At 60.2% G+C, this 54,952-nt stretch carries 56 protein-coding genes (2 of these 56 cut by a window edge); 27 read left to right on the forward strand and 29 right to left on the reverse strand.

The genetic code is table 11. The annotated features are described in order from the left end of the window. Together DFP86_RS06495 and DFP86_RS06500 are read right to left on the reverse strand one after the other, a co-directional pair. A protein-coding gene (locus tag DFP86_RS06495; RefSeq protein ID WP_133679353.1) for an acyltransferase family protein crosses the window boundary here: on the reverse strand, nt 1-762 show its 5' portion. 414 nt of this gene lie to the left of the window's left edge; 762 of the gene's 1,176 nt are visible here — the first part of the coding sequence; it begins with the start codon at nt 760-762; the stop codon falls past the left edge of the window. 90 nt (nt 763-852) lie between these two features. Beyond that, nucleotides 853-1,878 carry a YeiH family putative sulfate export transporter gene (locus DFP86_RS06500; protein WP_133679355.1) on the reverse strand — a complete coding sequence of 342 codons (1,026 nt, stop codon included), beginning with the start codon at nt 1,876-1,878 and terminating at the stop codon, nt 853-855. A gap of 96 nt (nt 1,879-1,974) precedes the next feature. Between DFP86_RS06500 and DFP86_RS06505 the strand changes: the two genes are divergently transcribed. Further along, a complete protein-coding gene (locus tag DFP86_RS06505) occupies nt 1,975-2,844 on the forward strand; it encodes a LysR family transcriptional regulator (protein WP_133679357.1) in 870 nt (289 codons plus the stop codon). A gap of 35 nt (nt 2,845-2,879) precedes the next feature. Here DFP86_RS06505 and DFP86_RS06510 read toward each other — a convergent pair whose 3' ends face one another. Genes DFP86_RS06510 through DFP86_RS06520 form a run of 3 tightly spaced genes read right to left on the reverse strand, consistent with a single transcriptional unit; the run spans nt 2,880 to nt 4,946 of the window. Beyond that, nucleotides 2,880-3,815 carry a homoserine kinase gene (locus DFP86_RS06510; protein ID WP_133679359.1) on the reverse strand — a complete coding sequence of 312 codons (936 nt, stop codon included), beginning with the start codon at nt 3,813-3,815 and terminating at the stop codon, nt 2,880-2,882. A gap of 10 nt (nt 3,816-3,825) precedes the next feature. Further along, nucleotides 3,826-4,197, reverse strand: coding sequence for a DUF2782 domain-containing protein (locus DFP86_RS06515; protein ID WP_133679361.1), 372 nt, complete (start codon nt 4,195-4,197; stop codon nt 3,826-3,828). 20 nt (nt 4,198-4,217) lie between these two features. Then, a complete protein-coding gene (locus DFP86_RS06520; protein ID WP_133679363.1) occupies nt 4,218-4,946 on the reverse strand; it encodes an LOG family protein in 729 nt (242 codons plus the stop codon). A 13-nt stretch (nt 4,947-4,959) separates the two neighbouring features. Between DFP86_RS06520 and polA the strand changes: the two genes are divergently transcribed. Then, complete coding sequence (polA, locus tag DFP86_RS06525) at nt 4,960-7,734, forward strand: DNA polymerase I (protein ID WP_133679365.1); 2,775 nt, start codon at nt 4,960-4,962, stop codon at nt 7,732-7,734. 67 nt (nt 7,735-7,801) lie between these two features. Here polA and bcaP read toward each other — a convergent pair whose 3' ends face one another. Continuing rightward, nucleotides 7,802-9,205, reverse strand: a complete 1,404-nt coding sequence (gene bcaP / locus DFP86_RS06530; protein ID WP_133679367.1) for a branched-chain amino acid transporter BcaP — start codon at nt 9,203-9,205, stop codon at nt 7,802-7,804. A 641-nt stretch (nt 9,206-9,846) separates the two neighbouring features. On the opposite strand from bcaP, the gene DFP86_RS06535 reads away from it, so the two are divergent. Genes DFP86_RS06535 through DFP86_RS06550 form a run of 4 tightly spaced genes read left to right on the forward strand, consistent with a single transcriptional unit; the run spans nt 9,847 to nt 12,501 of the window. Continuing rightward, entirely contained in the window at nt 9,847-10,404 is a 558-nt protein-coding gene (locus tag DFP86_RS06535) for a GspH/FimT family pseudopilin (RefSeq protein WP_133679494.1), read from the forward strand. 2 nt (nt 10,405-10,406) lie between these two features. Beyond that, entirely contained in the window at nt 10,407-10,775 is a 369-nt protein-coding gene (locus tag DFP86_RS06540) for a type IV pilus modification PilV family protein (RefSeq protein ID WP_133679369.1), read from the forward strand. Continuing rightward, nucleotides 10,772-12,082: a pilus assembly PilX family protein gene (locus tag DFP86_RS06545; protein WP_133679371.1), complete on the forward strand. Its 1,311-nt coding sequence runs from the start codon at nt 10,772-10,774 to the stop codon at nt 12,080-12,082. Before DFP86_RS06540 ends, DFP86_RS06545 begins: the two co-directional genes overlap by 4 nt. Beyond that, nucleotides 12,079-12,501, forward strand: coding sequence for a type IV pilin protein (locus DFP86_RS06550; protein WP_279526892.1), 423 nt, complete (start codon nt 12,079-12,081; stop codon nt 12,499-12,501). The genes DFP86_RS06545 and DFP86_RS06550 overlap by 4 nt, the downstream gene beginning before the upstream one ends. 115 nt (nt 12,502-12,616) lie before the next feature. Here the strand turns inward: DFP86_RS06550 and DFP86_RS06555 are convergent, their stop codons facing one another. From DFP86_RS06555 to arsC, 5 genes are all read right to left on the reverse strand, one after another. Continuing rightward, nucleotides 12,617-14,152, reverse strand: a complete 1,536-nt coding sequence (locus DFP86_RS06555) for a DHA2 family efflux MFS transporter permease subunit (protein ID WP_133679373.1) — start codon at nt 14,150-14,152, stop codon at nt 12,617-12,619. A gap of 10 nt (nt 14,153-14,162) precedes the next feature. Continuing rightward, a complete protein-coding gene (locus DFP86_RS06560; protein WP_133679375.1) occupies nt 14,163-15,308 on the reverse strand; it encodes an HlyD/EmrA/EmrK family protein in 1,146 nt (381 codons plus the stop codon). Between the two features lie 13 nt (nt 15,309-15,321). Beyond that, complete coding sequence (locus tag DFP86_RS06565) at nt 15,322-16,740, reverse strand: efflux transporter outer membrane subunit (protein ID WP_243729321.1); 1,419 nt, start codon at nt 16,738-16,740, stop codon at nt 15,322-15,324. A 78-nt stretch (nt 16,741-16,818) separates the two neighbouring features. Then, a complete protein-coding gene (locus tag DFP86_RS06570) occupies nt 16,819-17,235 on the reverse strand; it encodes a MarR family transcriptional regulator (protein ID WP_243729326.1) in 417 nt (138 codons plus the stop codon). A gap of 154 nt (nt 17,236-17,389) precedes the next feature. Continuing rightward, on the reverse strand, nt 17,390-17,737 hold the full coding sequence (gene arsC / locus DFP86_RS06575; RefSeq protein ID WP_133679379.1) for an arsenate reductase (glutaredoxin): 348 nt from the start codon (nt 17,735-17,737) through the stop codon (nt 17,390-17,392). 176 nt (nt 17,738-17,913) lie between these two features. Between arsC and DFP86_RS06580 the strand changes: the two genes are divergently transcribed. The 4 genes from DFP86_RS06580 to DFP86_RS06595 are packed head-to-tail and all read left to right on the forward strand — an operon-like array spanning nt 17,914 to nt 20,987. Then, nucleotides 17,914-18,453 (forward strand): iron transporter, encoded by a 540-nt coding sequence (locus DFP86_RS06580; protein WP_133679381.1) that lies wholly within the window; start codon nt 17,914-17,916, stop codon nt 18,451-18,453. An 18-nt stretch (nt 18,454-18,471) separates the two neighbouring features. After that, entirely contained in the window at nt 18,472-18,798 is a 327-nt protein-coding gene (locus tag DFP86_RS06585) for a cupredoxin domain-containing protein (protein WP_133679383.1), read from the forward strand. Nucleotides 18,799-18,810: 12 nt separating this feature from the next. Then, nucleotides 18,811-19,626: an FTR1 family iron permease gene (locus DFP86_RS06590; RefSeq protein WP_133679385.1), complete on the forward strand. Its 816-nt coding sequence runs from the start codon at nt 18,811-18,813 to the stop codon at nt 19,624-19,626. Then, complete coding sequence (locus tag DFP86_RS06595; protein WP_133679387.1) at nt 19,623-20,987, forward strand: 4Fe-4S binding protein; 1,365 nt, start codon at nt 19,623-19,625, stop codon at nt 20,985-20,987. The genes DFP86_RS06590 and DFP86_RS06595 overlap by 4 nt, the downstream gene beginning before the upstream one ends. Before the next feature lie 30 nt (nt 20,988-21,017). On the opposite strand, the gene ybaK is transcribed toward DFP86_RS06595, so the two are convergent. Next, nucleotides 21,018-21,494: a Cys-tRNA(Pro) deacylase gene (gene ybaK, locus DFP86_RS06600; RefSeq protein WP_133679389.1), complete on the reverse strand. Its 477-nt coding sequence runs from the start codon at nt 21,492-21,494 to the stop codon at nt 21,018-21,020. 163 nt (nt 21,495-21,657) lie between these two features. Here ybaK and DFP86_RS06605 point away from each other — a divergent pair, with 163 nt between their 5' ends. Next, nucleotides 21,658-22,080 carry an Hsp20/alpha crystallin family protein gene (locus DFP86_RS06605; RefSeq protein WP_133679391.1) on the forward strand — a complete coding sequence of 141 codons (423 nt, stop codon included), beginning with the start codon at nt 21,658-21,660 and terminating at the stop codon, nt 22,078-22,080. A gap of 62 nt (nt 22,081-22,142) precedes the next feature. Here the strand turns inward: DFP86_RS06605 and DFP86_RS06610 are convergent, their stop codons facing one another. The 4 genes from DFP86_RS06610 to DFP86_RS06625 all read right to left on the reverse strand — a co-directional run bounded on the left by DFP86_RS06610 (nt 22,143) and on the right by DFP86_RS06625 (nt 24,868). Then, complete coding sequence (locus DFP86_RS06610) at nt 22,143-22,763, reverse strand: protein-methionine-sulfoxide reductase heme-binding subunit MsrQ (RefSeq protein WP_133679393.1); 621 nt, start codon at nt 22,761-22,763, stop codon at nt 22,143-22,145. Between the two features lie 8 nt (nt 22,764-22,771). Then, nucleotides 22,772-23,689 carry a protein-methionine-sulfoxide reductase catalytic subunit MsrP gene (gene msrP, locus DFP86_RS06615; protein ID WP_133679395.1) on the reverse strand — a complete coding sequence of 306 codons (918 nt, stop codon included), beginning with the start codon at nt 23,687-23,689 and terminating at the stop codon, nt 22,772-22,774. A 64-nt stretch (nt 23,690-23,753) separates the two neighbouring features. After that, entirely contained in the window at nt 23,754-24,671 is a 918-nt protein-coding gene (mnmL, locus tag DFP86_RS06620) for a tRNA modification radical SAM protein MnmL/YtqA (protein WP_133679397.1), read from the reverse strand. 14 nt (nt 24,672-24,685) lie between these two features. Further along, a complete protein-coding gene (locus DFP86_RS06625) occupies nt 24,686-24,868 on the reverse strand; it encodes a protein MIGRI (protein WP_133679399.1) in 183 nt (60 codons plus the stop codon). 128 nt (nt 24,869-24,996) lie between these two features. Here DFP86_RS06625 and metX point away from each other — a divergent pair, with 128 nt between their 5' ends. The 4 genes from metX to DFP86_RS06645 all read left to right on the forward strand — a co-directional run bounded on the left by metX (nt 24,997) and on the right by DFP86_RS06645 (nt 28,790). Continuing rightward, the gene (gene metX / locus DFP86_RS06630; RefSeq protein WP_133679401.1) at nt 24,997-26,139 is read left to right on the forward strand and encodes a homoserine O-succinyltransferase MetX; all 1,143 of its coding nucleotides are present in this window, start codon (nt 24,997-24,999) and stop codon (nt 26,137-26,139) included. Beyond that, nucleotides 26,136-26,723, forward strand: coding sequence for a methionine biosynthesis protein MetW (gene metW / locus DFP86_RS06635; protein ID WP_133679403.1), 588 nt, complete (start codon nt 26,136-26,138; stop codon nt 26,721-26,723). Before metX ends, metW begins: the two co-directional genes overlap by 4 nt. Before the next feature lie 78 nt (nt 26,724-26,801). Further along, complete coding sequence (locus DFP86_RS06640; RefSeq protein WP_133679500.1) at nt 26,802-28,016, forward strand: AmpG family muropeptide MFS transporter; 1,215 nt, start codon at nt 26,802-26,804, stop codon at nt 28,014-28,016. Between the two features lie 21 nt (nt 28,017-28,037). Beyond that, complete coding sequence (locus DFP86_RS06645) at nt 28,038-28,790, forward strand: copper homeostasis protein CutC (protein WP_133679405.1); 753 nt, start codon at nt 28,038-28,040, stop codon at nt 28,788-28,790. Between the two features lie 70 nt (nt 28,791-28,860). Here the strand turns inward: DFP86_RS06645 and aguB are convergent, their stop codons facing one another. Both aguB and wrbA read right to left on the reverse strand, forming a co-directional pair. Next, nucleotides 28,861-29,757: an N-carbamoylputrescine amidase gene (aguB, locus tag DFP86_RS06650; protein WP_133679407.1), complete on the reverse strand. Its 897-nt coding sequence runs from the start codon at nt 29,755-29,757 to the stop codon at nt 28,861-28,863. Nucleotides 29,758-29,856: 99 nt separating this feature from the next. Beyond that, nucleotides 29,857-30,453: an NAD(P)H:quinone oxidoreductase gene (wrbA, locus tag DFP86_RS06655; RefSeq protein WP_133679411.1), complete on the reverse strand. Its 597-nt coding sequence runs from the start codon at nt 30,451-30,453 to the stop codon at nt 29,857-29,859. A gap of 137 nt (nt 30,454-30,590) precedes the next feature. On the opposite strand from wrbA, the gene DFP86_RS06660 reads away from it, so the two are divergent. Further along, nucleotides 30,591-31,850, forward strand: a complete 1,260-nt coding sequence (locus DFP86_RS06660) for a YihY family inner membrane protein (protein ID WP_133679413.1) — start codon at nt 30,591-30,593, stop codon at nt 31,848-31,850. Here DFP86_RS06660 and DFP86_RS06665 read toward each other — a convergent pair. After that, nucleotides 31,830-33,314 carry a sensor domain-containing diguanylate cyclase gene (locus tag DFP86_RS06665; RefSeq protein ID WP_166642177.1) on the reverse strand — a complete coding sequence of 495 codons (1,485 nt, stop codon included), beginning with the start codon at nt 33,312-33,314 and terminating at the stop codon, nt 31,830-31,832. The genes DFP86_RS06660 and DFP86_RS06665 overlap by 21 nt on opposite strands. Before the next feature lie 145 nt (nt 33,315-33,459). Between DFP86_RS06665 and cysG the strand changes: the two genes are divergently transcribed. The 11 genes from cysG to DFP86_RS06720 all read left to right on the forward strand — a co-directional run bounded on the left by cysG (nt 33,460) and on the right by DFP86_RS06720 (nt 46,709). Continuing rightward, on the forward strand, nt 33,460-34,890 hold the full coding sequence (gene cysG / locus DFP86_RS06670) for a siroheme synthase CysG (protein ID WP_133679418.1): 1,431 nt from the start codon (nt 33,460-33,462) through the stop codon (nt 34,888-34,890). Between the two features lie 47 nt (nt 34,891-34,937). Further along, nucleotides 34,938-35,339, forward strand: a complete 402-nt coding sequence (locus DFP86_RS06675; RefSeq protein WP_133679420.1) for a PTS sugar transporter subunit IIA — start codon at nt 34,938-34,940, stop codon at nt 35,337-35,339. Continuing rightward, complete coding sequence (locus DFP86_RS06680) at nt 35,332-35,601, forward strand: HPr family phosphocarrier protein (protein ID WP_133679422.1); 270 nt, start codon at nt 35,332-35,334, stop codon at nt 35,599-35,601. The genes DFP86_RS06675 and DFP86_RS06680 overlap by 8 nt, the downstream gene beginning before the upstream one ends. A gap of 31 nt (nt 35,602-35,632) precedes the next feature. Beyond that, entirely contained in the window at nt 35,633-37,372 is a 1,740-nt protein-coding gene (gene ptsP, locus DFP86_RS06685; RefSeq protein WP_133679424.1) for a phosphoenolpyruvate--protein phosphotransferase, read from the forward strand. 88 nt (nt 37,373-37,460) lie between these two features. After that, nucleotides 37,461-38,597 carry a glycosyltransferase family 4 protein gene (locus tag DFP86_RS06690; RefSeq protein WP_243729322.1) on the forward strand — a complete coding sequence of 379 codons (1,137 nt, stop codon included), beginning with the start codon at nt 37,461-37,463 and terminating at the stop codon, nt 38,595-38,597. 17 nt (nt 38,598-38,614) lie between these two features. Continuing rightward, complete coding sequence (msbA, locus tag DFP86_RS06695; protein ID WP_133679428.1) at nt 38,615-40,411, forward strand: lipid A export permease/ATP-binding protein MsbA; 1,797 nt, start codon at nt 38,615-38,617, stop codon at nt 40,409-40,411. A gap of 22 nt (nt 40,412-40,433) precedes the next feature. Then, nucleotides 40,434-41,375, forward strand: a complete 942-nt coding sequence (locus DFP86_RS06700) for a UDP-glucuronic acid decarboxylase family protein (RefSeq protein ID WP_133679429.1) — start codon at nt 40,434-40,436, stop codon at nt 41,373-41,375. Nucleotides 41,376-41,427: 52 nt separating this feature from the next. Further along, a complete protein-coding gene (locus DFP86_RS06705) occupies nt 41,428-42,801 on the forward strand; it encodes a glycosyltransferase family A protein (RefSeq protein WP_133679431.1) in 1,374 nt (457 codons plus the stop codon). Nucleotides 42,802-42,859: 58 nt separating this feature from the next. Continuing rightward, the gene (locus tag DFP86_RS06710; RefSeq protein ID WP_133679433.1) at nt 42,860-44,293 is read left to right on the forward strand and encodes an O-antigen ligase family protein; all 1,434 of its coding nucleotides are present in this window, start codon (nt 42,860-42,862) and stop codon (nt 44,291-44,293) included. Nucleotides 44,294-44,364: 71 nt separating this feature from the next. Further along, nucleotides 44,365-45,501 carry a glycosyltransferase family 4 protein gene (locus tag DFP86_RS06715; RefSeq protein WP_133679435.1) on the forward strand — a complete coding sequence of 379 codons (1,137 nt, stop codon included), beginning with the start codon at nt 44,365-44,367 and terminating at the stop codon, nt 45,499-45,501. Beyond that, a complete protein-coding gene (locus tag DFP86_RS06720; protein ID WP_133679437.1) occupies nt 45,498-46,709 on the forward strand; it encodes a glycosyltransferase family 4 protein in 1,212 nt (403 codons plus the stop codon). The genes DFP86_RS06715 and DFP86_RS06720 overlap by 4 nt, the downstream gene beginning before the upstream one ends. Here DFP86_RS06720 and DFP86_RS06725 read toward each other — a convergent pair. From DFP86_RS06725 to DFP86_RS06770, 10 genes are all read right to left on the reverse strand, one after another. Next, nucleotides 46,673-47,647: a polysaccharide deacetylase family protein gene (locus tag DFP86_RS06725; protein WP_133679438.1), complete on the reverse strand. Its 975-nt coding sequence runs from the start codon at nt 47,645-47,647 to the stop codon at nt 46,673-46,675. The two genes, DFP86_RS06720 and DFP86_RS06725, sit on opposite strands and share 37 nt — an antisense overlap. Next, a complete protein-coding gene (locus DFP86_RS06730) occupies nt 47,647-48,750 on the reverse strand; it encodes a glycosyltransferase (RefSeq protein WP_133679440.1) in 1,104 nt (367 codons plus the stop codon). Before DFP86_RS06730 ends, DFP86_RS06725 begins: the two co-directional genes overlap by 1 nt. 4 nt (nt 48,751-48,754) lie before the next feature. Further along, the gene (gene rfaQ, locus DFP86_RS06735) at nt 48,755-49,843 is read right to left on the reverse strand and encodes a putative lipopolysaccharide heptosyltransferase III (RefSeq protein WP_133679442.1); all 1,089 of its coding nucleotides are present in this window, start codon (nt 49,841-49,843) and stop codon (nt 48,755-48,757) included. Continuing rightward, a complete protein-coding gene (locus tag DFP86_RS06740; protein WP_133679444.1) occupies nt 49,837-50,748 on the reverse strand; it encodes a GNAT family N-acetyltransferase in 912 nt (303 codons plus the stop codon). Before DFP86_RS06740 ends, rfaQ begins: the two co-directional genes overlap by 7 nt. Before the next feature lie 119 nt (nt 50,749-50,867). Next, nucleotides 50,868-51,245, reverse strand: a complete 378-nt coding sequence (locus tag DFP86_RS06745) for a type IV pilus assembly protein FimV (RefSeq protein ID WP_243729323.1) — start codon at nt 51,243-51,245, stop codon at nt 50,868-50,870. Between the two features lie 249 nt (nt 51,246-51,494). Further along, nucleotides 51,495-52,592: a 3-dehydroquinate synthase gene (aroB, locus tag DFP86_RS06750; protein WP_133679446.1), complete on the reverse strand. Its 1,098-nt coding sequence runs from the start codon at nt 52,590-52,592 to the stop codon at nt 51,495-51,497. A 1-nt stretch (nt 52,593) separates the two neighbouring features. Continuing rightward, entirely contained in the window at nt 52,594-53,127 is a 534-nt protein-coding gene (gene aroK / locus DFP86_RS06755; RefSeq protein WP_208108245.1) for a shikimate kinase AroK, read from the reverse strand. A gap of 68 nt (nt 53,128-53,195) precedes the next feature. Further along, on the reverse strand, nt 53,196-54,518 hold the full coding sequence (locus DFP86_RS06760) for a type IV pilus secretin PilQ (protein ID WP_133679448.1): 1,323 nt from the start codon (nt 54,516-54,518) through the stop codon (nt 53,196-53,198). Beyond that, complete coding sequence (locus DFP86_RS06765) at nt 54,515-54,892, reverse strand: pilus assembly protein PilP (RefSeq protein ID WP_133679450.1); 378 nt, start codon at nt 54,890-54,892, stop codon at nt 54,515-54,517. The genes DFP86_RS06760 and DFP86_RS06765 overlap by 4 nt, the downstream gene beginning before the upstream one ends. Beyond that, on the reverse strand, nt 54,889-54,952 hold the final stretch of the coding sequence (locus DFP86_RS06770; RefSeq protein WP_133679453.1) for a hypothetical protein. Its footprint extends 449 nt past the window's final position; 64 of the gene's 513 nt are visible here — the last part of the coding sequence; the start codon falls outside the window, past its right edge — the gene reads right to left on this strand; it ends in the stop codon at nt 54,889-54,891. Before DFP86_RS06770 ends, DFP86_RS06765 begins: the two co-directional genes overlap by 4 nt.

Genomic DNA, 54,952 nt, shown 5'->3' on the forward strand with positions numbered 1-54,952 from the left:
GGCGAAGGATCCCGGCCCCTCGCCGGCGAACCAGATAAAAATCAGCACCAGCGCCAAAGCCGCGTATTCGGCCGCGTTGTGCCAGCGCAGCATGACTGAAGCGTGTTTGCGATAGACGCCATAGCAGACGGCGCCGCACAGAAAGCTGACGATGCAGCGCAGAAAACCAAAGTCGTAGGTGGCGTTTTGTCCATGTGGTGAGAGGACCATCAACAGGGTGCCGCTCATCAGTAGCAGAACGATAAACACACTCGCCGCCAGTGGCTTGCCGAGTGGCCGGATGAGCGCGACCACCACGGCGAACAGGAGGTAAGTATAAAACTCGGCCCCGATGCTCCAACTCGGCAGGTTCCAACTCAAATAGGGGAAGAGGTGCATCGATTGCAACAGAAATAGATGTGCGAGCATGGCGTCGACCGAGGTGCTGAGACTAAAGGCCGCTTGGTTCATGTGCGCGCCGGCCTTGAATGCCGCAAGTTTGACCAACTCCATGGCAATCAATGCCAGTAAGGTAAATAGATGCAGCGGATAGATCCTGCCTAGGCGGCGCACGATGAAGCGTTTGAGCGCCGACGGCCGATGCAGCGTGTCGGCGTAGGCGCTGCTGATGACGAACCCGCTCAGCACAAAAAAGAAGTCGACGAACAGGTAGGCGTTTCGCACCCAGGGCGCCGAATAGCCGTGCCAGTTCAGATTTAAATGATGCAAGACAATCATGATGGCGCATACGCCGCGCCATCCATCCAGTGCCTGAAATCTCATTTGTATCGCCGCCGTCGATGATCAGCTTGCAGCGTAGACATCAAATACGGTGCATACGCTTTTTGCTGGCCTATCGGCCAGACCGGCCGTTCACAGCATTGCCAAGTGAGAGACAGCCAGATTGATCAGTGCGCCGCCGACAATCAGGTAGACGAACAGTAGACCGGCCAGTAACAGTGGCTTGACCCCGGCGCGGCGTAGCGCCGAGACGTGGGTGGTCAAGCCCAGTGCGCCCATCGCCATGGCGAGTAGTAGATTGTCGATAAACAGCAAGACGTGGTCGAACTGGCGTGGGAAAAACGGCAGCGAGTGCAATGCGGTCATGAGCACGAACAGTACGGCAAACCAGGGGACGGTGATCGACCGGGCGTGTCCGTGGCGCGGCTCGGTGCGTGCCATCCAGGCCGACAAGCCGATCAGGAAGGGCGCGAGCAGCATGACGCGAATCATCTTGACGATGACCGCTGTGCTTTCGGCATCCGGCGAGGCGGCGCGGGCGGCGGCAACCACTTGCGCCACTTCGTGCACGGTCGAACCGGTATAGACGCCGAAAGCGTGGGCATCGCCGCCGAACCAATGCAAGGCCAGCGGGTAGAGCAGCGGGTAGAGGAACATCGATGCGGTACCGAAGACCACCACGGTGGCGACGGCCACCGCCACCTTCTCGGCGCTGCCGCGCACCACCGGTTCGGTGGCCAGAACCGCGGCGGCTCCGCAGATCGAGCTGCCGGCGCCGATCAGAATCGCGCTCTTCTTATCCAGGCCGAACAGCCGGGTGCCAAGCCAGATCGACAAGGCGAAGGTGCTGGAGAGAACCAGCAAGTCGATGATCAGGCCGCTGGTGCCAACCTTGGCGATGTCCTGCAATGTCAGTCTGCAGCCGTACAGAATGATGCCCAGCCGCAGCAGCTGCTGCTTGCCGAAGGCGACGCCATGGTGGCTGCGTTCGGCAATGTGCGGATAAAGCGTGTTGCCGAGCAGCATTCCGCCGACGATCGCCAGTGTCAGCGCCGACAGGCCGAGATGGCTGAAGGCGGGGAGACCGGCCAGGTAGAGAGCGATGCCGGCTAGGAGCAGAATCAGCGCCATCCCCGGCAGTATAGTGTTTCTTGTCATAACGATAGTCCTGTTTCTTCTATGGACTGGACTTTACTTCTTCGAGCTAAATCAGTAAAACGAATAAAATTACTTAAATTGATTAGGAAAACTACTTTGAGTTTGCGTTTGAGCCTGCGTGAACTGGAGGTGTTCGTCGCGATTTGCGAGGAGCTGAACGTCACCCGTGCGGCCACGCGCCTGGCGATGACGCAGTCGGCGGCCAGCCAATCGTTGTCTTCGCTCGAGTCCGCGCTGGAAACGGTTTTGTTCGACCGGGTCGGCCGGCGGTTGGTGGCCAACGAGCATGGCCGGCTGCTTCTGCCTCGGGCCCGGGCCATCCTGGATCTCGGCCATGAGGTTCAGACGCTGTTCTCCGGCACGGCCGCCAACTTGCGCCTCGGTGCCAGCACCACCATTGCCAATTATCTGCTGCCGCAGCAAATCGCCCGTTTCCGGGCAAGCCAACCGGCGGTTCGGTTGGAGCTGATGGTCGGCAACACCGATGAAATCGTTGCGGCGGTCGCCGCATTTCGGGTCGACGTCGGCTTCATCGAAGGGCCGTGCCATCACCCGGAGTTACAGGTGCAGGCTTGGCGGGACGATGAGTTGGTGGTCGTGGTCGGCGCACAGCACCCGTTCGCGAAGAGCATGCCGTCTCTTTTGACGTTGGCACGTGCCGAGTGGATCTTGCGCGAGGCCGGGTCGGGGACGCGTCAGGAGGTGGAACGGCTGTTGCTGCCAAGGCTTGGCAGCTTCGCCGTGGCGATGGAAGTGGGCGATTCGGAGGCTATCAAACACGCGGTGGCGGCGGGGTTGGGCGTCAGTTGCCTGCCGCGACGAGTCGTGGCCGGCGAGCTGGCGCGCGGCGAGCTGGTCGCATTGCCGCTGGCGACGTTGACGCGCAACCTCTACCGGGTGATGCACCGCGACAAGGCGCTGACACGCGGTATGGCACAGTTTCTTTCGCTATTGGACGAAGCATAACGGCCGGCCCATCGCTAAGCCGGCCGCCGAATGCTTTACAGCCAAAAATCGCTGCGTGCGCGATGCTCGACCAGCAGTGCTCGGAAGGTGCCTGGATCCTTGGTGTAGGTCAGCGCACCCGCCATCGGATGATGCAGATCGAGCAGACGCGACACCCAGAAACGCAAGGCGGCGGCTCGCAACATTGTCGGCCAGGCTTCGATCTCTGCGGCATCGAACGGCCGAACGGCCTGATAGCCTTGCAGGAAGGCACGAGCCAATTCTGCGTCGATGCTGCCATCCGGCAGACGTGCCCAATCGTTGAGCGCGATGGCGACGTCGTAGATCAGGACGTCGTTGCAGGCGTAATAGAAGTCGATGAAGCCGGCGATGGCATCGCCGGCCATCAGCACATTGTCCTTGAATAAATCGGCGTGAATCACGCCACGCGGCAGTTGGCTCGTGCGGTATTGCGCCTGGAAACGTATCTCGTCGCGCAGCAGGGCTGCCTCGGCGTCCGTCATCAGCGGGTACAGCACCTTGGCGGTTTGTGCCCACCAGCCTGGTCCGCGCGGATTGTCCATGGTCAATTTGAAGGTGGCGGCGGCGCGGTGCTGGGTGGCCAGCATGTCGCCCACCGCGCAGCATTGCACCGAGCTTGGCGCATCGATGTCTCGACCGTGCAGACAGGAGACCAGACAGGCCGGACGATCGCACAGCATCGAGGCCAGGCGATCCTGCCGATCCAAGAGCGGCGCGGGGCAGGCCACGCCGTGGCGGGCCAGGTGGCTCATCAGTTCGAGGTAGAACGGCACCTCGTCGAGCTTGAGCGTTTCGAACAGGGTCAGGACGAAGCGGCCATGCGTGGTGTCGACGAAATAATTGGTATTGGTGACGCCGGCCGCGATGCCCTCGAAGGAGACCAACTGCAGCTCGTATTGCCTGAGCCAGTCTCTCAGCGCGGTATCGGTGACGACGGTGAAAACCGACATGAAGCCCCCATCAGAAACGGAACAAGACCCAGCGCGGGATGATGATGCGACGATTAGGGTCGATTTGGCGCAGGTTGCCGCTGCCATCGTCGTCCACCAGATAGTAGGGAACGCCGATGGACGGCGTGACCTTGACCATGTAGAGCTTGCCGTTGATGCGGTACTCCTCGATCTTGTCCTGGCCGCGCTGCACGATCGTGACTTCGGGCTCCGGTTGAGCCGATTGGTCGTCGCCGACTTGCGGTGGCGGCGGCGCATCGTTCTTCGCCGCCGGCTTGGCCGCCTCGGCATTGACGGCTGGCGGCGTCTGAGTGGGCGTGTCGGCGGCATGTGCCAGCAACGGCATGGCCAACAGGGACAGCAACCATAGTTTGTTTTTCATGTGGATCGTCCAGTTCGGTTTTATAGGTTGAGCAACTGTTCGCGCTCTTCCGGCAATGCCTCGAAACCGCGAGTCTCGTAATGTTTGAAGATGGTCTCGACAATGGTTTTAGGATCGTCGATGAGTTGGACCAGGTCCAGATCCTCGGGGTTGATCATTTTTTCGCTGACCATGCGGTCCTTGACCCAATCGATCAGTCCGCGCCAGAAATCGCTACAGCACAAGATGATCGGGATGCGGCGGCTCTTGCCGGTCTGCACCAGCGTCAGCGCTTCGAAGGTTTCGTCCAGCGTGCCGAAGCCCCCCGGCATGACCACGTAGGCGATGGCGTGCTTGACGAACATGACCTTACGCGAGAAGAAGTGATTGAAGCGCAGTCCCAAATCCTGGTATTCATTGGGCTTTTGTTCGTGCGGTAATACGATGTTCAAACCGACCGACGGGCTTTTGCCATAGAATGCCCCTTTGTTGGCGGCTTCCATGATGCCGGGCCCGCCGCCGGACAGAACCGAGAAGCCGGCATCGGACAATAGCCGCGCAACTTCTTCGGTCTTCTGGTAATAGGGGTGGTCGCGAGGGGTGCGCGCGCTGCCAAAGATGCTGACGGCGGGGAGAATCCCTTGCAGTTCTTCCGCCGACTCGACAAACTCCGACAATATTTTCAGGACATGCCAAGCCTCGCGGGAGCGGAACCGCTGCATCATCGCGTAACGATCGCTTGCTTGGGGTAACTTGTCGGACAAACTCATATTCGTTGCCTTTATGAAAACATTGTTATTGATTGACGGCTCTTCTTATCTATACCGCGCCTTCCACGCGATGCCCGATTTGCGCTCGAAGGAGGGTCTGCCGACAGGGGCGATCTATGGCATGGTCAATATGCTGCGACGCCTGGAAAAGGAAGTCGAGTTCGATTATAGCGCGTGCATATTTGACGCAAAAGGCAAGACCTTCCGCGACGAGTTATACCCCGACTATAAGGCTAATCGGCCTTCCATGCCCGAAGATCTTGCGCTGCAGGTGGCGTCGGTGCACCAAGTGGTGTGTGCCTCGGGCTGGCCGATGCTGATGGTGTCGGGGGTCGAGGCGGACGATGTCATCGGCACCCTGGCGCGCCAGGCCGAGGCGGCCGGCATGCGAGTGGTGATTTCCACTGGCGATAAGGACATTGCGCAGCTGGTGACCTCCAACATCTCATTGGTGAACACCATGAGCAACGAGGTGCTGGATATCGCCGGCGTAGAGGGCAAGTTCGGCGTGCTGCCGGAACGGATCATCGACTACCTGACCCTGATCGGCGATAAAGTCGACAATGTGCCCGGCGTGGACAAGTGCGGGCCGAAAACCGCGCTCAAATGGCTAGAGGCTTACGGTTCGCTCGACGGCGTCGTGGCGCACGCGGCCGAGATCGGCGGCGTGGTCGGCGAGAAGCTGCGCGAGGCATTGCCGCGCCTGCCCTTGTCGCGCGAGCTGATCACCATCAAGTGCGACGTCGATTTGGCCGCCGACCTGCCGGCCGGGCTCGATGGGTTGAAGCACGGCCAACCGGACAAAACCGCGCTCAGCGGCTTGTTCCGCCGTTTCGGCTTCAATAGCTGGTTGCGTGAGCTGGAGGGGGCCGCCACTGACGCGCAGGTTGCCGCAGCCGCAACCTCGGTGGCGACGGGCGAGACCGACGACCTGTTCGCAGGCAGCGAGCTGGTGGTTGCCGTCGCGCCGCCGGCACCGATGGCGCGCGATTACCAGACCATCCTGACCGAGGCGCAGCTCGATGCCTGGCTCGCCAAACTGCAATCCGCCGAGGTGGTGTCGCTGGATACCGAGACCACCAGCCTCGACCAGATGTCGGCGCAGATCGTCGGCATCAGTTTCGCGGTCCAGCCAGGCGAGGCGGCCTATTTGCCGCTGGCGCATCGCGCCGCCGGAGTGGCGCCTCAGCTCGACCGCACGGCGACGCTGGCACGTCTCAAGCCTTGGCTGGAGGATGCTTCGAAGAAGAAGCTCGGGCAGAACCTCAAATACGACCGCCATGTGTTTTTCAATCATGGCATCAGCCTTGCCGGTGTGGCCGACGACACCATGCTGGCGTCCTACGTGGTCGAGAGCCACCTGACGCACAATATGGACGATCTGGCCGAGCGACATTTGGGTGAACAGACCATCCACTATGAGGATGTCTGCGGCAAGGGCGCCAAGCAGATCGGCTTCGACGAGGTCGATCTCGACACCGCCACGCGCTATGCCGCCGAGGACGCCGATATCACCCTGCGCCTCGATGGCGCGCTCAAGCCGTTGATGGACGAGCGCCAGGCATCGGTATACCGGGATATCGAGTTGCCGGTGGCCGACGTACTGTTCGAGATGGAACGCAACGGCGTGCTGATCGACCGGCAGAAACTGGCCGAACTGAGTCACCAATTCGGCAGCCGCATGCTGGAATTGGAGAGCCAGGCGTACGAGTTGGCCGGCCAACCGTTCAATCTGAATTCGCCCAAGCAGTTACAGGAGATCCTGTTCGGCCGGCTTGGTATCAGCACCAAGGGGGTACGCAAGACGCCGTCCGGCGGCTACTCCACCGACGAGTCGGTGTTGGAGATGCTGGCGCTGGATCATCCTCTGCCGAAGTGCCTGTTGGAATATCGTGGCCTGGCCAAGCTCAAGTCCACCTATACCGACAAGCTGCCGCAACTGATCCGCCAGGATACCGGGCGCGTGCACACGACCTATGCGCAGGCGGTGGCCGTTACCGGACGGCTCGCCAGTTCCGATCCGAACCTGCAAAACATTCCGATTCGTTCGGCCGAAGGCCGGCGCGTGCGCGAGGCATTCATCGCCCCGCCGGGTCATGTGATCGTCAGCGCCGACTATTCGCAGATCGAGTTGCGTATCATGGCGCACGTATCGGGCGACGAGGGCATGCTCAAAGCCTTTGCCGACGGCGAGGATATTCACCGCGCCACGGCGGCGCAGGTCTTCGGCGTCGCACTCGACCAGGTGACGAGCGAGCAGCGCCGCTACGCCAAGAGCATCAATTTCGGCTTGATCTACGGCATGAGCGCCTTCGGCCTGGCGAGCCAATTGGAGATCGAACGTAGCGCGGCACAACAATTCATCGACCGCTACTTCATGAAGTATCCGAAGGTGGCCGAGTATATGCAGCGCACGCGCGAGCAGGCCAAGGGTCAAGGCTATGTCGAGACCGTGTTCGGCCGCCGGCTGTACCTGCCGGATATCCGCGCCGCCAATCCGGGCCGGCGCAGCGGTGCCGAGCGCGCGGCGATCAATGCCCCGATGCAGGGTAGTGCCGCCGACCTGATCAAGCTGGCGATGATCGCTGTGTCGAAGTGGCTACGGCAAAGCGGTTTGAAGACACGGCTGATCATGCAGGTGCACGACGAATTGGTGATGGAGGTGCCCCAAGCCGAACAAGCGGCGGTGTGCGAAATGCTGCCGAAACTGATGGCCGGTGCCGCGGCGCTGTCGGTGCCGCTGTTGGCGGAGGTCGGTGTCGGCGCCAATTGGGAAGCGGCGCACTAAAGGTGGTTGGATGAAAAAAAGCCAGTGCGTTGCGCACTGGCTTTTTTTGTCGCTATTGCGCCGAGGATTATACCGCGCCTTGGCTAGCCAATAGCGAGCGGCTGCGGGCATAGCCGAAGTAAACCACCAGACCGATCAACAGCCAAATCACGAAGCAGTACCAGGTCAGGCTGGCCAGTTGCACCATCAGGAACACGCAGAACGCGATCGCCAGTGCCGGAATGTAAGGAACGCCCGGGCAATGGAACTTGCGCGGCAGGTTCGGCTCGCGCTTGCGCAGAACGATCACCGCGATCGAGATCAGCGAGAAGGCTGCCAGGGTGCCGATGTTGGCCAGTTCGGCCAGCGTACCGAGCGGTACCAGCGCACCGAGGATGGCGATGATGGTGCCGATGATCCAGGTGGCGCGGTACGGCGTGCGGTATTTCGGATGGACTTCGGAGAAGACCTTGGGCAGCAGGCCATCGCGCGACATGGCGAAAGTGATGCGGGTCTGGCCGTAGGTCATCACCAGGATGACGGTGGTCATGCCGAGAATGGCGCCGATGTTCACCAAGCCGGCGACCCAGTTGAGCCCGGCCACTTCCAGGGCCTTCGACACCGGGTGGTCGATGCCGGCGAAGTCCGGGTAGTGCACGATACCGGTCATGATGGCCGCGACGATCACGTACAGCACCGAGCAAATGCCCAGCGACAGAATGACGGCGCGCGGCAGATCGCGTTCGGGGTTTTTCACTTCTTCGGCGGCACAGGTGACCGCGTCGAAACCGAGGAAGCTGAAGAACACCACGGCGGCGCCATGGAATACGCCATTCAGGCCGTAGGGCAGCATCGGTTGCCAGTTGATCGGCTTGACGTGCCAGACGCCCAGTGCGATGAACAGCAGCACCACGGAGACCTTGATCACCACCATGATGTTGTTGACGCGCTTGGATTCCTTGATGCCGAACGCCAAGAGCGCGGTCACGCCCATGGCGATCAAAAAGGCCGGCAGGTTGAAGAAGGAAGCCACGCCTGGCCGGGCGCCGTAGGCGCCGGTCAGGGCTTCAGGCAGATGCAGCCCGAAGCTGGCGATCAGATTTTGGAAATAACCGGACCAGCCGACGGTTACCGTGGACGACGCCAGCAGATATTCCAGCAACAGATCCCAGCCGATGATCCAGGCGATCAGCTCGCCCAAGGTGGCATAGGCATAGGTGTAGGTGGAACCGGAAACCGGCAGCATGGAGGCGAACTCGGCATAGCAAAGTGCCGCGAAGCCGCAAGCCAGCGCGCCGATGACGAACGACAGCATCAAGCCGGGACCTGCGATCAGCGCGCCGGTACCCGTCAGCACGAAAATCCCGGTGCCGATGATGGCGCCGATACCCAGCATGGTGAGGTCGAAGACACCCAGTTCCTTTTTCAGAGCCTGGGTGGTTTTACTAAAGTCCAGCATGTCTTGCACATTTTTCTTGCGCAGTAAACTCATTGGTAGTGTCCCCGGTCGGCCAACCGTCTCGGCGCCCGGGTTGTCTCGTCCCGGTCGCCAATCATTTTGTGTTGTTCCTCAGCTTGACGCTGCATGGCGTGACGGCTGGCGATTGGCTAAAAAATTCGCCGGTCCGCAATCTGTGTCGCGGTGACGGCAAGAATCAAAGTTTTAACTGCCCCGTGACAAAATGGCAACAGAAAAATCTACGTTTGGCAGAAAAAACTGCCTGTCTTCTCGGGAAATACTTCGGGAGGAAAGTCAAATGACGCCTTTGATAGCAAAGGAATATTTGATTTGGATTTTTATCAGATTTGGGCCGTACTTGGCACTAACGCATGCCCAGATCTCATCACAGTCGAATGGGGCTACCGTTGATGTAGCGCAATAAGTCTGGATATGGGGGGCACGGAATGTGGATATTGTGCTTGGCATGGGGTGACTCGTTGCGCCGAAGAGACAAAAAGCAGCGATTTATTGAATAACCAACGCTTCGATTGGTGAAATTTCCCGTTTCGAACAATTTTTCAGAGAAAAGTCCGGTAATCCGCGAGTTGCGCATCCTGCGCTCGCCGCCGGCATTCCGCTAGCGGCCCGCCTGCCGCCACTTTAGTCTGCCGGTGACTAGCGCGGAGGTGGATATGGAACGGGGTTTTACTTTAATCGAGATGTTGTTGGTGTTGTCGCTGATGATGCTGATGATGGTCAGTGCCAGTTCGGCACTCGGCAAATTGAGCGGTGGCGTTCGGATGGAAGCCAGTGCCTGGCAATTGTGGAGTGCCTTGGGGCAGGCGCGTAGCGAAGCGTTGTACAGCGGGCGGCCGGTGCAGATATGCGGTTTGTGGATGCGACGCAATCAGCGCTTGCTCGACTGTCGGCAAGCGGTACCCGGCCAGATCGACAGGGCGGCTGACCACTGGCGACAGGGGGTGTTGCTGTTCGCCGACCGACCCGGCATGACGCACCAGCAGTACGACCGGGATGAGGATTTACGTGATTACGCCGTATTGCCGGGCATTCGGCTCAGCGCAAGCGCCGTACGCTACACCGTGTTGGCCGATGGGCGTTATGCGGGCGGGGTGGCGCCGAACTTCGTGCTGCGCGACCCGAACGGCGGCGCGTGTCAGTCCGTGTCGGCCGATGCGGCGGGCTATCGACGGCTCTGGTGCCGTGGCGATCATTGTCCGGGGTGTGCCTGAGCATGCGCAGTCAACGAGGCATGGCGCTGCTCGACAGCCTGATGGCTCTGCTGGCACTGAGCATCGGCCTGACGCCCATGACGGTATTGCCGGGTCAGGTCGGCCGCGCTTTGGTGGAGAATGCCTATCGGTCGCGGATGCTCTGGCAGACCAGCAACCTGGCCGAATCGCTGTTGCAGACCGATTCGCGCGACGGCAGCCGCTTGGCGCAGCAGGCGCAACAGGCGCAGCAAGTCGGGGAGTGCGGTGCCCTGTCGTTCAAGCTGAGCCTTGAGAGGGCGCAAGCGCCATCGGCCCATAGTCTGCGGCTGCAGACGACGGGTTGTTATATGCACTGGCAACACTTCGACTTGCTGGTGCCGCTGCCATGATGCGGGGATTCTCGCTGCCGGGGCTTTTGCTCGCCATGCTGTTGGGGTGCAGTTGCTTGCTGATGGCGTTATCGCGCTACGAGGCGCTGCGAGCCGGACTGCAGTCGTTGCGGCGGGCGGCGGATGGCCAACAGGCCATGCGCATGGCGCTGTTCCAACTGGCGCGCGATTTGCGATCGGACGGACAGGCGGGTTGTCAGTCCTGGCCCGTCGAATACGTTGACGATGCCTCGGTGCACCTCTCCTGGGGCAGCAGCGCTTGGCAGCTCGTCGAGGTTGAGCAGGATGGGGCCGGTCGGCTGGCTCGCCTGCTGTTCCGACGTCTGAGCCCGGATGAGGGCGAACCGCGGACGTTACTACTATCTAGCTGCGCCAGGCTCGACAGACTACAGGCCGGCGTGGATTTCACCTTGCATGATGCCGGCGAATTCGGTCGACTGGATCTGATGCCATCCGGGCGGCCGGCGCTTGGCGGCCAGGGAGGCCACCACCTGCCGTCGCTGGAACTGGGGCCGTTGGTGGTGCGTCGATATCGCCAGGCGGCGGGGTGGCTGCTACGCGATGAACAGCCGCTGCTGCCGCTGGTCGGCTTGCGCGTGGCATCGCCTGCCGATGGGTTATGGCGGCTTGAGCTGACGCCGCCGGGTTCCGCGACTGTCCCGCGGCAATTGGCGATTGCGCGACGCCAGCGTGGCATGGCCATGGTGACGGTATGGGTGCTGATGCTGGCCGGATTGATGCTGCTCTCCAGCGGCCAACGGCTGTTGCTCGACGATGGCCGCCAGGTACTGCACGAACGGCAATGGACTCAGGCGTTGTTTCGCGCCGAGTTCGCTTTACGTCAGGCCGAGCGGCAGGTTTGGGGGCTGGCACGGGCGCCAGGACATGCCGATTGGTTTCGGCCGTCATGCCAACATGCCGCTGCGCCGCCGAATTGGCGTAGCGGTTTGTGTTCACCCCCCCGTTCCGGCGAGCGGCAGGCGCTACCGGCTTGGCTGCGCGGTACCGGCGACGGTGTGCTGTCGCCTTGTCGGCTGCCGGTCTGCCGTCCTGTCGCTTTACCGGTGTGGCAGGTGGGCCGCCGCCCAGTTGGCCACGGACGCGTTTGCCGACCGGATCCGAAGGACGGGCCGATCGACCCGGATCCTTGCTATATCGTCGAACTTTTGGATCAAGACTATCGCGGCGCCGGTTTGTATCGCATCACTGTGCGGGCTTGGGGCAGAACCGTGCGTAGTCGCGTCACGCTGCAAAGCTACTATTGGGCGCAAGGCGATGGACAGCGGCTGAGCTGGAGAATGTTGTGAGGTACCGGCAGGCTCGGGGGATGACGCTGCTCGAACTGTTGGTGGTGCTGATGCTGGTGTCGATGCTGGCGCTTTCGCTCGGCAATGTCTGGCGCTTGCAGATCATCCGGGCGCGCCAGGCAGAGGCGAAGTTGGCGTTGATGCACAATGCGCGCCATCTCGAGCGGCGCTATGGCCTGCGGGCTCAATACTCGCGTCCGTCCGCAAAGGGGCAAGCCTGGTTGCCGCTGGCTGTGACCAGTACCGGGTATTATCTCATCGGCTATACCGCGCAGACCGAAAATACCCGTGGCCGCTACCGCCTGGTGGCCAAGCCCAGATACCGGTGGCTGGGCAGCGAATATTTGATGATGGATCAGGACGGGCTGATCGTGACCTGCGGTCGCGACGGCGGCGGGCGCGAGACGTGCGCTCCTTGAGCCGTGCAAGACGCAGTACGCTAAAAATTCGCTGCCGGCCTGCCGGTTGTGCGCGGCATAAAAAAACGGCAGGGAATACCTCCCTGCCGTCGATCGCTCTCTCTCGTGAGTCTGATCAATGGGCTCCGCTACTGTCTGCCCCGCCCGGTCGGAACGGCGGTTTGGCGAACCACACCACCACCATCAAGGCGATGAACAGCCAGCCGGAAAACCAGAAGACCTCGTTCGATCCCAACAGGTAGCCCTGGCGGGTGATTTCCTGCGCGGTCAGCGCCGCTTGCTGCGGTTGAGACAGCCCGAGGTTGCCGAGCCAGCCAAACCATTGATTGGCGGCCTGATCGAATACGCTGATGTGCTGGGTCAATATCTCGTGGTGCGCTGCCTCGCGCCGATCCCACAGCGTGGTGGTGATCGAGGCGCCGATACTACCGCCCAACACGCGCAGGAAGTTCGACAGGCTCGAGGCGCTGGCGATCTGATCCGGACGCAGGCCAGCGAGCGAGATGGTGGTGAGCGGCATGAAGAAGCAGGCGACGCCGATACCCTGGATGAACTGCGGCCATACCACGTAGCCGAAATCCATATTGGGCGCGAAAGTGCTGCGCCAGAAGAAACATCCGGCATAGACCGCGAAACTCAGCGTCACCAGCCAGCGCATATCGACGCGGTGAGCGTTCTTGCCGATCACCGGCGACAGGATCACCGGCAAAATGCCGATCGGCGCCGCGGCCAGGCCGGCCGAGGTGGCGGTATAGCCCATCTGCGTCTGCAGTACCAGCGGCAACAGTACGATGGTGCCGAAGTAGATCAGGTAACCGATGGAGATGCCGGTGACGCCCACGGTGAAATTACGTGCCTTGAACAACGATAGATCGACGATCGGATGTTCTTCGGTCAACTCCCAGATCACCAGGAAAGTCAGTGCCACCACGGCAACCACGCCCAGGATGACGACCTCGTTGGAGTGGAACCAGTCGAGCTCCTTGCCCCGATCCAGCATCACCTGAAGACAACCGACCCCAAGTGCTAGCAGTATCAGGCCCATGCGATCGATGGGCAGTGCCAGGGTCGGGGTTTCGCGGTCGTGCAATTGGCGCCACGAGACCCAGATGGCGAAGGCGCCCACCGGGATATTGATGAAGAAGATCCAGCCCCAGTGCCAGTTGTCGCTGATCATCCCGCCGAGAATCGGGCCGAAGATCGGCGCGACGATCACGGTCATCGACCACAATGCCAGCGCCATGCCCTTCTTCTCGTTGGGATAGCAGGCCAGCAATAGGCTTTGCGACAGCGGAATCATCGGGCCGGCCACCGCGCCTTGCAGCACGCGGAAGAAAATCAGCATGTTCAGACTGCCCGAGATGCCGCATAACCATGAGGTAATCACGAACAGCGTGGTCGAAGCCAGAAACAGTTTGACCTCGCCAAAGCGCTTGGCCAACCAGCCGGTCAGCGGGATCGAGATGGCGTTGGCCACCCCGAACGAGGTGATCACCCAGGTACCCTGCGACGTGGCTGCGCCGAGGTTACCCGAAATGGTCGGCAAGGCCACGTTGGCGATGGTGGTGTCCAGCACTTGCATGAAGGTCGCCAGCGACATCGCCAGGGTGATCCAGAACAGGCGGGCGCCGGTCAGTGGGGGATTCGGCATGGCCGTCTCCTTACTGGGCGTTGGCCGCGAGCAGTTGCTTGATCAACGCGTCGGCCTGTTTCAGATCCGGCGTCAGCACATGTGTTTCTTGCGCCGAGGCGGGGGCCGGCGTTTCCGGCAGGATCGGACCGGACTGATTGCGCGTCGAGACCTCGACGTTCATCGACAGGCCGACACGCAGCGGGTGCTCGCGTAGTTCCTTCGGATCGAGCGCGATGCGAACCGGTACCCGCTGAACCACCTTGATCCAGTTGCCGGTGGCGTTTTGTGCCGGCAACAGCGAGAAGGCGCTACCCGTGCCCGCCGACAAACCGGCAACCTTACCGTGGTAAGTGAAACCGCCACCGTACAGATCCGAGGTCAGTTCGACCGACTGGCCGATGCGAATTTTTTCCAGCTGCACTTCCTTGAAGTTGGCATCGACCCAGACATTCTCCAGCGGCACGATGGCCATCAACGGCGAACCGGCGGACACGCGCTGACCCAGTTGAATGTTGCGACGGGCAATGAACCCGGCGACCGGGGCCTTCACCTGGGTGCGGGCAAGCGCGAGCCAGGCTTCTCGTAGTGCGGTGGCCGCTGCCTGTACCTTGGGCTGCTGTTCGATGCGGTCGGCGCCAAGCAAGTCGTTTGTGCCTTGTTGTTGCTGAATGCTGGCATCCAATGCGGCCTGCGCGGCGGCTGCGGCGTCGCGGGCATGGGCCAGCTCCTCCGGCGAGATGGCTTCGGTGCCGGCCAGGGTTTGGCGGCGCTTCAGGTCATCCTGAGCACGGGACAGGTCGGCCTTGCGTGCGGCGATCTGAGCGGCCAGTTGGCGCGAGTTGGTCATCAACTGGCGCGTTTCGCGCACCGCCAGGATGAAATTCTGCCGCGCCTTGTCGAAGTTGATCTGAGCATCGTTGACATCCAATTGCACGACCGTCTGTCCGGCAACGACGCGATCGGTATCTTCACTGCTGATCTTGACCACTGTCCCGCCGATTTCCGGCGTGAGCTGCATCATGTGACCGGAGACATAGGCGTCGTCGGTACTTTCTTCGTAGCGCAGCACGGTGCCCCAGTAGATGCCGTAGGCAATGGCGATGGCGGCGAAGATGCCGGAGGCGGCGATCAGATTGCGTTTACGGGCTTGAGCTTTTTTCTGTTGTGCATCCATCTTGTTTCAATCCTTAACGGGTGGCGGGGTTGGCGGTCATTCCGCCGCCCATGGCGGTATTCAGGTTGGCCCAGGCCAGACGGGCCGCGGCCTGTGCGTCCAGATGCGCACCTTCTTCCGCCAGTTGATTGTCCTGACTGTCGAGGACTTCGAGTTTGCCGACCATGCCGGCCTTCAAGCGCAGCAGCATGGCGTTGGCGAGCTTGCGGCTGGCGTCGAAACCTCGACGGCTATCGGCCAGCTGGGTATTGGCCTGTTGTTGGCCCGTCAGTGCATCGGCCGCTTCCTTCAATCCATTGAGCACAGCCTGGTTGTAGCTGTCGACCGCCTGGTCATAGCGCGCTTGTTCGACGCGTAAGTTGGCGCGCAATTGGCCCGAGTGGAAGATCGGCAGCGAGATGGCCGGCTGGAAGTCGACAATCTTCGAGTTGCTTTGAAATAACTTGCCGTACTCCAGCGAATTGAGACCGATCAGACCGCTGATGCTGACATCGGGATAGAACTGGGCGCGGGCCACCTTGATGTTTTCTTCCATCGAGGCGACTTGTTCGCGCTGGCTGGCGATATCGGGGCGCCGGCCGAGTAAGTCGGCGGTCAGCCGGGCTTCATTGACCGATGGCGCATCGCCGAGTGCATGCGGGGTCAGGTTGTCCAGTGCCGACGGGTTCTGGCCGGTCAGGGCGGCGAGGGCATGGCGCGTGCGCTGAATATCGCCCTGGATGCCGGCATTCTGTGCTTGCAGGCCGGCAATACCCTGTTCGACAGTGTGTAGATTGTCGGCGCTGAGCAGACCGGCGCTGACGCGGGCGCGCATCAACAACAACCGAGTCTGCGCCAATTGGATGCGGGACTGGTTGACGCGGATCTGGGCGAACTCGCGCTGCAAGGCGGTGTATTGTCCGATGACGGCTTGCGTTAACGCCAATTGTGCTTGCTGGCCTTCGTAGGCCGCGGCGCGAGCCTGACCCAGGGCTGCTTTGACCCGGGCGCGGTTCTTACCCCAGAAATCCAGCTCCCAGGCGGCATTCAACGACAAGGTGTACGAGTTGTAGTAGTTGCCGCCGATCGGTGGCGGGAATAGGCCGTTGACCGAGTAAAGCTGTCGGTCTTTGACAGCGTTCAAGTTGACTTGCGGGCCGAGCGTGCTTTCGTTCAAGCCGACGGCGGCGCGGGCCTCGCCGAGGCGGTCTGCCGCCAGTTTCAGCGAGGGGGAGTGCGCCAGGGCTTGGTCGATCAGCGCGTTGAGCTGATCATCGTGTAATTGGCGCCACCAGCCTGCTTGCGGTGCTTGGCTTGTGTCTTCGGACAGGGCAAGTTGCTGCGCGTTTAGCGGCGTGGACGGTGTGCGCTCTGGCCCGAAGCTGGCGCATGCGCTCAGCAGAGAGGTCAAAACCAGCAGGCTGATTCCCTGCTGCCATGGGTGTCGATTCACCGTTGGATCTCCATTTGGTTTCTAATAATTAGTCACAATATAGTAACCATGGTGACTATTAGAGTAAATGCAAAATGATTAGCCGCCAAGTGCGGTTAACAGCTTTCGCATTAAGAACTCAAACTGATTTTTCTCTTCTTTGTTGAAGTCCTGCCATTGCACTTGCATGTGGCGGCGGGCTTCCGGAATCAAGCTTTCCACGAACTGCTCGCCTTTCGCGGTGAGCTTCAGTCGCACCTTGCGGCGATCTTCGATGCAGACCTCGCGCTCGACCCAGCCGTTTTTGACCAGTTCGTCCGAGACGCGTGTCGCGTTGGTGCGCGAAAAGTCGAGCGCATCGCTGATTTCGGACGGATAAAGCGTCTGGTTCGGGCGAGCGTACAGCGCGATCAGCGCGATCCACAGGGTATCGTTGATGCCGTGCGGGCGCAGCGCCTCATTCAGGTGACAGGCTAAGCGCGTTGCCACATGGCACAGCAGCCGGTTCAACAGCACTTCGTGCTGTGCTGAGGAGCCGGGCATCCGTTGCCCGACGGCATCGATGGCTTGTTCAACTTGTTGGAATGAGCGATTCATGCATAACATGATAGTAACGGACGTTACTATGTGTCAAGCAACTATTAGCGGATCGGGCAATCGTTCGCTGAGCTTACGGCAGCAGGCTGAGGACTTTCTCGGGAGGCCGGCCGATCACCGCGCGTTGGGCACCGACTGCGATCGGACGCTCGATCAGGCGCGGATGCGCGGCCATGACACGGATGAGATGCTTGCGTTCCAAGGTCACGTCCGCCAAGTGCAGTGTCTCGAATTCCGGTTCTTTCTGTCGCAGCAGTTCGCGCGCATCTAGATCCAGCAGCGTCAGCAACTGCTCCAGCTCTTCTTCGCTCGGCGGGTGTTTCAGGTAGTCGATGACTTCTAGCTCGACACCGCGCGCTTGCAACAGATGCAGCGCTTCACGCGATTTGGAGCAGCGTGGGTTGTGATAAAAACGGATCATGCGGTTTCTCGTGGTGTGCATTGGTATTGGCTTGTGTTCAGCATATCACTATTTCTTACGCATTTTTTATGTCAATTTTTCCACAGGAGCGGCCCAATTTCTTGCGATCGGACAAAAGGTGTGTGAGAATGGTTCTCAATATCATTTTGACTATTTCTCCATTTCGAGGAGCCCGTATGCAAGTCACGATCCGTTCGGTTGTCGCTCTGGCGGCACTTTCCCTTTCGCTGCCGGTGTTGGCCAAAGAATACCCGGTTGGCAAGCCGCAAGTGGTCAACCACATGGAAATCGGCGCGGTCTATTTGCAACCGGTGAAGATGGAGCCGGAAGGGATGATGCTGGCGGCCGAGAAATCGGACGTGCATTTGGAGGCCGACATTCATGCCGCCAAGGGCAATACCAATGGCTTCGGCGAGGGCGAATGGGTGCCGTATCTGACCATCCGTTACGAACTGACCAAGGTCGGCGGCAAGACGCTCAAGGGGGTATTCATGCCGATGGTGGCCAACGATGGCCCGCACTACGGCGACAACGTCAAGCTGATGGGACCCGGCCAGTACAAGCTCAAATACACCATCCTGGCCCCCAATGCGGGTGCGGACAGCCACTTCGGCCGCCACACCGATAAGGAAACCGGTGTTGCGCCGTGGTTCAAGCCGTTTGACGTCAATTACACCTTCACCTACGCCGGAATCGGCAAGAAGGGCGGCTACTAAGCGCCTCGAGGATAGAACATGAAATGCAAACGGGTTGTCGCGGCGGCGCTGATGTCGCTGCCGCTTGTGGCCATGGCGGCCGATATGCCGACCTTCCGGCTGGAAATGAACGACGGCAAGTTGTCGCACACGCGCATCGAGGTGCCGGCCAATACGCGCTTCAAGATCGAGGTGGTCAACAAGGGCAAGAGCCCGGCCGAGTTCGAGAGCCTGCAGTTGCGCAAGGAGAAGGTGCTGGCGCCCGGCGTGGAGAGCTTCGTGGTGTTCCAGTCGTTGTCGCCGGGGGAATACCGGTTTTATGACGAATTTCACGCCAGTGCGCAGGGCGTGATCGTGGCGAAGTAGCGGGAGAAGTCGATGGGACAGGTATTGTTCATTGTCTGGCGCGAGAGTATCGAAGCCATGTTGGTGGTCGGCATCCTCAATGCATGGTTGCGGCAAAATCCGTCGGCCGTGCGCGGCCGGCTGTTCTTGTGGGGCGGCGTGCTAACCGGGCTCGCGTTGGCCTTGATGCTGGCGATCGGTCTGTTTGCCGCCAGTGAGGTTCTGGCCGACAAGCAGGACCTGTTCCAGCTCGGGATGGTGCTGGTGGCGTCGGTGCTGATCGTACAGATGGTGCTATGGATGCGCCGCCATGGGCGTACGCTCAAGCGCGATATCGAAAGCGGGCTCTCGGCCCAGGCCGAGCGCGAGAACTGGTGGGGCGTATTGATCCTGGCTGCGTTGGCGGTCGGTCGCGAGGGTAGCGAGACGGTGGTGTTCCTCTATGGCACGCTGTCGGCGGCGGACAAGGGCTCTTTTGCTGCGTTGGCGTTGGCTGGCCTTGCCGGCTTCGCGCTGGCGCTGGCGATGTACGGCGTGCTGCAACTGGGCAGCAAGCTGCTGTCCTGGCGTGTTTTCTTCCGCGTGACCGAAGTCATGCTGCTGTTGCTGGCCGCCTCGCTATTCGTCAGCGGCGTCGAGAAAATGATTTCCCTGAATTGGTTGCCGCCCTTGCTCGATCCGGTATGGGACAGCTCGCGCCTGATCGATGACAGTACGCCGGCGGGGGGAGTACTGGCAGCGCTGACCGGCTACCGGGCTCATCCGGCCCTGACCAGTCTGATTGCCTACGGCCTGTTCTGGTTGACCATTTGGGGCACGATGCGTCAGGGGCGTCGCCGCCAAGCATGATGATGCAGTCATTTCTGATCCGAACCGGCGATTGGCTGCGCGATCACGCGCGGCTGATCCGCCTTTTGCAGTGGTTGGTGGTGCTGGTTTACGGCTTCCTGCTGATCGTGCCCGCCTGCTTGCCGTTGCCGGGCGATAGTGCACGCATTCTCAATAATCTGACGCTGTTCGCCCAATTCGTGTTTTGGGGGATCTGGTGGCCGTTCGTGTTGCTCAGCATGGTGTTGTTCGGACGGCTCTGGTGCGGTGTGCTGTGTCCGGAGGGCGCCATGTCGGAGTGGGCGGCGCGGCGCGGTCTCGGCCGGGCGATCCCCCGTTGGATGCGTTGGGGCGGCTGGCCGTTCGTCGCTTTTGCCATGACCACGGTTTACGGCCAGATGGTCAGCGTCTACCAGTATCCGCGCGCGGTACTGCTGGTGCTGGGCGGTTCGACTGTGGCCGCTGTTGCGGTCGGTTTTGTCTATACCCGTGGCAAGCGCGCCTGGTGCCGACACCTGTGCCCGGTCAACGGGGTGTTCGCCTTGCTGTCCAAACTTTCCCCATTGCATTACCGCGTCGATGAGATCGCTTGGAAGACCTCGAGCGCAGCGGTGATCCCGATTCGTTCGGTCGATTGCGCGCCGCTGATGCCGCTACGTCACATGAAAGGCAATAGCGGTTGCCATATGTGTGGCCGCTGCAGTGGGCACCGCGAGGCGATCTCGCTAGCGTCGCGCCCCTGGGGCGAGGAGGTGGTTGTACAGGCGGCCAAGGATAGCGGCGGCTGGCAAAGCGCGCTGATTCTCTATGGTCTGCTCGGTATCGCTATTGGCGCGTTCCATTGGACCGGCAGCGATGTGTTCGTCGCCGTCAAGCTATGGTTGGCCGACTGGCTTGCCAACCATAGCATCCTCTGGCCGTTGGATGACGGCGCGCCATGGTGGTTGTTGACGCACTATCCGGAAGTGAACGACAGCTTCAGCTGGCTGGATGGCGCGGTATTGATCGGCTACATCCTGGGCGCTGCGCTGTTGATGGGCACCGTACTCGGGCTGTTGCTGGCGGCGTCGGTGCGGCTGGCTGGGCCCTGGCGGCCGCAACGTTTCCATCATCTGGCGCAAAGTCTGATTCCTTTGGCCGGGTGCGGGGTCTTCCTGGGCTTGTCGGCGCTGACCGTGACTCTGCTCAAGGTCGAAGGCGTGGCGCTGTGGTGGGTGATGCCGCTGCGTGTCGGGCTCTTGGCCGGTGCCACGCTCTGGAGTCTGAATCTCGGCTGGCGCATTGTCGGCGGTTGGCAGGGCCGCCGTGTCGTGGCCATGCCGCCGTTGATTCTGGCGCTCGCCTGGGTGGATGCATCGTGGTGGTTGATGTGGTGGGCTTAACGGGGGGATGCGTTGCTTTGCGAACGCATCCTACACGGCTACTTCGACGCTCACCGGCTTCAATACCTTCAACAGTGCCTCGGGTTCGAGCCCGATCAGAAAGCCGCGTTTACCGCCATTGATGTAGATGCGGGGCAGCATAGCGATGCCGGCTTCCATATAAACCGGCATGATGTGGCGGGTGCCGAACGGGCTGGTACCGCCGACCATGTAGCCGCTGTGTTTGTCGGCGGTTTTCGGATCGCAGGGCTCGACGTGCTTGGCGCCGATCTGCCGCGCCAGATTGCGCGTCGACACTTCTTTGTCGCCGTGCATCAGCACGATCAGCGGTTTGCGATTTTCATCTTCCATGATCAGCGTCTTGATCACGCAGTGTTCGTCGACACCCAGTTCGCGCGCGGATACCGTGGTGCCGCCGCGCTCCTCGTATTTGTACAAGTGCTCGGTAAAGGTGACCTGATGCTCGCGCAGGACGCGGATCGCTTGGGTAACCGGTGCTTTGCTCATGACGCTCTCGTAAAACCAAATTATTCGACATTTTACGGCAACTTGAAGCGATTGATCATCATCAAAAAGCGGCGATTTGCTGCCTTGATGCCGTAAAAAACGCACTTATCTAACAGAATGCAGCGACGGGGCCGTTCCCCGTCATAGAGAAAGGAGCGCAGTCATGAATCAACTGAGACGTCGTTCCGGCCTTGAGCCCTTGTTCGACGATATGCTGAAAGGCTTTTTCGTGCGCCCTCTGTCTTTGGAGTCCGAGTTGGGCGCCAGCATCAGGCTGGACGTCAAAGAGGACGAGAAAGCCTATACGGTGCATGCCGAAATGCCCGGGGTGAAGAAAGAGGACATCCATGTGCAAGTGGATGGCAACCGTGTTTCGCTGACTGCAGAGGTCAAGCATCAGTCCGAAACCCGGGATGGGGAAAAAGTGTTGCGCGCCGAGCGCTATTTCGGTCAAATCTCGCGCAGTTTTCAATTGACGCAGGATATCGACGAAGGCGGCGCCCAGGCCGAATTCAAGGACGGTATTCTGGAGTTGGTACTGCCCAAACGCGATAAAGCCAGCAGCCGACGCATCGCCGTCAAGTAAGCGTCACCCGATCCCCGCCATGCCGCGCTAATCGATGCGCGGCATTTTTGTGTGCATCGATCCTAGGTCTGGCGCACCTGATAACGTTGGCGAAAGGACCAAAAGAGGCGCAGGCCGAGCAACACGGCCAGGATAGCGGCGAACAGAATGGGTTGGCGCAGGTCGCGTTTGACCAACCACCAATAGTGCAGCACACCGAATATCGCAACGGCATAGATCGCGCGGTGCAGTCGGCCCCAGTTACGCTTCAGGCGACGCATCCAACCATCGGTCGAGGTGATGGCCAATGGCGTCATCATGACGAGTGCGGTGAACCCCACTGTGATGAATGGTCGTTTGACCACGTCATGAGCGATGGCGACGGGATCGAAAAACTTGTCCAGTACCAAATAGATCGAGAAGTGCAAGGTAGCGTAGAAAAAGGCGAACAGGCCCAACATGCGGCGCAGGCGCACGATTGCGGACGGGAAACCCAGACGACGCAGCGGCGTCACGGCCAGGGTCAGCATCAAGAAGATCAGTATCCAGTCGCCGGTGGCGTGGGTCATGAACGCCACCGGGTCGATCGCGTCGCCGCTCAGCACGATCAGGATGGTGCGCACGAAAGGGATGAGCGCCAGCACGAACAGCAGTGCCTTGATCCGGCTTAGTGCCGGCTGCGGAGGGGGGAGACGACGTTCCATTGCCGATCCTAGAAATTTTTGCGCAGATCCATGCCCTGGTAGAGCGAAGCCACCTGGCTGCCATAGCCATTGAACATCTGGGTCGGCCGGCGCAGAAATTCGCCGATGCGCCGCTCGTTCGCTTGGCTCCAGCGCGGATGGTCGACCGTTGGGTTGACATTGGAATAGAAACCGTACTCATTTGGAGTGGCCAAGTTCCAACTGGTTTGCGGCTGAGTATCGGTCAGGTGGATGCGAACGATGGCCTTGATACTCTTGAAACCGTATTTCCACGGAACGACCAGGCGGATCGGCGCGCCATTTTGGTTCGGCAGCACGTTGCCGTACAGTCCGACCGCCAATAATGTCAGCGGATGCATGGCTTCGTCGATACGCAGTCCTTCGCGATATGGCCAGGCGAGCAGCCCTTCGGCCATGCCGGGCATTTCGCTCGGGCGGTTGAGCGTTTCAAAGGCCACATAGCGCGCTTTGGCGGTCAGCTTCATCTGCTTGAGCAAGGCGGCGAGTGGGAAACCGACCCAAGGGATCACCATCGACCAACCCTCGACGCAGCGGTGGCGGTAAATGCGCTCCTCCAACGGTAGACGCAGCAGCGTATCGATGTCGAAGGTGCGCGCTTTCTCCACCGCGCCATCCACCACGATGCTCCATGGATGGGTTTTGAGTACGCCGGCGTTTTCCGATGGGTCGGATTTGCCGCTGCCGAATTCGTAGTAATTGTTGTAGTGCGTGATGTCGCGCAGGCTGTTTGGCTTGTCGTTGGCGGCGAGGACGCTGGTCCCTTTCTTGAACGACAGGGCGGCGAAAGCATCGCTGGCCATCAGTAGCCCGGCGGCGCCAGCCATCATGAACTTGCGCCGATCCAGGTAGTGCTGCAGCGGGGTGATCTCGGAGGGCGCGATATCCGACGGTTTGCGAATCAGCATGGTGTGTCTCCCGAAGAGGGGGCGGACCAAGTCCGTCAATCTGACACTAGACGGGAAATGATTCTCATGCCACCCAGGCGTGGCCGATCGCGCTGCCCTGCGGCCCCACTTTGGCCAGCCGGTCGGCGATGGCTTGCATGCCGGACCAGCGCGGTGCGCACCAGTCCGGCGCGATCAGCGTCGGAAATTGCGCGGTGGCCGAGACGCGGTGATAGACCACCTCGGGCGGGGTGTGGCGAATCAGTTCGGCGGCCAGCTCGGCGTACTCGGCCAGTGGCAGCGGGGCAATCTCGCCGCGGCGGAATTGTGCCGCCATACGGCTGCCTTTCACGATCATCAACGGATGCAGCTTCAGTCCCTCGACGCCCAAGTCCAGCACCTGCGCCAGCGTGTCGTGCATCATCGCCGGCGTTTCGCCCGGCAAGCCGACGATCAAGTGAGTGCAAAGATTCAGTCCCCGCGCCCGGCTACGTGCCACGGCATCGCGGTAGGCCGCCAAGCCGTGGCCTCGGTTGATGGCCGCGAGCGTCCGCTCATGGGCACTTTGCAGCCCCAGTTCCAGCCAGACTTCCAAGCCTTGCTCCCGGTAGCCCGCCAGCAAATCGAGCACCGCATCCGGTACGCAGTCCGGTCGCGTACCGACGCATAGGCCGACGATGTCGCTCTGTGCCAATGCTTCCTCATAGGCGCGGCGCAGTGTTTCCACTTCGGCGTAGGTGCTGGTATAGGCCTGGAAATAGGCGAGGTAGCGCTTGGCGCGATCCGTCTTGCCTTTTTCTTGTCCGATTTGTTCGCCGATGGACAATTGGCCGGCGGCGCGACCGAAGCTGCGCACATTGCAGAAGGTGCAGCCACCCTTGCCAAGGGTGCCGTCTCGATTGGGGCAGGTGAAGTCGCCGGCCAGCGATAGCTTGTGCACGCGTTCGCCGAAGCGGTCCTTGAGATAGCGGCCGAAAGTATGTACGAAACGAGAAATATCCATGGATCAGAAACGAATCAGGGGCCGATGACACGGGTCAGGCTTAGCGCGACCAGGATCGCCGAGCTGGCAAGCAATGCCCAGGCGACGGTCTGGAACAGCCGGTGTAGCGCCGAACGCTGCGCCGGACTCAACAGCGCGCGTGCCAACACGGTCGATAGACCGATAAAGAGCAGCAGATTGAAGAGTCGTCCGAGCATGGGGCATTCCGTGGCAGAGAAGTCAGATTATCGGCGCCGCCCACCCCTCGCGCAAGTTGCTCATATCGTTATAAACTGCTTTGGAATATGCCTTGACGCCGACAAAACCAACATAGGGCCTCTGTCTCATGTCCAATACTGAACAATCAGTCGGCATCGTCACTGCGCAAAGCGCAGATTTTTCCACGCCACTCGAGTTGGCTTGCGGGGTCGCACTATCGCCCTACTGCCTTAAATACGAGACCTATGGCGAACTCAATGCCGCGAAAAGCAACGCGGTGTTGATCTGTCACGCACTCTCCGGCCATCACCATGTTGCCGGTCGTTATGCCGACGACGACAAGTCCGCCGGCTGGTGGGACAACATGATCGGGCCGGGCAAGCCGATCGACACACGATATTTCTTCGTGGTCGGCGTCAATAACCTGGGGGGCTGCCATGGCAGCTCCGGGCCCGCCAGCCTCAACCCCGCGACCGGGCAACCCTGGGGCTCCACCTTTCCGCTGATGACCGTGCCGGACTGGGTCTGTGCCCAGGCGCGCCTGGCCGACCGGTTGGGCATCGATCGCTGGGCGGCGGTAATCGGCGGGAGTCTGGGCGGTATGCAGGCCTTGCAATGGAGCATCGATTTTCCCGAGCGCGTCGCGCATGCGCTGGTGATCGCCTCTGCACCCAAGTTGTCGGCCCAGAACATCGCTTTCAACGACGTCGCGCGCCAGGCGATCCTGAGCGATCCCGAGTTTCACGGCGGCGACTTTTACGCGCACGGCGTGGTGCCGCGACGCGGCCTGCGGCTGGCGCGCATGCTCGGCCACATCACCTACTTGTCCGATGATGGGATGGGAGAAAAGTTTGGCCGCATGCTGCGCTCCGGCGAGTTCAAGTTCGGCTACGACGTCGAATTCGAGATCGAGTCCTATTTGCGCTACCAGGGTGATAAGTTTTCCGACATGTTCGATGCCAATACCTATCTGCTGATGACCAAGGCTCTGGATTATTTCGACCCGGCCAAGTCATACGACGATGACCTGGTGGCGGCGTTGCGCCGGTCGCGTAGCCGCTATCTGGTGGCCAGCTTCACTTCCGACTGGCGCTTCTCGCCGCTACGCTCGCGCGAATTGGTGCGCGCTCTGGTGGCCGCCGACCGGCCGGTGAGCTACGGCGAAATCGAATCCACGCATGGGCATGATGCCTTTCTGATGCTGGATCCGCCCTATGTGCGGCTGATGCGCAGCTATCTTGCGGGCGTGGCGGCGGAGGTGCGGGCATGAATACGACCTTGAGAGCGGATCTGCGGCTGATCGCCGATTGGGTGCGTCCCGGCGCGCGCGTACTGGACCTGGGCTGTGGCGATGGCGCGCTGTTGGCATGGCTGCAGCAGCATCGGCAAACGCGTGGGTATGGCGTCGAGATCGATGTCGAGAATGTGGCGCGTTGCGTCGAGGCCGGTGTGTCGGCGATTCAGGGCGACTTGGAAACCGGCTTGAGCGACTTCGCCGACGGTAGCTTCGATCTGGTCATCCTGTCGCAGACTATCCAGGCCATGCATCACACCGAGGAAATCCTGCTGGAAATGTTGCGTGTCGGGCGCGAGGCCATCGTTACTTTCCCCAATTTCGGCTACTGGCAGAATCGCTGGCAGATTTTCCGTGGGCGCATGCCGGTCTCGGAGACGATTCCTTATCAGTGGTACGATACGCCCAATATCCACTGGTGCATGCTGGGCGATTTCGAGGCTCTGTGCGCCAAGAACGGCATCCGCTTGTTGGAGCGCGTAGTGATGGATGGCGAGCGGCGCGTCGGTTTTCTACCCAATCTGTTCGGGAGTCTGGCTTTCTACCGTGTTGGCCGCTAGCCCGTTTGCAAGGAAGTCGTGTTGAGTTCGTCCGAAAACGAAGTAAGCAGCGTGCGGCGCGAGATTTTTTCGCGCCCCATGCTGACCTGCGTACTGACCGGGTTTTCCTCCGGCTTGCCGTTGTATGTCCTGATCAACCTGTTGCCCGCCTGGTTGCGCGGCGCAGGGGTCGATCTTAAGGCCATCGGGCTATTCGCCCTGATTCAGTTGCCGTTTACTTGGAAGTTTCTTTGGTCGCCGCTGCTCGACCGTTTCGTTCCGCCGTTTCTCGGCCGGCGACGTGGCTGGATGCTGGTCAGCCAGGTGTTGCTGACGGTCGGCATCGGCACCTTCGGCTGGTTCGAACCGCAGCGCGATCTGTGGTCGATCGCCATGCTGGCTTTTGCTGTGGCGTTCTTTTCCGCAAGCCAAGACATCGTGCTCGATGCTTTCCGGCGCGAGATCCTCAGCGACCGAGAGCTGGGCCTGGGCAATACCGTGCACATCAATGCCTATCGGCTTGCCAGCCTGGTGCCGGGGTCGCTGGCGCTGATCCTGGCCGATCATCTGCCATGGGGCAGCGTGTTCTGGATCACGGCGTTATTCATGCTGCCGGGGGTCGGCCTGTCGTTGTGGGCGGCCGAGCCCGCGCTGACGCACGGTGCGCCGAAAACGCTGCGCGAGGCGGTCTGGGAGCCGTTTCACGAATTTATTCATCGTGCCGGCTGGCGTTCGGCCCTCACCATCCTGCTGTTCATCTTTCTCTACAAACTGGGCGATAGCATGGCCACCTCTTTGGCCACGCCGTTCTATCTCGACTTGGGCTTCACCAAGTCGCAGATTGGCCTGGTGGCCAAACATGCCGGTCTGTGGCCCAGCGTGATCGGCGGACTGGCCGGCGGGGTATGGATGCTGAAAATGGGCATCAATCGCGCCTTATGGGTGTTCGGGTTGGCGCAGTGTCTGGCGATTCTCGGCTTCGCCCTGCTGGCCTCCGCCGGTCACTACGGCCATGTCGGCACGCCGGAATTGGTTAAGTTGGCGGGGGTGATCGGTTTCGAGGCTTTGGGGGTTGGGCTGGGCACGGCGGCCTTTGTCGCCTTCATTGCCCGCTGCACCGACCCGGCCTATACCGCCACCCAGTTCGCCCTGTTCTCCAGCCTGTCGGCTGTGCCGCGCACCATGGCTAACGCAGCCACCGGTTACTTGGTGGAGTCCATGGGGTGGATGCCGTTTTTCCTGCTGTGTTTTGTGTTGGCCTTGCCGGGTATGTTGATGCTGCCGCGTGTCGCACCCTGGCGGGAGCGTGATTAAATCGAAGCGTAGGGACGGGGTATGAAATCGACCAAGATTCTGCTGGAAGTGTGCGCCGGCTCGCTGACCTCCTGCCTGGCTGCCCAGTCGGGCGGTGCGGCTCGCGTCGAACTGTGCGACAACTTGAACGAGGGCGGTACCACGCCATCCTATGGCCTGCTTGCCGTGGCGCGCGATCGCTTGAGCATCGGCCTTAACGTCATGATTCGTCCACGGGGTGGCGATTTTCTCTATGACGAAGGGGAAATCGAGGTGATGCGGCGCGATATCGAGCAATGCAAGCGTCTGGGGGTCGACGGGATCGTTTTGGGCGCGCTGACCGAGGATGGCGATGTCGATGTGGCGCTGACGGGCGAGCTGGTGGCATGGGCCGCGCCCTTGCCGGTGACTTTTCACCGTGCGTTCGACCTGACGCGCGATCCGCTGCAGGCGCTCGAGCAAGTGATCGCCAGTGGTTGCCGGCGCCTGCTGAGCTCCGGCCAGGCCGCCAGTGCCTTCCTCGGTGGCGAGTTGCTGCGCGATTTACACGCGGCCGCCGGTGCTCGGTTGGTGGTGATGCCCGGTTGTGGCGTGCGCGCGGATAACATCGTCGCCCTGAGACAGCTGACCGGTTGTCGCGAGTTCCATTCCTCGGCGCGTCTGCCGGTAGCCAGCGCCATGCGCTACCGTAAGGAAAGTCTGTCGATGGGCATGGTCGGCGCCGACGAGTATGCTCGCGAGGAAACCTCGGCCGACCAGGTCGCCGCTATTTTACAGGCGGCACACGGCGCTTGAGTGTCGTCCTTGCGTATCAACGAAAACGCCCCGATTTCCGGGGCGTTTTCGCTAGTGCTTGGCCGGCGGCTTAACGCGAGCCGATCTTGCCGGTCACCGGATCCTTGCCGTCAAGCGAGGTCAGTGCACCGTAGTATTCCGGACGGCGGTCGCGGAACACACCCCAGGCGCGGCGCTTGGCGGCCAGGGCAGCAAGGTCGAAGGAGGCGGTCAGGATTTCCTGCTGGTCGGCCGAGGCTTCGGCCACCAGTTCGCCTTCCGGACCGGCGATGAAGGAACGGCCGTGGAAGGTGTTGGCCCAGTACTTACCATGCTCCATGCCGATGCGGTTGGACGCCACGATCGGGATCAGGTTGGCGGCGGCATGGCCGCGTTGCACCATCTGCCAGTGATCGGCCGACTGCAGGCTGTTGTCATGCGGCTCGGTACCGATGGCGCTCGGGTAGAGCAGAATTTCCGCACCGCCCAGCGCGAACGAACGTGCGGCTTCCGGGAACCACTGATCCCAGCAGATGCCCAGGCCGATGCGCGCGTAGCGGGTCTGCCAAACCGGGAAACCGGTGTCGCCCGGCGAGAAGTAGTATTTCTCGGTGTAGCCCGGACCGTCGGGGATATGCATTTTACGGTAGACGCCGAGCAGACTGCCGTCGGCATCGATCACCGCCACCGAATTGAATTGGGTCTGACCTGCGCGTTCGAAGAAGCTGACCGGTAGCACAACGTCCAGTTCGCGTGCCAACGCCTGGAAGCGCGGCAACCAGCTATGGCCTTGCAGCGGTTGTGCCAGATTGTTGTAGCGGGCTTCTTGATCGATGCAGAAGTACAGGGTCTCAAACAGTTCTTGCAGCAGAATGATTTGAGCCCCCTGACTCGCCGCCTGACGGACCATGGCCTCGGCATTGGCCAGGTTGGTGGAACTGTCGGGCGTGCAGGCCATCTGAGTGGCTGCAACGGTGATTGTGCGCATAGATCGTCTCCGGAAAATGCAAAAAGTCCCACCTGGTCCATGCGACTGGTCCCAGGAGGGTTGCCATGATGCCTGTTCAATATTCTATATACGAAAGTGTTACCTGCCGGCGAGTTGCAGTGCAATGCCCGCCAGGCGTTTTCCTTGCGCCAGAGCAAGAAATTTTTCTTCTTCTGATAATGTTTTGTCGTTTTTCATGCCAGACACATGGCTGACGCCGTATGGTGTCCCACCTGTCGTTGTCTGGCTCAACTCGGCGTGCGTGTAGGGCAGGCCGACCCAGACCATGCCGTGATGCATTAACGGCAGCACCATCGACAACAAAGTGCTTTCCTGTCCGCCGTGCATCGACGCCGAGCTGGTGAAAACGCAAGCCGGCTTGCCGGACAGCGCGCCACGCATCCATTCGCCGCTGGTGCCGTCCAGGAAATACTTCAATGCCGCAGCCATATTGCCGAAGCGGGTCGGGCTACCTAGCGCGAGGCCGATGCACTCGCTCAGATCCGCCTGCTCGACGTAAGGCGCCCCGTTGTCGGGAATCGATGGCTCCACTGTTTCGCAGACCGTGGACACCTTTGGCACCGTGCGCAGCCGAGCTCGGCATCCCTCGACGCTTTCCACGCCGCGGGCAATCTGCTGTGCCAGCGCGCGCGTGGCGCCATACTGGCTATAGTACAGAACTAGAATATCCTGCATGGGTTTTTAAATCATGTAAACGCGAATTTCATATTATCCCATCACAGCGGCGTCTCGCACAGATTCACAATGACGACTTGTTGTCGGCGACGAAAATACGACTTGTTGACGGTGGCGATAAATCGTAAGGTGCGCGCATGAAAACGTATTCCGCAACTTCCCTGCATTGGCTCGGTTTTTCCCGCTTCCTGTTGCGTCGCATGGGCGAGAACCGCCTATTGCAAGTGGCTGGCAGTCTGACTTTCACCACGATGCTGGCGCTGGTGCCATTGTTGACCATCGCGCTGATCGTGATTTCGGCACTGCCGATGTTTGCCGATTACAGCACGCGCTTTAAGCTCATCTTGCTGACCAAACTGATGCCGGATTTTGCCGGCAAGGTCATGACGGTGTACATGCGCCAGTTTGCCGACAATGCAGCCAAGCTGACCGCGGCGGGTGTGTTGATGCTGGTTGCGACGTCGTTGATGTTGATGGCGACTATCGCGCGTACCTTCAACGCCATCTGGGGCGGGGGGCGTCCGCGGCACTGGCTGCAGCAGACCTTGATCTATTGGGGGGTGCTGACCTTGGGGCCAGTGGTGCTCGGCGGGGGGCTGCTGCTGTGGCACAACCTGTTGCGCACATCGCGTTTGCAACACACGGCACCGATTCTGGAAGAGCTGATTCAGTCGGTCGGCGCCATCGGTCTGACCACGGTGGCGCTATCGCTGCTGTTCCGGCTGGTGCCGCACCGTTATGTGCCGGCGCGCCATGCCTATGCCGGTGCGCTGTTGACCGCGCTATTGCTGGAAGTCGCCAAGATCGGTTTTGGTTTTTACATCGAGGGAATCGCATCGTACAAGCTGGTCTACGGTGCCTTTGCCAGTATCCCCATCGCTTTGTTGTGGGTGTATTGCATTTGGCTGGTCGTGCTGGCCGGGGCGGTGTTCACCTGTGCGTTGTCCTATTGGCAAGGGTCGGCATGGCGCCGGCGCCTCACCCCGCGCCGCCGGCTGTTGGATGCATTGCAGTTGCTTCTGGTGTTGCAGCACGCCCATGACGAGGGCGTGGCGCTCGGACCGGCCGCGTTGCGCCAACAGGTACCGATCGGTTTCGACGAAATGGGCTGGATACTGGATCAACTGGCTTCGCGAGGCTGGGTACAACAGGGCAGCGAAGGGCGCTGGGTGCTGATGAAGTCGCTGTCGGCCGTGTCGCTGGCCGACTTGATACGGGTATTCGTCTACTCGGATCGTCATCGAAGTGGGCACGAGCCGTTGGAACAGTCGTTCGATGAGCTGATGTCGCCGTTGCTGCAGACGCTCGGTCAGATGACGCTGGCCCAGTTTGTGGCGCGTTTGTCGGTGGCGGCGGATGGATCCCCGGCAGAAGCGCTAGGCCAGGCCGAGCGGTAGTTCGCCCTGCTGTATCGATCCCGCGTCCGGTTCCGGCGTGCAGATGCGGTTGCGGCCAAGCGACTTGGCCTGATAGAGCAGCTTGTCGGCGTGTCCCAGCATGACATCGAGGTTTTCGTTGGCTTGCATCACCGCGATGCCGATGCTGACCTGGAAGTGGATGACCAGGCTCTCGTGCGTCAGTTCGGTCTGTGCGACCTGCTGGCGCAGTCGTTCGGCGATCTGTCGCGCTTCGATCAAGGTGGTATCGGGCAAGAACGCTGCAAATTCCTCTCCCCCCAGCCGGCCGATCACGTCCGTGACGCGCAGGCAACGCCGGCACAGACTGCTGAATAGGCCGAGTACTCTATCTCCCACCGCGTGCCCATAGTGGTCGTTGATGGTCTTGAAATGGTCCAGATCCATCATCATGACCGCTACCGGCCGCTGATAGCGCTTAGCCTGACTCAGATGGCGTTCTGCCGACTCGATGAAATGGCGCCTGTTGAACAATTGCGTCAGGCCATCCTGCGTGGCCAACAGATAGAGCTGCGATTCGTGGAGATTGCGCTGTAGGGAGATGGCTGCGATATGCGAGCAGCGATAGATCAATCGCAGTTCCGCAGGCGTAGGGCTGCGCGGGGTGTCGTAGTAGATGGCCAGTGTGCCGAGCAGTTGGTGGTCGGCGGTAAAAATCGGTGTCGACCAGCAGGCACGCAGCCCGGACAGACTGGCCTGCGGTCCCAGCGAATCCCACAAGGCGCTTTGGCTCAGATCGTTGACGATGATGCTGCGCTTCCAGAAGGCGGCCGTGCCGCAGGCTGCCACTTCCGGGCCGATGGGTAACTGGGCCAACTGTTCCGCGTAGGCGGCGGGTAACGAGGGACCGGCGGCCAGCGATAGCGTATGGCCACCGCGATCCAGCGTCATGATGGCGCTCATGCAGTCCGGCAGTTGCGATTCGATCATCTGGCAGATGCTGTGCATGATCTGATTGACCGGCCGGCTGTCGGCGATCATTTCCAGTACGGCGTTCTCTTCCGTCAATAGCCGGCGGGCTTGGCTGGCTTCGGTGATTTCACGCGCGATGCACAGGATCGAACTTAACTGCTGCCACTCGTCAAGCTCGGGGAATAGCCGCGTTTCGAATACGTAGCGACCGCCGGTCAGTTGGGCGGCTAGCTCGACTTGTTGTTCGCAACCTAGGGTGCGTACCCGCTCCATGGCCTGCTGCAGCGGTTTGGACAGTGCCGCTGGCAGGCCGCTGCCGGCCAGCGTTCTACCGAGGAAGCGGCTACGGTCGGCGCTGTCGTAGCGCATGAGGCGGCGGTTGATGTAGATGCAGCGCAGGCGTAAATCGAAGCGCGCGATGATGTCGGAGGAGTTCTCGATGATGGCGCGAAAGCTGGCTTCGCCGATAAAGGGATCGCATGCAGGGGATTGCTGTGCGTCAGCCCGGTGGTTGACGTTGCGCTGTCGTTTCACGCCAGGCTCCGACAAAAAATTGCATGGCAATATCATGACACCTATGAAATGCGAATGTGTTTTGCAGTGCATTAAAAAAGAAGGTGCGTCGTATTTGTGCAACATTTAAAGTAGAGCCATTCCTCCCCGCGTGGCGTGTCGGTTCATGGATTACTTCCCTATTTTTTTGAAGCTGCGGGATCGCCCCTGCCTACTGGTGGGAGGCGGAGAAACTGCCTTGCGCAAAGCGCGCCTGCTGCTCGATGCCGGTGCCGTATTGACCGTCGTGGCACCCGATCTTGGGCCCGGTCTGGCCGAATTGGCGGCGCGCGGTCAACTGCGGCATCTGGCCGAAACGTTCGCATCGCGGCATGTCGAGCATATGCGCTTGGTGGTGGCCGCCAGCGGCCAGCCGGCACTGGATCGACTGGTCGCCGAGGCCGCCGAGGCGGCCGACATCTGGGTCAATGTGGTCGACGACCCGCAGACTTCCAGTTACATCACGCCGTCGATCATCGATCGCTCACCGTTGGTCATCGCCCTGTCGACCGGCGGCGGTGCGCCGGTGCTGGCGCGCATGCTGCGTGAACGGCTGGAAAGTCTGATTCCGGCCGGTTGGGGGCGAGTGGCTGATTTCGCGCGACTCATGCGCCAGAGAGTGTCGGCGAGGATCGCCAACAGCGATGCGCGCCGAGCCTTCTGGGAGTCGGTGCTTGCCGGTCCGATCGCCGAGGATCTGGTTGCCGGTAACCTGGAGCGGGCCGAGGCGCAATTGACGGAGCGCCTGGCCAACGCCGACGACGTACCGCGCGGTGCGGTGTATCTGGTGGGAGCCGGTCCGGGCAATCCCGATTTGTTGACGTTTCGTGCCCTGCACTTGATGCAGCAGGCGGATGTGGTGCTGTACGACAATCTGGTTGCCGACGTCATGGTCAATTGGGTGCGTCGCGATGCCGAACGTATCTACGTCGGCAAGACGCGTGCCAATCACACGCTCAGCCAGGAGGAAATCAATCTGCTGATGGTGCGTTTGGCTCGCGATGGCAAGCGGGTGGTGCGCTTGAAGGGCGGCGATCCGTTCATTTTCGGCCGTGGCGGCGAAGAAATCGCAACGTTGGCGCAACACGGTATCCCCTTCGAGGTAGTGCCGGGCGTGACCGCGGCCAGCGGTGCTGCGGCCTATGCCGGCATTCCGCTGACGCATCGCGACTACGCGCAATCGGTGACCTTCGTTACCGGCCATCGTCAGGACGGCAGCATCGATCTGGATTGGCCGATGCTGTGCCGCCCTCGACAGACAGTGGTGGTCTACATGGGGGTGGCGACGGCGCCGGCGTTGTGCGAAGCCTTCATCCGGCACGGCCGCGCTGCGGATTGTCCGGTGGCGGTGGTGGAGCGCGCGACCACGGTCGACCAGCGCGTGCTGGTTTCGACATTGGCCGATTTGCCGGATAAGCTTGCCGCCGTGCAAATTAGGTCGCCGTCGCTGATCATTGTCGGCGAAGTGGTGCAATTGGCCGCACAACTAGGGTGGTTCGACCCCCGTGCGGGCGGCGACCCTGCTACAATCGGCGGAAGCTCCCGGGGAACTTTCTGAAGGCGGGATTTCCGGACAGATCGAGACTTATCGGTTCTTAACACACTATGGTTGGTATTTTACTGATAACACATGGCAATCTCGGCGCGGTGCTGGCCGAAGATGCCTATCACATCCTGGGACGCTCCTGGGAGAATTTGAAGGCATTGTCGGTCGACAAGTCGGACGATCCGGACGTCAAGCACGCCGTGGCACAGACCATGGTCGGTGCGCTGAACGATGGCTCGGGCGTGCTGGTGTTGTCCGATATGCTGGGCGGAACGCCGTCGAATATAGCCAGTCGGCTGGTCCATGCCGGCAAGGTAGAAGCGGTGACAGGCGTCAACCTGCCGATGCTGGTGCGGGCGCTAAGCTATAGCCAGCAACCGCTCGACGTGGTGGTGAGCAAGGCGGTGACCGGCGGTTTGGAGGGCGTGGTTTACATTATCCCGGGGGAGGGGAATGGTTAAATCCGAGGTCGAAATCATTAATAAGCTCGGTCTGCATGCGCGCGCGTCCAGCAAGTTCACCCAGTTGGCCAGCCGTTTCCAGAGCGAGATATTCATTTCCCGCAATAATCGGCGCGTGAACGGTAAAAGCATCATGGGCGTGATGATGCTGGCCGCGGCCAAGGGCAGCACGGTGGAGCTCGAGGTGAGCGGCAACGACGAAGAGGCCGCGCTGGCGGCTTTGGTGGCATTGATCAATAACCGGTTCGACGAGTCGGAATAACAACGGACGGATTTACGGGAGGGGCGGGTCAATGAGCATCATCCTGCACGGTGTGGCGATTGGCGGAGGCGTGGCGATCGGCCGAGCCCACCTGATATCACGTAGCATGGACGATGTTGCCCATTATTCGTTGGAGGAGGACGAGGTTCCGGCGGAAATCACCCGTTTCGACGAAGCGATCCGCGCCACCCGCAAAGAACTGGAAATGCTCTGGGGCACGATTCCGGAAAATGCCCCCGCCGAGCTCGGCGCCTTCTTGTCACTGCACATCATGCTGCTGGGCGACGTCACCATCTCGCGGGAACCGCGCGAAATCATCTCGGCCCAGAAGTGCAACGCGGAATGGGCGTTGAAGTTGCAAAGCGACATGCTGGTCGCCCAGTTCGAGGCGATCGAAGAAGATTATTTGCGCGAGCGCAAGCACGATGTGCTTCAGGTGATCGAGCGAATCTTCAAAAATCTCGACGGCCACGATGCCCAATTGCCTGCCGCCGACGATCTGGTCGAGGACGCGATTCTGGTCGCGCACGATCTGTCTCCTGCCGACATGGTGTATTTCAAGGAATCCGAATTCGCGGCGTTCATCACCGATGTCGGCGGCGCGACTTCCCACACCGCCATTCTCGGTCGTAGCCTCGATCTGCCGTCTGTCATTGCCCTACATCATTCGCGCGAACTGATTCGCGAGGATGAAATGGTGATCGTCGACGGGCAGCAGGGCGTGGTGATCATCAATCCGGACGAACTGGTGCTGGCGCAATACCGCCGCCGGCTGCGTGCTTGGCGCGATGCCCGTCGCAAGCTGTCGTCGATCCGCAAGGCCAGCGCTCAGACCGAGGACGGCACGCCGATCGACTTGATGGCCAATATCGAAGGCCCGCAAGATATCGAAGATGTGCGTGGCTGTGGCGCCGCGGGCGTAGGTTTGTTCCGTAGCGAGTTCCTATTTCTCGGCCGCGATAGCCTGCCATCGGAAGACGAGCAATACGAAGCCTATCGAACGGTTCTGGAGCAGATGAAAGAGCTGCCGGTCACCATTCGCACCATGGATCTGGGGGCCGACAAGAGCCCGCGCTGGTTGAATCACGGTGTGGCGGAAAATCCGGCGCTGGGGTTGACCGGCATTCGCTTGTGCCTGGCCGAACCGCTGATGTTCCGCGTTCAGTTGCGCGCGCTGTTGCGGGCCTCGGTGCACGGTAAGCTGCGCGTGATGTTCCCGATGCTTAATTCGCTGCAGGAACTGCGGCAGGCGCTGGCACAAGTCGATTACGCGCGCGAGGAACTGCGCGACGAGGGGCAGCCTTATGCCGACTCGGTCGAGTTCGGCGCCATGATCGAAATACCGTCCGCCGCACTGGTGGTCGGCAGTTTCCTCAAGCACATCGATTTTCTGTCGATCGGAACCAACGACCTGATCCAGTACACCCTGGCCATCGATCGCAACGACGATTCGGTCAGCCATTTGTACGATCCGGTGCATCCGGCGGTGCTGCAACTGATTCTGCATACCATCAAGCTCGGTACGCGCGGCGGGGTGCCGGTGTCGGTTTGCGGCGAGATGGCGGGCGACCCGCGCTTGACGCGCCTACTGCTCGGCATGGGGTTGCGCAAATTCTCGATGCATCCGGCCAACGTGCTGGCGGTCAAGCAACAAGTGCGCAATACGCACCTGGATCGAATTGCGCCTTTGACAAGCCGCATGCTTCGCACCGAAGACCCTGATAGAATTGTCGATCTTTTACAGCAGCTGAATGCCGACACCCTCGGCTGAGTTTCCATTGTCCGATCATAGCGTAGTACCTGTTTCTTCCGTCGAATGCGCCCCCACACCGAGTCGGGGGCGCATTCGTCTGGCCATCGTGCGCCAGCGTTACAATCCTGCCGGTGGTGCCGAGCGCTTCGTCAGCCGTGCGCTGAATGCGCTCAGCCAGTCCGATGGACTGGAGGTATCGTTGTTGGCCCGTAAGTGGGAGCCGATCGAGGGGGTGCGGGCATTGACCGTGGCGCCGTTCTTCCTCGGCAACGTTTGGCGCGACTGGGGGTTTGCGCGCGCGGCGCGGCGCCGTTGGCAGGCGGAAGGCTACGATTTGGTGCAATCGCATGAGCGTATCCCCGGTTGCAACATCTATCGGGCCGGCGATGGCGTGCACGCCCGCTGGCTCGAATTGCGTCGTCAAACGCTGGGTTTCTGGCGTCGTTTATCGTTGAAGCTCAATCCGTACCATCATTACGTCTGCCGCGCCGAGCGGAAGATGTTTCTCGATCCGCGCCTCAAGTTGGTGATTTGCAACGCCGACATGGTCAAACGCGAGATCCAGCAAGCTTTCGGTTTGCCGGACGAACGCTTTGCCGTCATCTATAACGGCGTGGATACGGCGGCATTTCACCCGTCGCTACAGGCGCGCCATCGCGCGGCGATGCGTAACGAATGGCAGGTGCCGTCCGATGCGCCGCTGTTGCTATACGTCGGAGCGGGGTTTGAACGCAAGGGGGTGGCGCGGGCGTTGCAGGCGTTGACGTCGCATCCGTCGGTTTTCCTGGCTGTGGTCGGATCCGACAAGCACTTGGTGCGCTACCGGCGTCTGGCCGATCGGCTAGGTGTCTCGGCGCGCGTGCGGTTTTGTGGTGCACAGGGCGATGTCAAACCGTTTTACGGCATGGCGGACGCATTCTTGCTTCCGACCCTGTACGACCCGTTCCCGAACGTTTGTGTCGAGGCGTTGGCTTGCGGCCTGCCGGTGTTGACCAGCACCACCTGCGGTGCGGCCGAGTTGATCGAGCCGGGCGAGAATGGCTGGCTGGCCGATGCGCTGGTGCCGGCGTCCTGGAGCGCCGCGATCGGCGAGTGGTTGGCGGCGCGCTCGCATTGGGATGAACTCTCGCGTTCCGCGCGACGAACGGCGGAACCATTGCAACTGTCGGAAATGGCCGATAGCCTGCTGGCCCGATATCGGCAATTGTTGCTGGCGCTGCCCTCTGACGAGCAGGCCGCATGAAGATGGAACAAGATGGCATGAGTCAAAGCAAACCCGACAACATGGCGCTGTATCGGCGCTTACTGACCTACCTGCGCAGTTACTGGCGGGTCTTTCTGGCTTCGTTGGTCTTCATGGCCGTTTCGGCCGCCACCGAGCCGGCTTTCGTCAATCTGATGAAGCCGCTGATCGACGAGGGCTTCATTTCCAAGAATCCGGAGGCATTGCGTTACATCCCGCCTCTGATCGTATTGCTGTTCCTGGTGCGCGGCATCAGCAGCTACGGCAACGAATACTCGACCAGTTGGTTGACCGGCCACCTGGTTCAGCGCATTCGCCAGGAAGTGTTCAATAAGCTGCTTAGTATGCCGGCTTCCTACTTCGACAATAACCAGTCAGGTCGGCTGATGTCTCGCGTGACGTATGATGTCAGCCAGGTCACCGATGCCGGTTTCAATGTGTTGACGGTGAGCGTCAAGGACGGTTGTACCGTGCTGGGTTTGTTGGGGATGTTGCTCTACTACGACTGGCGCATGACGTTGATCAGTTTTGTGGTATTCCCGGCGGTGGGCGTTTGCATCAGCCTGATCAGCAAGCGGTTGCGTAACCTGACACGTCTCAACCAGCACCAGATGGGCCAATTGACGCAGGTATTGGGCGAAAGCATCGATTGCCAACGCGTGGTGAAGGTTTACGGCGGCCAGAGCTATGAGGCGGCACGCTTCACCGAGGCCGTACAGGACATCCGCCGCAACGCGGTCAAGCAAAGCGCCGCTTCGGCCATGAATACCAGTGCTACCCAGTTCATCATCTCGGTGGCGCTGGCCGGTCTGGTGCACTTCGCCTTGCTGCGCGGCCAGCACAACCAACTTACCGCCGGTACCTTCGTGGCGCTGATTACCGGTATGTCGGCGATGTTCGCGCCGATCAAACGTATCACCAACATCTCCCAGTCGCTGCAACGCGGTCTGGCGGCGGCCGAGAGCGTATTTCTGTTCCTCGATCAACCTTCGGAACCGGATAGCGGTACGCGAACCCTCGAGAAGGTTCGCGGCGATCTGTCGTTCGAACAGGTCGGCTTCCGCTATCTGAATGCCGAGAAAGCCGCGATCGATCGCTTCGATCTGCAGATCCGCGCCGGCGAAACCATCGCCCTGGTCGGCTCGTCGGGTAGCGGCAAGACCACGTTGGTCAGCTTGCTGCCTCGCTTCTACCTACCGACCTCCGGTCGTATCACCCTCGACGGTATCGATCTGAACGAACTGCGGCTGGCTGATCTGCGTCGGCATATCGCCATGGTCAGTCAGGACGTTGTGCTGTTCAACGACACGGTGGCTGCCAATATCGCCTACGGTGCTTTTGGCGAGGCGACGCGCGAACAGATCGTCGAGGCGGCGCGTCAAGCCAATGCTTTGGAATTCATCGAGACACTGCCGGGGGGCTTCGACTGCCATATCGGCGAAAATGGCACGCTACTGTCCGGCGGACAACGGCAGCGGCTGGCTATCGCGCGCGCACTGCTCAAGAACGCGCCGATCCTGATTCTCGACGAAGCCACCTCCGCGCTCGACAACCAGTCGGAGCGATTGGTACAGAGCGCACTGGAGCATCTGATGCAGGATCGCACCACGATCGTGATCGCCCACCGGCTGTCGACGATCGAAAATGCCGATCGGATTGTCGTGATGCATCAGGGCGGTATCGAAGAAGTTGGATCGCATGCGGAGTTGATAAAGAATCAAGGGTTGTATGCGAAATTGCATGAAATGCAGTTTCATGAGCCAGGCGCCGCTGTGGCGGTCGCCGGTAAGTCGATCGATCAGAGTGATGTTTGACTGGTAGCAAAGGACAGTTTGAATGAACAAGATTCTGGTGACTGGTGGCGCGGGTTTTCTCGGTTCTCATCTGTGCGACCGACTGATTGCGCAAGGGGATGACGTACTCTGCGTCGATAACTTCTTTACCGGCGACAAGCGTAATGTCGCCCATCTGCTGGGCCACCCGCACTTCGAATTGATGCGCCACGACGTGACCTTCCCGCTGTATGTCGAAGTCGATCGCATCTTCAATTTGGCCTGTCCCGCGAGTCCGGTGCATTACCAGTTCGACCCGGTGCAGACCACCAAGACCAGCGTGCATGGCGCCATCAACATGCTCGGCCTTGCCAAGCGGGTGCGTGGCCGTATTCTGCAGGCGTCGACCAGCGAGGTCTATGGCGATCCGGAAGTGCATCCACAACCGGAAGGTTATTGGGGGCGAGTCAATCCGATCGGCATCCGCAGTTGCTACGACGAGGGTAAACGCTGTGCCGAGACGCTGTTTTTCGATTACTACCGACAGCATCAGTTGGATATCAAGGTCGTGCGTATTTTCAATACCTATGGACCGCGCATGCATCCGAACGATGGGCGGGTGGTCAGCAACTTCATCGTGCAGGCGCTCAAGGGCGAAGACCTCACCATTTACGGCGATGGCTCCCAAACGCGCAGCTTCTGTTATGTCGACGACCTGATTGAAGCCATGTTGCGCATGATGGATACCGAAACCGGCTTTACCGGGCCGGTGAACATCGGCAATCCGGGCGAATTCTCCATGCTCGAGCTGGCCGAGAAAGTCTTGAAACTGGTCGGCGGCCCTTCGCGCCTGGTGTTCAAACCGCTGCCATCCGACGACCCGAAACAACGCCAGCCGGATATCGACCTGGCTCGGGAGCGGCTGGGCGGGTGGGAGCCTAGGGTTGGGTTGGAAGATGGATTGAAGGAAACCATCGCTTATTTCCGAACGATGTTTGCCGTCTGATCAATGAATCCGATCCGAGTTGACCGGATCGGTATGCTGAGAACCAAGCACCATGAATAACGACCAGTTGATTCTTTTTTCCGCTGTTTTCGCCTCCGATGAGGCGCTTGCCTGGCTACGCGCAGTACTACAGGGACCGCTCGCCGAAAAATACCGTTTTGCCGTTCTATGCGCCGAAGCCGGGCGGGGCGCGCTGGAAGATGTCGGCGTCCCGCTGTTCACCGCGCAAGACCGCGGGTCGATTCGCGCGCAGCTTAAAGCAATTGCCCCGGCCATTGTGCAGAGCCTGAGCGAAGAAGATCACCGCGCCGCCGCGTATCATATTTTCAGCCATCCGTATTTTGTGCTGGCCACCCATTTGCGTACGGACGAAGCCATCCCTCGTAGCTGGATGAACCATCTCGTCTATAACAAGCTGACCGACATCAATCTGGTGCTCGATCGCGCGATCAAGGCCAATATCGAGCAGCAGGGTTGTCTCGGCCTTCGTTCGCCCGTGGTGTTGACTCAGGAGCAACTCGGTGAAGAGAGCTTGGTGTCGATGCTCGACCATGCCTATTCGTCCCTATTGACACCGGCGCGGCTGGATGTGAACGGCAACATCAAAAAGGATTATTCGGATTTCCGGCTGGCGTACATTACGCACTTCTATTGCAACCAGAAGGATATTTCCGCCGTGACGCGCCTACTCGAGCGCTATGCCGAGTATCCGCCGGAAATACGCGCACGCGTTCATTTTGTCATTGTCGACGATGGTTCTCCGATCGAATATCGCGTGCCGGATCTGCCGCTCAATATCACCTGGCTCAAGATCGATCAGGACATCCGCTGGAACCAGCCGGGCGCGCGTAATCTGGGTGCCGTTTATGCGCGTGCCGATACCATTTTGCTTGCCGATCTCGACCACGAGGTGCCGCTGGAGTCTATGCGCCGACTGGTCGAATTGCCTTCCTGCGGCAAACGGCTTTATAAAATGTGGCGCAAGAATGAAAAGGGCGAGTACATCAAGGGGCATCCGAATCTATTCGTGATGTCTCGCGGCCGTTTCATGGAATGCCATGGCTATGACGAAGAACTGGCTGGACATTACGGTTCGGACGACTACCGTTTCGTCAAATACCAAAAGGCGCGCGGCAGTTTCCAAAAATATCTGCCCAAGCGTATTTGGTGCTTCGAGCGGCAGGATATCGATCGTCAAAAGTCCTATCACAGTTTGGTGCGCGATCTGTCGTTCAACTCTGCGGCCGATAGTCGCAAGCGGCACGAACTCGCCAATGTCGGGCAAGGTTACGGCCATAGCCGCATGTTCCTCAATTTTACCTGGACGATGCTGGCCGATCGGCAGCTCGATTTGCCCATCGCACGTCCATCCGGCCGCGGCTGGAAGTATGCTTCGCTACTACGCCAAATCCTGCCCCGTTTCTGAAGGGGCTGGAGCGGCGTGGCGAACACGGCGGCTGTTTAAGTGAGAGACGGATAGCACAATGGTCTTACTGCGGTATTTTTTCCCAGCATTTTTGCGACAAGACAAGGTGTCGGACGGCTACTCTCGGCTCGCTTGGCTGATTTGGTTACTCACGCTGGTGCTGATGCTGATCTGGCCGATTCCGAACGGGCAGTTGCCATTTCATCGCAATTTCATCCTAGTGCCGCTGTTCTTGTTGCAGGCATGGCTGGTATGGCGGCATGCGCCGGTGCGCGCGGCGTTGCCGCTGCGGCAGATCAAGCCGGTGCTGGTGCTGCTGGGTATTTTGAGCGTCTGGATCTTGTTGACCGGGCTGTTGCACGGGCAGTCGACGAGATTCTTTCTCAGGGAGTTCAACGGCAAGTGGCTGCGCGTGCTGGAAACCGGTTTCATGGGGCTGAGCCTGGTGCCGCTTTTATCCGCCGGCCGTCGGCAACGCGCATGCTACGAAGTGCTATGGGCGCTGTTGTGCGTGATGGGCCTTTTGGCCGTCTGGCAGCTATACGATATAGTGCGCTTGTGGCACCACAACGGGGGTGTCATTCCTTGGCAGTTCACCCGGCTGGCCTACTCGCGTTTCGAACTGAGCGTTTATTTCAGCACGCTGTTGATTTTCCTTTTTGTCGAGATCGGCGTGCGTGCCGCCTTGGGGCGTCGTGAGAGCCGGGTGGGTTGGCCTGCGTTGCTGGTGCTCTTGTCTCTGGCGTTGGCCGCGCAGCTGAGTCTGATGACACGTAACGCCACGGTTGGCGTCTTGGCCAATATGTTGTCGGTGACCCTATTGGTGTTGTTGATGCGGGCCGCCAGCTGGGGCAAAGGCCGTCTGCTGGCTGTGGCATTGCTGGGGGTCGTATTGATCGGCGGGGTGGCGACCATTTCCTGGAAAACGGATAGCCGATGGGCCAGCCTAAAGCAGACCCTGCCGGTGGCGCTGGATACCTCACATCATTTGGCATGGCTGGATTTAAATCGCTATCCCTATCCGTCGATGGCCAATGGACAAATGGTGGATGTTTCCGCTTATGAACGTATCTCCTGGCTAAAGATCGGCAGCGAGCTGATGTTGAAAGAGCCATGGGGCCAAGGTTTGCGCGGCGATAATTTCCATCTGTTGGTCGCGAAGTATTACGGCCCGACCACCACGACCCAGAGCCATTCCGGCATGATCAATTTTGCCTTGGCCAATGGTATACCCGGCATGGTGCTGTGGCTGGTCATCCTGGGTTGGCTGACCGCGATCGGCTTGCACCGTTTCTATCGTTATCGACGCGCCGCGGGGCTCTGTTTGGCGATTTTCGTCATGGGCATGACCTTACGCGGACTGGTCGACGATATCTGGCGCGATCATATGCTGGAGATGTTTTTCTTCTTCTGCGGCCTATTGCTGACACTTTGTTATGCCGACGATGAACCCTCGTCCGAGGCAGAGACACGGGCGCCAGCGAAACTTTAGATCTTACCCACCTCGGACGGATACATCGCGAGCATGCTGTTCGGGTTTTTTAATGGATGTCAGGAGTCGTCATGCGCCTTGCGCATATTGAGTCGTCGATGGATTGGGGCGGGCAGGAGCTGCGCATTGTCGAGCAGACCGCCTGGTTGAATGCCCATGGCCACACGTGCTGGATTGTGGCGCGTCCGGGGGCTGCCATTCTTGCGCAAGCGAGAGCACGCGATTTGCCGGTGCTGGAGATGGAAATTCGCGGATCGATGAATCCTACGACCTTGCGATCTTTACGCCGTTTCATCCGTCAAGAGTGCATCGATCTAATCGATTGTCATGGCAATCGCGACAGCACGTACGGTGCTTATCTGAAGTGGTTTTACGGCATGCCGGTAGTACGCTCGCGCCATGTGACGGATCCGATCGGCGCTTCGGGCCTGAAAAAACTGGTCTGGCGCCATGGCAATCACGGTGTCATCGTGACGGCAGGGCGGATTCGCGAGATGCTGCAGCAGGATGGGCTGGCCGATCCCGACGATGTGTACGTTGCCGTGGCCGGGGTCGATGAACAGCGCTTTAACCCGGCGCTGGATGGCTCTGCCTTGCGGGAGCGGCTGGGCATTCCCTTGGATGCCAAGGTGATTGCCAATGTCGGCATGATCCGGCCCGATAAGGGACAATTGTTCTTCGTGCGCGCTTGCCAAGAAATGATCGCCGAGCGCGACGAGGTGTTTGCCATTCATTTGGGCGAAGCCACGGGGCAGACGCAAGTCTATAAACAGCAAGTGCTTGCCGAGGCTGCGAGCGAGATCGATAGTGGGCGGATTCGCTTCCTCGGATACCAGTCGGATATCGAGAATTGGCTCGCACTGGCCGACATCGTGGTGGTCGCCTCGATCGGCACCGAGGCGCAGACCCGCCTGGTGGCCCAGGCATTTCTGATGAAAAAGAACATCGTGGCCACCACGGTCGGCGGCTTGCCGGAGATGATCCGTCATGACGAAACCGGCTTGCTATGCGCTCCAGGCGACGCCGGCGCCTTGCGCCAAGCCGTGACGCGATTGCTGGATGATGCCGGATTGGCCGAAGCGTTGCGCGATGCCGCCTATCGGCACGCGTTGGCGCACATGTCGTTCGATTACATGATGCAGGGCATGTTGGCTTGCTATCGGCAGGCGCTGCAACGGGCGGGTAAGCGGCAGGCGGCAGCAACATGACAAAGCTCAGGATCGCGCATTTGATCGATCTTGACCGCGTGGGCGGCGTGGAGTCGATGTATGTCGATCTGATCAGTGCGCCGCCGCCCGCCGGATGGCGCATCGAGCATTATACCGTTGCGGATAGCCCGAACATCGCACCGCGCTTTCGTCAGTCCGTGCAGCAACATAGCCGAGCCTTGAGCTCACCCAAGGCATGGCATGGCATCAAGCTCCCCAGACGGCCGGCCGCCTTGCGTGCTCGCAACCGGTTAGCACAAATCCGCTCGATTCGGCCGGATATCGTGTTGGCTTGGAACCAGTTCACCGATTTTCATTTACCACCCGATTTTGCTTGTCCATTGGTGTACTACGAGCATGGCATGAGTTGGTATACCCACTCGCCGACGCAATTACAGGGCTTTTTTCCCTATGTCACCGCGGCGATTGCCGCCTCGCGGGCATCGGCGCGCATGCTGCAACTCAAGCACAACGTGGCGTTTCCCGTGACGGTTTGCCTCAATCCCTTGGCGCCAGGTCAGCGCCAGACGGGGGGCTCGGCAAGAGTTCTGCCGCAAGGCCGGCCTTTCCGTCTTGGCTTGGCCGCCAGACTGGTGCCGCTCAAGGCGGCTGGGCTGCTGGTTTTGACGATCAAGGTATTGCGGGAACGCGGTTGCGATGCCCAAGCGGTCATCGTGGGCGAAGGGTCGGAAATGCCGGCTATCGCTGAGCTGATCCGCAGGGAAAAACTAGAGCCGTATGTCAGCCTGCCTGGCCGATGCGATGCGATGGCATCGTTTTACCGCGATATCGATTTGTTTGTGCAGACGTCCATGCACGAATCTCTTTCGCTGGTGTGCCTGGAGGCGATGGCGCACGGCCTGCCCGTTATTTGCAGCCAGATAGACGGCATGCCTGAAGTCGTACCCCACGGCGTTGCCGGCCTTTGTCTGACGCCGGATATGACCGTCGAGGCGTATCAGGCACTGACCGGCGCCAGCACTCAATTTACCAGAACCGTTTATGATCCGGCGCTGGATCAAATCGTGCCGGCGCGATTGCTGCGGCCCGAAACTTTGGCGGATGCCGCTCAGTTCTTGCTAGGAGATGCCGCAAACTATGCGGCTTTCAGCGCAGGCGCCGTGGCTCATGCAGCCCAAGGGTTCGATTTCGATACTTACCAAGCCAGCCTTTATCGTGTCTTGGCCGATATCGCTGCGAAGTCTTGACGATATTCCGCCAACGTTTGGCCTTGGCATCGACCGGCCAGGTGTTGGAATAGTCCCGTCATATCGCGATACAGCTGTTCGATGCTCTCCGTGTCCGGAAAGGTCGGGCTGCCTCCAGGCATGAACTCCGATGAGTGCAGCATGAATTCCAGGTAGTTGCTGCCTGCGGCCAGAATGCGGTTGGAGAGCCCGATCATCTCGGCTTGATTGTTTCGCTTTGGCCGAAGCCAACTCATCGAATCGGGGCGGGTTTTGCCGCGCAGCTTGTCCAGCGTGCCGCGCACGGTACGTACCCAGCCAGGGTATTTCAGGCGCGTGCTCATCGGGATCTCCAACAGGGCCGAATTGCCTGGTCTGGCAATGTCTTCCATATCGATGAAGTAGGCCTGTTCCGGGAAGTGCCGATAGTCGGTGCCACCCTGGCCGTTGCGCGTGCCGAGCGTGCCGCGCCAGTCGATGTGCGGGGTGACCGAGCAGTCGACTTGGTAACCGTACTCCAGCAAAAGTTGTGCATAACGGCTGTCGAAGGCCCAGCGGCCGGCGCGATGGCTGAGCATTTTGACGCCGAAGGTGTCTTCCAGCAGCTTGGTCATATGATCGACCTTGGCGCGCATGACGCTGTCGGGATACTCGATCAAATAGGCCTTGTCGACACCGTGCTGATCGGTCTGGGGATGGTCGGGCGGGCTGTTCCAGGCGTGTAGATGCATGCCGATTTCCCCGCTGCCGCGGCGTACGATGTCCCGGCCAAACGCCTGAAATACCGGATCGACCGCCATTTCATGGTTGGTGAGATAGCAGGGTTTGAAACCGAATTGTTCGCATAGCAGCTGAAAACGTTCGAGAAAGCCGGCATTGTGCGTTGTGAGAGGGCCATTGCCCCATAGATTGTCGCCTTCGGTATCGATGGTGATCAGAAACGAAGCGGGCTTTTGCATCAAGGTGACTCCAATGACGATTCGGCCAGCGCCAGATAGGCGTCGACCACCGTGTTCAAGGCAAAGCGTGCCAGTGCGACTTCATCGATGATCGGCGGCGCATCGAGGACGCGCTGGATGCCCGCAGCAAGCGATGGCGCGTTGAGATCGCACAATCCTGTGACGAGGGGGCCTGTCAGAATGCTTTCCGGCCCGAAAGGGCAACGCGTGCTGACGACGGGCGTCCCGCAAGCCAGCGCCTCGACGAGCACATTGCCAAAACCTTCGCTGTCGGAGGATAGCACCAGCGCGCGGGCGGCGCGTAGCCAGGGGTAGGGGTTGTCCTGGAAACCGGCGAAAACGACCCGTTCGGCAATGCCCAAGTCGTCTGCCCATTTTTCAATCTGTTGCTTCTCGGCGGTACTCCCATCCCCTAGCAGCACCAACTTGCCTGAGAAGCCGGAATGCCGGAATGCGGCGAGCAGCCGGTCGTGACGCTTGATGGGGTGAAAACGACCGACATGTACCAGATAGTCTTCGCCTTCCATAGGACACGGCAGGGCCGCCAGTCGGCGGATGGTCTCCAGGTCGAATGGATTGGGGATGATCTGGCTGCCTTGCAGATATTCCGCGCCCAGCTGCGCGACATCTTGCGCCAACCCTGGAGACACCAGGATCAGGCGCCGCTGCCGGTAGGTCGCGGCGAGTTGGCGGCGCTTGAGCCAGCGCTTGAACCCCCGCTTATTGGCCAACTGTGTGGTCACTACCGCACCATGCAAGCAACTCCATGCCTTGGCCAGAGAGGGCGTGGCCGCTACGATGCGGTCGGTTTTGGGTAAGTTGGAAATGGATAAGTCGAACGGGTTGCCGGCCAGGTAAGAAGAGAGGGCGTGCTCAAGCTGACGGGCTCGTCGGCCGATTTCCAGTTGGCGCCGTAATGGGCCACGATAACTGTCGGCGACTTCCAGCATATCGACGCCATCTGGAATCGGAAAAGCGCGGGCGCTTCGCAGCGACACAATGGTGACGCGGTGTCCTCTCCGGGCGATACCGTCGGCCAATGTGAGGACGACGCGTTCCGCGCCGCCGCCTGCCAGACCGTCGATAATGAATCCGATGTGCATAAAGTCAGCCTCGCCTTGCCGCTTCTTCGTCCGGCAACAGCATATGGAGCGTCGCCTGCAACACGGCTCCGGTCGGGATAGCGGTCAGATAGCGTTGTCCGGTGTCGGTCCGTACATCGTCCGGGTCGATCATCGGGCCGAAGTCCGCCGCGTTGATCACGATCGAACGATTCATCCACGGATGCCACTCGTTGAGTTTACTTGGGCCGAATAGGGCGACCGTATCGGTTTGCAATGCCGCTGCCATATGCATGGGAACCGAATCGACGCCGATGAATAGTCTTGCATCATCGATCAGCGCCGCCAGGGTGTTGAGCGTGAGCGCCCCCGCCAGCGAATGTACGCGCGGAGAGTCGATCAGGTTCATGATGTTGCCGACCAGTTGCTGCTCTTGTGCGGAGGTGCCCCCGGTCACGATGACAGGCCAGCCATCGTCGGCCAACGCCTGGATGATCTCTGCGAAGCGCTCGTCCTCCCAGCATTTGAAAAACCAGCGTGCCGGTGGATGAACCACGATATAGGCGCCATGGACGCCCAGCGAGGCCAATTGCAGCCGAACCTGATCTCGGTCCTCCTGACTGACGGCCATGCAGCAACGCTTGTCCTGTTGGTCGACCACCAGCCCCAAGGCCTCAACCGCGCGCAGATTTTGTTCGACCGCATGCAGCGAGTTACTGGGCGCGATGTCGGCCAGCCGGGTAAAACACCGTTGCCAGTGCTTGTTACGTCTTTTGGGGTAGTCGAAGCCGACCGCTTCACTCGGGTTGAGCAGGCGTGTCAGCAATGCGCCATTCCATTGATCGGATAGATGGAGGATCCAATCGTAGCGGCGTCGAGCGAGCCGGCGGTACAGGCCGACGAGATGGCGCAGTTTCTGCCAGCCATGAAGATCGCGCGCCAGGCAATGCAGTTGGCTGATGTCTGGGTGGCGAGACAGCATGGGGGCTGTCTCGCGGTAGACTAAAACATCGATCTCGGCATTCGGGTAGTGGCTTTTCAGCGCGCGAACGACCGGTGTGCTGAGTAGCACGTCACCGTGATGCCGAAGCTTGATCAGCAAGATTCTAGTGGGCGCGGTTACGGCACTTACCATGAGACGATCCGCATCAATTTCGATTCGTTGGCCCAGCGCGTCTTGTACTCGGCTGAGTTGCGCCCAAACGAGTAACGGTGGGCCAAACCCAGCGACTGCGAGTTTTGCCATGTGTGTTCGACATTGGCCCAGGTCAGCACCGTGCCGGGGGACAAATCGTGGAAGGCGGGATCGACGCCGCCATTGATGTACTCCACGGAATAGAAACGGTCTGACTGGGTGGCGAACAATAGCTGAAAGGCGGCGGGGCGATCCTCGATCAGTAGGACATAGCCGTCGATATGCGCTCGCAGCGCCTGCAACATGACAGCGAGTTGCGCTTGGTTGGGTAACGGTTGCCCCCATCGTTTCTGATAGAGTTCGGCATAGATCCGTACCAGTTCTTCAGGAGCGTACTCTGCCGCCGGTTGCAAGCGTCCCTGGGATTTCAGGCAGCGATTCAACTCGCTTCTGCGGCGCCCTTTTTGCTTAGCCGACATGCCTTGCGGGCTGAGATCCTTGGCGAGGCAAATCGTGCGCCCGCGGTTACGTCCGCTTAGATTGATAAGCTGTCCAGCGTGCTCCGAGGAAACGTATTTGCCTCGAAAACAGAGCATGCCCTTGTAGGCCGGCCCAAGCGGCAGGATGACTTCCGGAGAGCCAAAGTCATATTGTCGATCTACGCCGAAATGTTCTAAAGCCGTTTTATCCCCAGCCAGGTAGTTGCCCCATGTCGCGACCGCTGCGAGCAGGTTTCCGGCGCGATCGTGTCGGCCAAGATATTGGGGCTTGCAGTCGCAATGCTCCTGGATGAACGCTAGAACCTTCGGATGGGTGATGACACTGCCACCGAAGCGATGCCAGGCAACGGCATAGGTATCGGGCGAAATGGGCTGCCAGCCAAGCGAGCGCAGGAATGCGGGCATGGTTTCTTCGGTTGTGTTGAAAGACCCGTGATTTTAGCGCATACCGCTTGGGTTCGAATAAAAAAACGACACCGGTCGAAGACCGGTGTCGGGTACTACTGACGTCAAGTGGATCTTCTTCAGGTATTGAATAGCGGGTTGCCCGGATCCATGTCGCGACCGTTGCGCTGGATCGTGCTCCATACCGCCTGGCCGCGCAGGGATTCCTGAACGTCGTGGGCCAACGAGCTGTAGGCACGCACATTGCCGTCCGTGGAATAGGCGCGCAGCAGTGTTACTTTGGCTGCGAGATTATCCGGTTCGTCGCGCAAGGCATCGCGCAGCACGCGAACCGCATCCTTGGTGCGACCGTAGGCCAGGAATACTTCGGCCTCCCCTACCGGGTCGATGCCGCGGTGGCGCGGCTTAGTATAACGAACGGTTCTCCAGATTTTCCGAGCACCGTAGAAAGCCAACATGCACCCCAAGCTGCTGGCCATTGCTGTGAGCCACATCATGCTAATCCCTCGTGCTTTGTGTTTGTTTTGTACACGATTATTTGGACGAACAAATGGAACTAGCAATCCGTAGAAATCCTTAGCACAAGGATGCTGCGTTGCGAAAAAAAAGTAATTGGCTCACTGGCTTAGCCGCGCGGAGAGGAAGGCGTCATGTCGATTGCATGACAGGGGGCGCGCGCGACGGGATTGCCAATGGAATGGCGGCTTATCTGGCCGGGTGTAGCGCTCCATCGGCAAGCAACGATATCAGTGTGCGCGCGATTGAATGTGCGGGCCGGAAAGTACGTCGTCCAGGATTGCCCTCGGCAAAGTCTCTTCAATCACAGCTTTACCGATTTGTTGCAACAATACCAACCGGATTTTTCCTTGATGGACCTTTTTATCGTGGCTCATCAGCGTCAACCATTGCTCGACGCCCAGATCCGGTGCTTGGATCGGCAAGCCGGCCGCCGAGATCAACGCCCGAATGCGCGCGAGATCGCTATCTTGCAACCAGCCCAATGCGTGGGAGGTGGCGGCGGCCAGTACCATGCCGGCCGCCACGGCCTCTCCGTGCAGCCAGGTGCCGAAGCCGAGGCCCGCCTCGATGGCGTGGCCGAAGGTATGCCCCAGGTTGAGCAGCGCTCGCACCCCGGTTTCTTTTTCATCCTGCCCGACAATGTCGGCTTTCATCTCGCAACAGCGACGTACCGCATATTCCAGTGCCGTCATGTCGCGTGCACGCAGCGCATCGATATGCGCTTCCAGCCATGCGAAAAATTCGGCATCGCCCAGTAGCCCGTATTTGATGACTTCCGCAAGACCGGCGCTGAGTTCGCGATCGGGCAGGGAGTCGAGCAGGCGCATGTCGGCGATGACCGCGCGCGGCTGATAAAACGCGCCGATCATGTTCTTGCCTTGCGGGTGATTGATGGCGGTCTTGCCGCCGACCGATGAATCGACCTGCGCGAGTAAGGTGGTGGGAATCTGGATGAACGGTACGCCACGCTGATAGCAGGCGGCGGCAAAGCCGGTCATGTCGCCGACCACGCCGCCGCCAAGGGCGATCAGCGTGGTACTGCGCTCGCAACGCTCGGCCAACAGTACGTCGAAGATATGGTTCAGTGTCTGCCAGTCTTTGTGATCTTCGCCGTCGGGCAGCACGATCGGCACGACGGCGATGCCACGGGTACGCAGCGCATCGACGAGCCTGGCCAAATACAGTGGCGCCACCACCTCGTTGGTGACGATGGCCACTTTGTCACTTGCCAAGAGCGGCAGCAGAAGATCGGGCTGATCCAGAAGGCCCTGTCCGATATGGATGGGATAGCCGGCATCGGGCAGCGTCAGGTTCAGCGTGATCATGTCAAGGCTTTCTGTGAAGGGAGAGGAGTTGTTCTTCCAATTGGTTGACCAGTGTATTGACGTTCTGCTGGGTGGTGTCGACGACCAGGTCGGCGATCTGGCGGTAGAGCGGGTCGCGCTCGGCGAATAGACTGGTCAGCTTGGCGCGTGGGTCTCCGGTGCGCAGCAAGGGGCGATTGCGGTCGAGTTGGGTGCGGGCCAGCAAATCGTCGATATTGGCGCGCAAGTAGATGACGGTACCGTGCTGCGACAGCAGGCGGCGATTCTGTTCGTTCAAAACGGCACCGCCGCCTGTTGCGAGGACGATGTTGTCGAGCAGAACCAGATCGGCGATCACGCTAGATTCGCGTTGGCGAAAACGCTGTTCGCCCTCGATATCGAAAATCGTTGCTACACGAACGCCGGTACGTGCCTCGATTTCTTGGTCGGAATCATAAAAGGTCTTGTCCGTCTTGCGTGCCAATGCCCGCCCGACGGTGGTTTTGCCGGCTCCCATGAGCCCGACCAGAAAAAAGTTGCCTGCCAGTTTTTCCATGTCGCCATTCTATCCGATGGTATGACAATCTGTCTTTGGACATTCTGGCAACGTCGATTTTCCTGCACTCAAGAGCGGGAAATGATCTGCGGGGTAATGAAAACCAGTAGTTCGCGCCGGCTGTGGCGTTTGGTCTTGCTGCTGAAGAGCGCACCCAGCAGGGGGATGTCGCCCAGGATCGGTACATGGTTGCGCAGATTGTGCTGTTCGTCGATATAGATCCCGCCCAGAACCACGGTCCCGCCGTTCTCGATTTGAACCGAGGTGCGGATGCGCTTGGTATCCACGGATGGCGCACCGAGCACCGACTGTTTGTAGTTCGGGGAGTCCTTGCTGATGTCGATCTCGATCCACAGACTACGCGCATCGGGAGCGATGACCGGTTTGACCTTCAGGCTCAACGCCGCCTTCTTGAATTCAACCGACGACACATCGCGAGAACCGCGGTGCGGGCGGCTGCGCGGGTAGGGAATTTCACTCCCTTCCTCGATCGAAGCTTCGCTGCGGTCTGCTGCCAACAACCGAGGACTGGAGACGACTTTACCCTGACCTTCGGCTTGCATGGCCTGCAACTCCAGACCGATCAAGGTGCCTGCGCTGGCGCGGAACAGGGCGGCGATCGAACCGAAGGGCGGTTGAATCGGCAGATTCACGCCGGCAGACAAGCCATCATGATCCGCGGTGCTGCCTGGCGTATCGTTGTCGCGCCAACCGGCAAGCGTGCTCGCACGATGCGCTATGTCCGGTACGCGCGCAAAGTGGAGCTTGCTGCCCAGCTCGCGGCTGAAAAAGTCATTGGCTTCGACGATGCGGGCCTCGATCATGACTTGGCGTAATGGCCGATCGGTGCTCTCGACGAATTGTTTGATTTTGTCGCCGCTCGAAGGGATATCGTGCACGAATAGCGTATTGCTGCCGGGGTCGACCAGCATGCTGCCCTTGTCGCTCAGCAAGCGTCCTTCTTCCAGCAATTTACGAACCTCAGCAGCCGGCCGGTGGCGTAAGGGAAAGGCGCGTACCTGGGGTGCGACCAAGGCTTGGCGTTGCTGGCCGGCTTCGAAGCGCTGTTTGTCTTGTCCGAGCAGCTCATCGCGTTTGGAGATATGCATGACCTTGCCGATGGTCTGCCGCTCAAGCCCTTTTGCCTGCAGGATCAGTTCGATGGCCTGATCCCAGCGCACCCCGTTCAGGCGTAGCGTGATCTGCCCTTTGACCGAATCGTTGACGATGATGTCTCGGCCGGCGTGATCCGCCAGCGCGTATAACGCGGTGCTGACCTCCATATTCTGAAAGTTGAGCGATAGCGGTGCCGCGCCGTTCGCCGCCATGGCGTTGGCGGTCAGCCAGCCCAGGTAGAACGATGCCATGCCTATTCGCCGGCTTCGGATCATGGTTGCTCCATGGTGAGGTGAGTTTCCTTACCCGGGGCGGCACCGACTGCCACTGAGGGCGTCAGCGTGATATGTCCTGCGCCGATTTGGGTGATTTGCCAACCGCCGTTGCCGATCAGACCACCCACCGCGACCAGGTGGATTCGCTGTAGAGGATCCAGCAATAAGGCTTTGCGGTTGCTTTGCTGGCTGATTGTGCCAACTAGTTTGAGGTCGACCAGCTCGAAAAGGCCGAGATCCTGGTGCGGAAGAGACGATAAGCCCTTGTCGGGGGCCAGCCGTTGCGGATCGAAAGGATTGCGTTGCTCAAGGCCGGTCTGAGCGGCGGCAAAGCCAGGCGACAGCGCCAACATGTACAGCCAATGTGCGGTCATGGTGAGATCTCGGGTGGGGAGGGGTGCAAACAAAGGATGCGCGCATGTAAATCCAAGCGC

It is taken from the genome of Paludibacterium purpuratum, from assembly GCF_004363805.1.
Taxonomy (GTDB): domain Bacteria; phylum Pseudomonadota; class Gammaproteobacteria; order Burkholderiales; family Chromobacteriaceae; genus Paludibacterium; species Paludibacterium purpuratum.

What these genes read in the sequence shown, in the direction of transcription:
- bcaP (WP_133679367.1), bottom strand. Translation starts at nt 9,205, where the DNA reads ATGAGTTTACTGCGCAAGAAAAATGTGCAAGACATGCTGGACTTTAGT.
- wrbA (WP_133679411.1), bottom strand. Translation starts at nt 30,453, where the DNA reads ATGCAGGATATTCTAGTTCTGTACTATAGCCAGTATGGCGCCACGCGC.
- DFP86_RS06640 (WP_133679500.1), top strand. Translation starts at nt 26,802, where the DNA reads ATGCTGACCTGCGTACTGACCGGGTTTTCCTCCGGCTTGCCGTTGTAT.
- metX (WP_133679401.1), top strand. Translation starts at nt 24,997, where the DNA reads ATGTCCAATACTGAACAATCAGTCGGCATCGTCACTGCGCAAAGCGCA.
- DFP86_RS06675 (WP_133679420.1), top strand. Translation starts at nt 34,938, where the DNA reads ATGGTTGGTATTTTACTGATAACACATGGCAATCTCGGCGCGGTGCTG.
- DFP86_RS06680 (WP_133679422.1), top strand. Translation starts at nt 35,332, where the DNA reads ATGGTTAAATCCGAGGTCGAAATCATTAATAAGCTCGGTCTGCATGCG.
- DFP86_RS06520 (WP_133679363.1), bottom strand. Translation starts at nt 4,946, where the DNA reads ATGAGTTTGTCCGACAAGTTACCCCAAGCAAGCGATCGTTACGCGATG.
- aroB (WP_133679446.1), bottom strand. Translation starts at nt 52,592, where the DNA reads ATGATCACGCTGAACCTGACGCTGCCCGATGCCGGCTATCCCATCCAT.
- DFP86_RS06645 (WP_133679405.1), top strand. Translation starts at nt 28,038, where the DNA reads ATGAAATCGACCAAGATTCTGCTGGAAGTGTGCGCCGGCTCGCTGACC.
- DFP86_RS06540 (WP_133679369.1), top strand. Translation starts at nt 10,407, where the DNA reads ATGCGCAGTCAACGAGGCATGGCGCTGCTCGACAGCCTGATGGCTCTG.
- ybaK (WP_133679389.1), bottom strand. Translation starts at nt 21,494, where the DNA reads ATGAGCAAAGCACCGGTTACCCAAGCGATCCGCGTCCTGCGCGAGCAT.
- DFP86_RS06590 (WP_133679385.1), top strand. Translation starts at nt 18,811, where the DNA reads ATGGGACAGGTATTGTTCATTGTCTGGCGCGAGAGTATCGAAGCCATG.
- polA (WP_133679365.1), top strand. Translation starts at nt 4,960, where the DNA reads ATGAAAACATTGTTATTGATTGACGGCTCTTCTTATCTATACCGCGCC.
- DFP86_RS06595 (WP_133679387.1), top strand. Translation starts at nt 19,623, where the DNA reads ATGATGATGCAGTCATTTCTGATCCGAACCGGCGATTGGCTGCGCGAT.
- DFP86_RS06555 (WP_133679373.1), bottom strand. Translation starts at nt 14,152, where the DNA reads ATGCCGAATCCCCCACTGACCGGCGCCCGCCTGTTCTGGATCACCCTG.
- aguB (WP_133679407.1), bottom strand. Translation starts at nt 29,757, where the DNA reads ATGCGCACAATCACCGTTGCAGCCACTCAGATGGCCTGCACGCCCGAC.
- DFP86_RS06605 (WP_133679391.1), top strand. Translation starts at nt 21,658, where the DNA reads ATGAATCAACTGAGACGTCGTTCCGGCCTTGAGCCCTTGTTCGACGAT.
- DFP86_RS06710 (WP_133679433.1), top strand. Translation starts at nt 42,860, where the DNA reads ATGGTCTTACTGCGGTATTTTTTCCCAGCATTTTTGCGACAAGACAAG.
- DFP86_RS06705 (WP_133679431.1), top strand. Translation starts at nt 41,428, where the DNA reads ATGAATAACGACCAGTTGATTCTTTTTTCCGCTGTTTTCGCCTCCGAT.
- DFP86_RS06740 (WP_133679444.1), bottom strand. Translation starts at nt 50,748, where the DNA reads ATGCCCGCATTCCTGCGCTCGCTTGGCTGGCAGCCCATTTCGCCCGAT.
- DFP86_RS06660 (WP_133679413.1), top strand. Translation starts at nt 30,591, where the DNA reads ATGAAAACGTATTCCGCAACTTCCCTGCATTGGCTCGGTTTTTCCCGC.
- DFP86_RS06580 (WP_133679381.1), top strand. Translation starts at nt 17,914, where the DNA reads ATGCAAGTCACGATCCGTTCGGTTGTCGCTCTGGCGGCACTTTCCCTT.
- DFP86_RS06765 (WP_133679450.1), bottom strand. Translation starts at nt 54,892, where the DNA reads ATGACCGCACATTGGCTGTACATGTTGGCGCTGTCGCCTGGCTTTGCC.
- metW (WP_133679403.1), top strand. Translation starts at nt 26,136, where the DNA reads ATGAATACGACCTTGAGAGCGGATCTGCGGCTGATCGCCGATTGGGTG.
- DFP86_RS06625 (WP_133679399.1), bottom strand. Translation starts at nt 24,868, where the DNA reads ATGCTCGGACGACTCTTCAATCTGCTGCTCTTTATCGGTCTATCGACC.
- DFP86_RS06700 (WP_133679429.1), top strand. Translation starts at nt 40,434, where the DNA reads ATGAACAAGATTCTGGTGACTGGTGGCGCGGGTTTTCTCGGTTCTCAT.
- msrP (WP_133679395.1), bottom strand. Translation starts at nt 23,689, where the DNA reads ATGCTGATTCGCAAACCGTCGGATATCGCGCCCTCCGAGATCACCCCG.
- msbA (WP_133679428.1), top strand. Translation starts at nt 38,615, where the DNA reads ATGAGTCAAAGCAAACCCGACAACATGGCGCTGTATCGGCGCTTACTG.
- mnmL (WP_133679397.1), bottom strand. Translation starts at nt 24,671, where the DNA reads ATGGATATTTCTCGTTTCGTACATACTTTCGGCCGCTATCTCAAGGAC.
- DFP86_RS06545 (WP_133679371.1), top strand. Translation starts at nt 10,772, where the DNA reads ATGATGCGGGGATTCTCGCTGCCGGGGCTTTTGCTCGCCATGCTGTTG.
- DFP86_RS06500 (WP_133679355.1), bottom strand. Translation starts at nt 1,878, where the DNA reads ATGACAAGAAACACTATACTGCCGGGGATGGCGCTGATTCTGCTCCTA.
- rfaQ (WP_133679442.1), bottom strand. Translation starts at nt 49,843, where the DNA reads ATGGTAAGTGCCGTAACCGCGCCCACTAGAATCTTGCTGATCAAGCTT.
- DFP86_RS06730 (WP_133679440.1), bottom strand. Translation starts at nt 48,750, where the DNA reads ATGCACATCGGATTCATTATCGACGGTCTGGCAGGCGGCGGCGCGGAA.
- DFP86_RS06510 (WP_133679359.1), bottom strand. Translation starts at nt 3,815, where the DNA reads ATGTCGGTTTTCACCGTCGTCACCGATACCGCGCTGAGAGACTGGCTC.
- DFP86_RS06720 (WP_133679437.1), top strand. Translation starts at nt 45,498, where the DNA reads ATGACAAAGCTCAGGATCGCGCATTTGATCGATCTTGACCGCGTGGGC.
- aroK (WP_208108245.1), bottom strand. Translation starts at nt 53,127, where the DNA reads ATGGAAAAACTGGCAGGCAACTTTTTTCTGGTCGGGCTCATGGGAGCC.
- DFP86_RS06715 (WP_133679435.1), top strand. Translation starts at nt 44,365, where the DNA reads ATGCGCCTTGCGCATATTGAGTCGTCGATGGATTGGGGCGGGCAGGAG.
- DFP86_RS06515 (WP_133679361.1), bottom strand. Translation starts at nt 4,197, where the DNA reads ATGAAAAACAAACTATGGTTGCTGTCCCTGTTGGCCATGCCGTTGCTG.
- cysG (WP_133679418.1), top strand. Translation starts at nt 33,460, where the DNA reads ATGGATTACTTCCCTATTTTTTTGAAGCTGCGGGATCGCCCCTGCCTA.
- DFP86_RS06535 (WP_133679494.1), top strand. Translation starts at nt 9,847, where the DNA reads ATGGAACGGGGTTTTACTTTAATCGAGATGTTGTTGGTGTTGTCGCTG.
- DFP86_RS06610 (WP_133679393.1), bottom strand. Translation starts at nt 22,763, where the DNA reads ATGGAACGTCGTCTCCCCCCTCCGCAGCCGGCACTAAGCCGGATCAAG.
- arsC (WP_133679379.1), bottom strand. Translation starts at nt 17,737, where the DNA reads ATGATCCGTTTTTATCACAACCCACGCTGCTCCAAATCGCGTGAAGCG.
- DFP86_RS06560 (WP_133679375.1), bottom strand. Translation starts at nt 15,308, where the DNA reads ATGGATGCACAACAGAAAAAAGCTCAAGCCCGTAAACGCAATCTGATC.
- ptsP (WP_133679424.1), top strand. Translation starts at nt 35,633, where the DNA reads ATGAGCATCATCCTGCACGGTGTGGCGATTGGCGGAGGCGTGGCGATC.
- DFP86_RS06760 (WP_133679448.1), bottom strand. Translation starts at nt 54,518, where the DNA reads ATGATCCGAAGCCGGCGAATAGGCATGGCATCGTTCTACCTGGGCTGG.
- DFP86_RS06745 (WP_243729323.1), bottom strand. Translation starts at nt 51,245, where the DNA reads ATGATGTGGCTCACAGCAATGGCCAGCAGCTTGGGGTGCATGTTGGCT.
- DFP86_RS06725 (WP_133679438.1), bottom strand. Translation starts at nt 47,647, where the DNA reads ATGCAAAAGCCCGCTTCGTTTCTGATCACCATCGATACCGAAGGCGAC.
- DFP86_RS06585 (WP_133679383.1), top strand. Translation starts at nt 18,472, where the DNA reads ATGAAATGCAAACGGGTTGTCGCGGCGGCGCTGATGTCGCTGCCGCTT.